Raw genomic sequence first — 57671 nt, 5'->3', positions numbered from 1 at the left:
TCACTGGTAGTTACAAACATGTTAACTTGTCTTATATAATAAAAGCAGTAAGTTGATTACCTGTTATGATTTCTGCTTGTAATAGAGAGTCTTATAGACTATACAAACTCAGCAAAATAATCTTAAAGTTTGAAGGAATCACATTCTAGAGTGTACGAGTTATCCATAGAACAGAAAATGTGATATTTGTGAATATAAATTTAAACCCCAACTAGCTCTTCTCTTTTACTGTATTCTTGACTGTATGCCTAAGTCAAATTGCAGTCCACTTATGTAGCTTATTCTATCTGAACACACAGTCATAACATAGCGTTAGATAATCACGAGTACTGCTATATACTGATTCAGTACCAGTTCTTCTATTTTATCTTTGATAATGGGATATAATCATGTTTGATATTGGAGTTAATCTCACAAGTCCGAAATTTCTTCAGGATTATGATGAAGTAGTACAGAGAGCACGTGCAGCTGGAGTGACTGGAATAATCATTATTGGAACCACTATGTCAAGCAGTCGACAGGGGATCATTCTTGCCAAAAAAAATGTAGAGTTTTTCTGGTGTACAGTTGGCCTACACCCTCATCATGCCAACACATGGTCAAAGAAAATTGACTCTGAGATACGTAAATTAGCAGTTAATCCACATATTGTAGCTATTGGAGAATGTGGGCTAGATTTTTATCGTAATTTTTCTACAAAAAAAGAACAGATGTATGCATTTCAAGCTCAGATTGAGCTAGCAATAGAGCTTAATATGCCAGTTTTTCTACACTGTCGCGACGCTCATAAAGATTTTATGTCAATCCTTAAGCCCTGGATTCCTGACCTCAAAGCAGCTTTAGTTCATTGTTTTACAGGCACGCGATCAGAATTAGAAGTTTATTTCGAGCATGATATGTATATTGGTATTACAGGTTGGATATGCGATCAAGCAAGAGGGTCAGACTTATGTAAATTAATACCTTTAATACCATCTAATCGTTTAGTGATAGAAACAGATGCGCCTTGGTTAATACCGAAGGATCTCTATCCTCTTCCACCCTCTAGACGGAATGAGCCTAGTTTTTTACCCCACATTATGAAAAAAGTTGCTATGTTACGCGGAGATGATTTCTTAAATCTATCAAATCAGACAACTTGTAATGCTCGTAAGTTGTTTAATCTCACATAAAGGTTATATACTATTATTTAGTATGATTTTTGTAAGGATAGCGATTTTTATAAGGATATCTCGTAAGTAACCTTAAGCCGATCTCTTGATGGATTCTAAAATTATATCCCTAGTAATCGATCATCAACATATCTATGTATAACAAACATGGATACGTTTTGTTTAGTTTTTCTTTAATGAATCATTATAATTTCATGACTGAAGTATGTATAACAATTATTAATACTATTACTACAATAGTAAGCATATCAAACAACATAACAAACAACTTCTATCGACTATCTGTAAACTATACACATGTGTTATTATGTATATATGTTGTTATGTATACTGTGATTTGCATATGATTTATATAATCAGCTATAATACGATTATGTACAAAATTTTTCAGATAAGCTATCTTTAATCGTTTTATGCGCATAATAACTTTATACGCTACCTTTGGATGACTTAAGTAGCACCCGCATAGTAATTTAACATGAATGCTTGAGATTTTTCTGCTATATAATAACTATTAATAAAATATTAAAACGAATACTCTCTTGACGTGACGTATCTCTTGCTTAATATGCAAACATAGCTACTTTTAACTATACGTAAAACGAACTAAGAATACTTTTTGTTATATAAAAATAAAAAATTCAGCTGTTTATATTGAAGTAATTAGTACTATAGTTAATGAAAACTTATTGTACACTATCAGCTTTATACAAGAACTTGCTATGATTTTATGTTGGTGCGTCCGAGCAGACTCGAACCACTGACCCCCACCATGTCAAGGTGGTGCTCTAACCAACTGAGCTACGGACGCATTAGAATTATATATTTAAAAAAGGTTAGCGATAATCTTGGTATACTGCGTAAAACGCTACTTATGTCTGTCTTACGATGACTGGAATTTCATCAAAACATGCCCAACTATTTTACAAGTACCGTAAATCTGAGGAATATATTATGTGTCTTAGAGTTCTTCGTTATCTGAAACACTTACTTATACATACTTAACTTGCTTATACTTAATCATAGGTTATCACGTTTTATGCATGCAATGGATTACAATCTTCACTAAGACGCTGTAGTTCATAAACGTTATTTGAAAATAAAACGAATAAAACGAATAAAACTGATCGTATTTAGTACTTTTGATAATATCAATTATATTTTCTAGGTGATGGCAATGCAAGAAAAATCTAACACCTAATAAAATAAATATAAGAAATTAAGATAGAGTTATGTATCTTAAACCACTCCTTAACAGAGTAATCTCTATCCATTTAATTTTTAAGATCTACTCAATAAATACTTATAGTCACAATGAAGCGTAACAATCAATCATAAACTTCTGACATAGAACGATTTGGCCCAACCTTTATCACATAACGCCTGCATTCACTCTTTTAGGGAAATAGAAAAGAATATAGCTATACAATCTATCTGCTAAAATGTATCCTTTAGTTAGACTAAAGACAACAGCTCATCTATTCTAGTGATATTTTAGTAAAATAAATTACATTCATATGTAGCATGACACACTATTTATCAGGCGATATTGGCAACTAATGCCATCACTCTCTATTCAATATAGATCTTCGTGGTTACTCTAGAGCTTTAATGCTATTAATAATCTTATTAAAATAATCTTATTATCTGATGCTCATAGTCTTGTGCTCAGTACGTTAAAAACTAAAGTCTTCATAAATAATTTGGTGATTCTTATGACTACTCATGGTTGGTGTAATGCATGCAATAAATATGTAATTTATATTTAAGAATAACATTCTTTCGGTTATCTAATGTCTTTATTATATTGATTCTTTTGATTAATCATGAGGCTTTCTCTACATAAGATACACGTACCGACTATATAAACGCGATTATATAAAGCATATGCGATATACAATAAGCAACGCTTATTATCGAGTATTGAACAATTTATACAATCGATCTTTTCTCATTAAAGAGAAAGTTAGCACTAGCCAGTACTAGTTCAATACCTCGTAACTTACATAATAACTCAATGATATGCTCTCCACTGTAAATGTAAATAACTCACTATAGCTATAGCTGTTTACACTTATAAAATAAAAACATCTAACACAAGAAGTATTATACTATAATACTGATATTTACTAGTACGGTGATTACATCCTATATATATAATTAGTAAGTAGGAGTTACTACAGATTGTCACTAATTTAATAAAATCTAATAAATAGAATTGATACCATCAGTTCCATTAATAAACAAAAATACTATTATAGTATATAATAGAGATTTTAAAATAAACCATTACCTATGGTATGATATGATCTACCTTTTGATAAAAGTAGCATCTTATCGTAAGTATTAGTTACGCCAGCTCTTGGTTCACTCAAAAACCTAGCTTGGTACGATACTGCAGGTAAATATCACCTCAAGTTTGAAGGATAATCCTTATAGTATGTTTAAAAAATTTCGCGGCATGTTTTCTAATGATTTATCTATCGATTTAGGTACTGCTAACACCCTAATATACGTAAAAGGACAAGGGATTGTGCTTAATGAACCTTCTGTCGTTGCTATCCGTCACAATCGTGCTGGATCGCCTAAAAGCGTAGCAGCAGTTGGTTATGACGCGAAGCAGATGCTAGGTCGCACCCCTAGTAACATTGCTGCTATTCGCCCCATGAAAGATGGGGTAATTGCTGATTTTTTTGTTACCGAAAAAATGCTTCAGCATTTTATCAAGCAGGTGCACAGTAACAGTTTTTTGCGCCCTAGCCCAAGGGTTCTTGTCTGCGTTCCAGTAGGAGCAACACAGGTAGAGCGCCGTGCAATTCGTGAATCTGCTCAAGGTGCTGGTGCACGCGAAGTATTTTTGATTGAAGAACCTATGTCGTCTGCTATTGGCGCAGGACTACCAGTTTCTGAAGCAACTGGCTCAATGGTAATCGATATTGGTGGAGGAACCACTGAAGTTGCAGTCATCGCGCTAAATGGTGTTGTCTATTCTTCTTCTGTTCGCATTGGCGGTGATCGCTTTGATGAAGCGATTATTAACTATGTTAGACGTCATTATGGTTCTTTGATTGGTGAAGCTACTGCCGAACGTATTAAGCATTGTATTGGGTCTGCCTATCCAGGAGAGGAAACACTCGAGATCGAAGTACGTGGACGAAATCTAGCTGAAGGCGTTCCACGTGGTTTTACTTTAAATTCTCAAGAGATTTTAGAGGCCATGCAAGAACCATTAACTGGTATTTTGAGTTCTGTTATGGTTGCATTAGAACAATGCCCACCTGAACTAGCATCTGATATTTCTGAACGAGGCATGGTCCTAACTGGCGGAGGCGCTCTATTACGCAATTTGGATCGCTTATTAATGGAGGCGACTGGAATTCCAGTAGTAATTGCAGAAGATCCTCTAACCTGTGTGGCACGTGGTGGCGGCAAAGCTTTAGAAATGATTGATATTCATGGCGGAGACCTATTTAGCGAACACTAATATGCTGATTCTTAGCATGTACTATAAACAATAGGAGCACCAGTAATTAATTGTTATATATGTGACATGGTATTCATGCATAACTGTATGTTATGACTTTAATCATCTCACCAATCTCAGTGTTATCTATTTCTCAATAGATTATAGCTTTACTAGGAATGTAGAGTATCTTACTGGCTCTGTAATGAACAATTCCTGCGGATATGATCCTCGTTAAAAGAACAGAACGTATCATTATAAAAACTAATTTTAATAAAACTTTTTACTCATTCTGCTAATAATTTCAACCCCTATACAATTTATAGGCTATATCAATCCTACTGATTATTAATATTAATCACCAATATATGTCTTTTTCTGATTAGTGATCACTATAAAATATCGAATATAATTTTTATTAAGGACTTGCTGAACTTATGCAGCCAATGTTCACTAGGAATTCATCTCTAAAATTAAAATTCCTGATTGCTATTATTATAGCAATCATAATCATTTTAGCTGATCATCGTTTTAAATCATTCTCAAAAGTTCGTATATATATGAATACTGCGCTCAGTCCATTATATTTTTTAGTAAACAAACCTCGACAAATTTTAGATCAGATCTCTGTACTCTTAAAATCTCAAAAAAAACTGCACTCAGAGAATCAAGCTTTGCAATATCAAATTATGATAAAAAATAGTGATCTTTTAATACTGAACCAGGTGAAGACAGAAAATACATGCCTAAGAGAACTATTAAACTCTTATCCGATTCCGAACGAGCATAAGATACTCACTCGAGTTCTATCAACCAGTATCGACCCTTATAGTAATCAGATGGTCATCGATAAAGGCAGTGTAAATAATGTGCATGAGGGGCAACCAGTAATCAATGCACAAGGTGTCGTTGGACAGGTCATAGCTGTTAGTAAGCTTACTAGCCGGGTTCTTTTGATCTGTGATATATCGCACGCCTTACCTGTTCAAGTATTACGTAATGGCTTTCTAGCCATTGCCTCTGGAAATGGCTGGGGTAAAGATCTTCATATAGAGCATTTTTCAGATCATATCGATATTCGATGTGGTGACATACTGGTCACATCTGGTATAGATGATCGCTTTCCTGCAGGGTATCCTGTCGCCTTAGTATCTTCTGTCGTAGAAGACAAAAATCATTCTGCTACAATCGTCTTTGCACACCCACTCGCAGAGCTGAAATATTTACGGTATCTTTTATTGCTCTCTAAAAAAAATAGTAATGACGTACGCTGAAAAGCGTTAACTGCGACTTATCATAATAACTGTAGATATTGTAAACCCTAAATATCTGCACAATCAATCAAACAAATTAGACACAAGAGCACCCCACAGGCGAAGATAAAGAAAATACTTTAGATCTGAAAACTAGCACAAAATCATAGATATTGTAGTTGTAAGTCATATAGGAGAGATCTATCTTGCGAGACTATCATAGTCCTGGGTATTTAGTAATCTGGCTATCTTTCTTGGCAGCCATTTTATTGTATATTTTTCCCTGGCCTAAACAGTTGCTATTATTTCAACCATCATGGTTGCTATTGATTATGATTTACTGGATCGTATCACTTCCATACCTAGTCAATATTGGAACAGGATTTATAATAGGTTTTATCATAGACCTACTGTACGGATCAACCCTGGGAATACATGCTTTAGCTTTTAGCGTAGTAGCCTATCTAGTAGCTCAAAACTTCTGTCAATTTAATAGAATTAAACTATATCAACAGGTCATTGTAGTAATAGGATTCTCTTGGGTCGCGGATATTATAATTTATTTTATAGAACTGTTATTTATTCGCATAGCATTTTTTGCAGAACATATTTGGAATGGTCTTATTAATGGTATAGTCTGGCCATGGTTATATTTGCTCATGAAAAGAATCTGTAACCGGTTTTCTGTACTGTAAATACTCTATAAAGCATTGCGTCATTGACTTTGCTTACCTCTAGCTCTATAGAGCTTATTTGAAAATTTTTAACTGCTAATGATGTTTTGCGAACTAAGTGGATCAAACTAGTGTCGTGTACAGCTACACTTAAGCAATAAGGATACGCATTTCACGCTACTACGCTTTAGTATATTCAAGGTATATTCAAGGTATATTCAAAGAGCATTGATAAATAATCTATGTGTATGTGATGCTAAAGGGGATTGATATAGTCATTTTGAGTCATTGAAATGCAACTTAATAACATACAGTCAAAATTACTTAATATTCTATAATATGCCTACTTCTATACTTAGAGGATAGGTGTATATCGTTAATTTTTATGGCCATTACTCTAGCACCAGAGTAATCAACTTAGATAAAAAGGTAGTACTTAAGAAGTCAACATAAAATACTATTAGAAAGCATAAAATATTTATTTCAGTTTAATCAGTCAAGAAATCAAGACACGAAGAAATGCTATCTTTAGATGGCAGTAAACAGAATTAGTATAAATTCAAAATTTTATTAGTTTGGCTTCTGCTCTATTTGTATAAAACTAAATTTTTTATCTTGATATATAATGAAGAAGATAATGACCAGTATCCTCCTTAGTACCGTTATAAACACAGCGCTAAATAGATTTCGATCCAAATCATCCGAAAATGGCTATTTCGCGCTTTCAATAAAATAACAATATTTTTTCTGACTGATTCGATGTAGTCTGGTTAATCATTCTATTAGGTTTATCATCACTAATTATGCGTGCTAGAAGATCATTAATATAATTATCCATATACACAGTAGATTGATACCACATGGTCATCCCCTGTCGTTCAAATTTTTTTAACGCTATATACATAGTATTAATAATACTTACTAATAAGGAGTTCTTGTCTATAGACATTCCGGTTTCCTGCAAATCTATCCAACTGTTCTTAATGAAAATACTATTTGCTAATTTTTTCATGGAAATATTAATACCAGCACCGATCACTACATCTAATGCATTTTCGGTGTTTTTTTTGATTTCTACTAAAACCCCAGCTAATTTACGATCATACAAATAAATATCATTAGGCCATTTTACCCGAATATCTGAGGCCCCTTTCTGCTGAAGGACTTTTGCAATAACGATACTGATTAACCGACTTAAACCTATTGCTGGGGCTTTTAAACTCTGATCTAAACGCCAGTACATGGAGAAATATAAATTAGACCCGAAAGGCGAGAACCATTGAGCCCCGTGTCTTCCACGACCATTTCTCTGGTATTCAGCTGCACAAACATCGCCTGATTTTAAACCAGATACAGCATCCAATAGATATTGATTAGTGGAATTTAGAATTGGTATGACCACTAAGCGACCACCGAGTAACTCTTGATTAATTTTTCGTTCATTTAAAAGTTGCATCGCACATGCAAATCTATAATACTCGTGATCCAATACACAGATATGAATATTCCACTCTTTTAACATTTCTATAAGGTTTATAACCTCTAGGCAGGTTATACCCATGTAACAAGAAAGTTGAATTTTTGAATACACTTTTCCATCTGATAAAATATGAATCAGCCTAATTGGCAAAGTGTAATCTTTCATCTGACCACCTCTAAAGCATCTATTTTTCCTTGAGAAGAGATAAAACAAACCTCCGGTTCGAGCCAAATGTTAAATTTTTCCCCTACGCGTCGACGAACTATACGGGCTAAATTTACGATATCTTCACTACTGGCAGTGCCAGTGTTAATAAAAACCAAGGCCTGCTGATCATGTACAGCCGCACCACCAATACGGTACCCTTTTAGTTTGCACTGATCGATTAATCCAGCAGCTGAGAGTACTACATCACCATTATTGTTTAGGTGATATGGTATTTTTGGATGCAGTGCTAACAAATTAAAAGCTATCGATGCTCTCACTAAAGGATTTTTAAAAAAACTACCTGCATTACCAATATATTTTGGATTTGGTATCTTACTGCGGCGTGTTTCACATACGGTATGAAAAACTTGTATTGGCGTGACCGTTTTCGGGTTAAGCATTTTTAATGCACCATGACTCAAGACAGGACGCCACTGTTTAATTAGCCTCAAACCTACAGCAATAATAGCGTAATGATTTTTATCTCTATGCTTAAAAACACTGTCACGATATCCAAAACAGCACTCGGTAGCTTTAAGACGTTGGTGTGACCCATCATTTAAAAGGATAATATCTACATACTCACACACCTGCCTTAATTCGACACCATAAGCACCGATATTTTGAATTGGCGCTGAACCTACACAACCTGGAATCAGCGCTAAATTTTCAAGTCCCGCAAGACCTTTACATAATGTTGTTTCAACTAATTGATGCCAGTTTTCCCCAGCCCCTACATGTAACAACCATGTGTGAGTTGTTTCGGTCACGCTAATACCTTTAATGCGGTTAATCAAAACCTTTCCACGAAAATCCTGCAAAAAAAGTACGTTACTCCCTTCACCTAAAAGTAGTACCGGTTCACTTTGTCTGACCCCATTTGTCCAACTATTACAAAAAAGAGATTCTACACTATGCACAATAATCACGTTATTAGCATAAACATCAATACCGAATGTATTCCAAGGCTTTAGTGAAACTCTCTGAGAAGACATGCTAAACCTTTCTATACTAAGCTAATTAGAGAGAATGCGTTTAAAAACACAAATAGTAATGTCGTTCCATTAATAATAATCACCTTATAGCAATATAATAGTGATGTTACTGTATTATCAATATACTGTATATAATATCACCAATAATATAAAAGATGGATGAATGAGTAAGAGTTTTTTGGTCATGCACCAACAGTGTCTGTATTTCTGATATGCGCACGTTTTGTGCATATATAAGCAAAATAAATATATGCAAATTTTTAAGTATTTTTTAAAAAAAATATGATCACTACGTAACACATAAAATCTTAGCGGATATCTTACTAAAACTTCTGACATAAGGGGAATCCTTGTATATAGTTTTCCCTGCTGTAATCATTAGGGTCTCACACTAAAAAGCAGAATAACCTTTACTATATTAGTATGATATACATGAGCATCTCTACAATCTCTGTGTCGTTATTAAATCTATATTCACAGAAGACTATAGTATGAGGCGATCTAATGAGATACATTACAAACGATGTTAAAACAATATATGCACAATGTAGTAACTAATCTTTCAGGCATATCCTGTCTGTCTGTTTTTAAAATCTCAGATATCAAACTATCATGCGTACAGTTCTGGTGTATGCGCAGATGAGATAATGAATCGCGGATAAACTGGACGTCCTTGATCAATTTATTTAAAATGATTTACTAATTACGATTAGTGATAGATTGTAATCTAAATAAATTTACTATACTCTTAGTATCTTAAATCTTTCTTTATTCAAAGATAATACTTATTCACTTAATTGACTTAACTGACTTTGGTCTATGACCAGATACAATCAGTGTAATGCTGAGTAAAATTTAATGTAATTTGGAGTCAGAATGTATTCTCGTAAAGAGATTGCCAACGCTATTCGTATATTAAGTATAGACGCAGTACAAAAGGCTAAATCTGGCCATCCGGGCGCTCCGATGGGTATGGCTGACATTGCAGAAGTTCTATGGCGTGATTTTTTAAACCATAACCCCGTTAATCCATCCTGGGTAAATCGTGATCGCTTCGTGCTTTCCAACGGGCATGCTTCTATGTTACTCTACAGTCTATTGCATCTTACCGGCTATAACTTGCCAATCAGTGAACTAGCTAATTTTCGTCAGATACATTCAAAAACTCCTGGTCACCCTGAATATGGTTATACCATAGGCGTCGAAACTACCACTGGTCCTCTTGGTCAGGGTTTAGCTAACGCTATAGGTATGGCAATTGCAGAAAATACACTAGCAGCACAATTTAATCGTCCTAGTTATAATATAGTAGATCACTACACTTATGTCTTTGTGGGTGATGGTTGCATGATGGAAGGTATTTCTCATGAAGCGTGTTCATTAGCAGGAACTTTAAAATTAGGGAAGCTGATAGTTATTTATGACCAAAACAGTATTTCAATTGATGGAGAAATTACCGGTTGGTTTACTGATGATACAGTGCAACGTTTTAAATCTTATGGTTGGCACGTGCTTTCTAATATAGACGGACACGATTCCAGTATGATTCATCAGGCAATCAAAAAAGCTAGAACAGTTGATAATCAACCTTCTCTTTTAATGTGTAAAACTATTATTGGATTTGGCTCTCCAAATAAAAGTGGAACTCACTATGCTCATGGATCTCCGCTAGGAGAGCAAGAGATTGCGCTTACTCGTAGACAATTAAATTGGCATTATGAACCGTTTAAAATACCCCAATATATTTACGAATGTTGGGATGCACGGGATTCTGGTCAAAAAAAAGAAGATATATGGCATAAAAAATTCAAAGCTTATTCAAACGCTTTTCCTGAATTAGCACAAGAATTTCAAAGACGCATGGGTAATCAGTTACCATCTAATTGGGGTTATCAATCACAAGAATTCATTGAGCGCTTACAAAATAACCCATGCAATATTTCTGGCCGTGCAGCTTCTCAAAAAGCTCTTGAAGTTTTTGGAAAATTATTACCAGAATATCTTGGCGGCTCTGCCGATCTAACACCTAGTAACCTAACAATGTGGTCTGGATCAAAACCTATTAATAAATATATGGCAGGTAATTACATCCATTTTGGAGTTCGTGAATTTGGTATGATTGCTATTGCGAACGGAATTTCTTTACATGGTGGATTTTTGCCATATACTGCTACATTTCTCATGTTTGTTGAATACGCCCGAAATGCTGTGCGCATGGCAGCATTAATGAAAATCCGACATATCATGATTTATACTCACGACTCTATTGGAGTTGGTGAAGACGGCCCAACACACCAACCAATTGAACAACTAGCGAGCTTACGTTTGACCCCAAATCTGAGCACTTGGCGTCCTTGTGATCAAGTAGAATGCGCCATTGCATGGAAATATGCAGTAGAGCGTAATACGGGACCTACAGCTTTGATCTTATCACGTCAAAATCTACAACAACAAACGCGCACAACCGTACAGTTATCTAATATTTCTCGCGGTGGTTATATACTAAAAGATTGTATAGGTGCCCCCCAAATAATTTTTATAGCTACTGGCTCTGAGGTAGACTTAGCAGTAATTGCACACAAGCAACTAACAGAGGAGGGATATAAAATACGTGTGGTGTCTATGCCATCGACTGACACCTTCGACATGCAGGATTCTGATTATCGCGAACGAGTATTACCTGGAAATATTACTGCACGCATAGCAATTGAAGCAGGAATTGCAGATTATTGGTCAAAATATACTGGTCTGCATGGTATGATTATTGCTATGACTACATTTGGTATATCAGGACAAGCTGTGAAATTATTTTCATTATTTGGTTTTACTATTGAAAATGTACTCAAGATAGCCAAAGAGTTGCTGTAATATTCTCAATCATATAATCTATCAGAAGGGTCTATATCTAACTGTGCACCGTAAGCCATTTTATGCTTAAAATGTATTATAAAAAAATAATTTTTGTTTAGATTTTAAAATCTATGCTCTGTCATAAAAGTATTTAATGAAATTTAATCACTAATCCCTCTATAAAGTGATACAGTTACCGTTATCACTTATATATACTTATAAAAATTTCATAAATATTAATAGTGTTTCTTTTATTGTATTTGAAATAAACCTATGGCTTTTATAATGAACGATATACACAATATACTCTATATTAAATATCTTCTAAAATTTAACTAACAGCAACATAATGCTCTTAGATTTTTCTAACGCAATATACCCTAACATACTCTACTAACATTAGTATACTCTAGCACCTCTTTATAAAGTAACCGCACTTAAGAGAGGACAACGTCCTTACTAAATTCATTAGCACTATCGGTCTGTATATCTCTATAATCACATATATCCATACTTGAATGGCATCAGAGATTAAAGAACCTAATTCTTCTTTCGTAACATACCCATCAATAATATTGATGAGTATTTTATAATAGCAGTATTTGTTTTTATTGAGTTAAGTGCTGTCTCTAAATACCTAATTCATCTTTTCGTTCTGGGGGTTATTTTTAGCACAAAAAATAGTATTTATCTTGATTGCAGATCGGATCAATTATGTTATGCCTTGCTGCTGTAGAATGTCATAATGGCATGTTAAATCTTGTTACTGTGATCTTGAATGGACTAATAGCATTAAGCATAATCTAGTAATATTATGGACAAGTGCTCATGTTTATAAAGATAATTTTATCTGATTGATCTAATAATAGCATAATCATATAACATCTACGCACTGGAATCTAAATTGACCTCAAAGCGATAAAAATGCAAATATCAAATATTATGTTGACAAAAATAATCAAGTCTCGCTATATGCAATCTTTCACGACTTCGTCGCGCATTATTCAAGACATGCATTATCTATAAATAGTACACTATCGCTATAGTGATGTTCAGGGCATATATAGTTATATATAATAGTATAATTAACATTACAAAGAGGTTTTTATGTCCATCATTGCAATGCATGATCTCAATCTGATGGGTAAACGCGTTTTGATACGTACTGACTTAAATGTGCCAATCAAGTCTGGCAGTATAACATCTTCTGCGCGTATTTGCGCAGCACTTCCAACGATTCAGTTAGCATTAGAAAAAGGCGCTATCGTTATAATTGCTTCTCATCTCGGTCGCCCTCCTGAAGGGGCATACAATAAGGATTTTTCGCTACTCCCAGTAGTGAACTGTCTGAAGGAAAAATTAGGATCAGCTCACGTCACTCTTAACACAGACTATCTTAATGGTATCCACTTAGCAAAAGGAGCAATTACTGTATTAGAAAATGTTCGATTTAATAAAGGAGAAAAAAATAACGATCAGAATCTTTCACGTAAATATGCCGCGCTATGCGATATATTTGTAATGGATGCTTTTGGCACAGCGCACCGCACAGAAGCATCAACATACGGGGTTAGTCAATTTGCTAAAACGTCTTGTGCGGGCCCACTATTGTTAGCAGAATTAGAAGCTTTAGAAAGAGCCCTAAAAAATCCTCAACGCCCAATGGTATCTGTGGTTGGTGGATCAAAAATATCTACTAAGTTTGATATATTGCACGCACTAGCTAAAGTTTCCGACACGATTATTGTTGGCGGAGGTATTGCTAACACCTTTATTGCTATTGATCATAAGGTGGGCAAATCACTATACGAACCAGATTATCTGCATATTGCCAGAAAACTACGTGATAAATTTTCTATATCAATACCTATAGATGTGCGCGTTAAACAGGAATCTCCAAGAACTGCTACCTCTATTGTAAAAGGAATCTCTGAAGTTCAAGAGCATGACGAAATTCTAGATTGTGGGGATAGAACTGAACTGTTAATGGTTAAATTATTAAAGAACGCAAAAACTATTCTCTGGAACGGTCCTGTCGGTGTATTTGAAAATCCTGATTTTTGTCATGGCACAAAAATAATTGCTAATGCTATTGCAGATAGTAATGCGTTTTCCATTGCAGGAGGAGGTGATACGCTAGCAGCGATCGATCTGTTTGGTATTAAAGATAAAATTTCATACATATCAACCGGTGGCGGTGCATTTCTACAAGTTGTGGCAGGCAACAAACTCCCTGCGGTTGCTATTTTAAAAGAACGTGCAAAAAATCTCTCTCACAGATAATATACAGACTTACAAATCTATTGCGGTCCTTATTACAGTAAAATATATCATTAATTCTTAAAGCACACACTAGGAAAAATTAATATGTATAAAATCTTAGATTTTGTTAAACCAGGTGTTCTCAACAGTCATGATGTACAAACAGTTTTTCAGATAGCAAAGAAAAATAACTTTGCATTGCCTGCTGTAAACTGCATAGACACATGCTCTATCAATGCAGTTTTAGAAACCGCTGCAAAAGTTAGAGCTCCCGTCATAATCCAGTTCTCTTATAATGGTGCAAAATTTATCTCAGGAAAAGGAGCTTTATCAAACAACTCGCATAACTCAGCCATCGTTGGCGCTATTGCAGGCGCAAACCATGTACACCTAATGGCTCAACATTACGGTATACCGGTCATTCTACACACTGATCATTGCGCTAAAAAATTATTACCATGGGTTGATGGGCTCTTAGAAGAAGGTGAAAACCACTTTAGTCTAACTGGAAAACCCTTGTTCTCTTCTCATATGATTGATTTGTCTGAAGAAACTTTAGAAAAAAATATTGATATCTCTAAAAAATATTTAGCACGTATGTCAAAACTCTACATGACCTTAGAAATTGAACTTGGATGTACTGGTGGTGAAGAGGATGGAGTAGATCATAGTGATATAGATAACTCTACACTGTATACCCATCCAGAAGATGTTGAATATGCGTATAATGCACTTAGAAAAATCAGCACAAATTTTACCATAGCAGCTGCATTTGGTAACACCCACGGTGTCTATAAGCCTGGTAATATAAAGTTAAAACCAACAATACTTCGGGATTCCCAGGCATTTATTCAAAAGAAATACAATTTACAGCATAATCCACTAAATTTTGTATTTCACGGCGGTTCCGGCTCGTCTACCACTGATATCCAAGAATCAATTCGATTTGGGGTGATTAAGGTAAATATCGATACAGATGTTCAATGGGCGTCTTGGCAAGGTGTTCTGCAATATTATAACGATAATAAAAACTACTTACAGAAACAACTGGGGAACCCTGAAGGAGAAGATCAGCCGAATAAAAAGTTTTACGATCCGCGTAGATGGTTACGTGCTGCCCAGGTCTCTGTAGTCAGTCGACTAGAACAAGCCTTTAAAGATATGCACTCTATTAATGTGCTATAAAGTTAATTATGTAATAACCGGTGCGTATATATTACTATATCGTATAATATATGTGTTGAGCTGATAGTGTTGAACGCCATAACTAGTATCAGTATATACGTATAAAGGTTAATGCTATTTAGAGCATTCAATTACTTGATTTTATCTATATCTCTAACAATAATTTAGTATTGATAGTACTATGAACCTATGTATCTATATTAGATAATTGTAAGGATTCTATTATAAGAAAATGATAAAACGCTCATTATTGATGTAACATTGTCACTCCTATCACACTGCATGGTAACTATGCTACATCTATGAGAATGCCATAAATATTCTAAATATATTTATGAGAATGCCATAAATATTCTAAATATATTCAGTAAGGTAACGCGTACTTTTACTACAAGATAGATAGGCAATACAAACACCCATTACATAATACATTTTTAGTTTTACTCTTAAAAATACAGCATTATTTTAGGATTGTGTTCCACAATCTTTTATTATAACATCCGATTTGAAATACACTTCATGATCTTAAGAGGTAAGACTTTATCGCTATTATTTTATCAACTCTAAACATATAAAATAAGAGAAACTTTAAGGATACCGCGCCTTGTCTTGAGTGCATGATTTATGAAACTTCTTGATATAATAGATTTGATAATAAGATTCTCAGGGCAATGCTATCAGGCATATCTTTAAATCTGTAATAAACAGTACTCATTACCACACCTTATAATAAAGGTATCACATAAAACCACTAGTAAGTGTTACTGCACTAGATCCTTCTATCCATTAATACGTACACGGGAATACAATTCCAATAGTTGATTTTACGTAACAAAATAAACTCTTACATAATATTATATTTCGTCAAGTTGTATATGTATTGATACATAAGAAATCTAGAGGATAAGCAATAATATCTTTCTATAATACGGCTCGAGCTGCGTAAATATTATGATATGCATCATATATTGAGAGTGCCTTTATGTACAAAAAATCTATTATAAATAGATATCGTTACCTAACTCAGTGCACAACCCATATAATAACAGCTGGTATCTATAATACAAATTACAGTATTTAACACTCTCTATTATACGTATATCATTCATGATAAGATTTAAACTTAGTGCAATACCATAAGCTGATATTCTTCAGCAATAGAATATTACAAATATGTTTTTAAGTTACTTCAATATAACTATTTAACAGTAGATATACTTAATGTATCCTAAACTTTATGAATAACGTTTATAGTATTACGGTGTACATCTCACTATATGCTTTGATATAGTTTTAGTAATTACCACAATAGATATTAAGATCAGAAATAATATGTTAGTTTATGGCATATGTTTATAAAAAGATATAAATATGAACTAAATGTTTATCAAAAATATTTGAGTGTGATTTTATCAAAAAAGAAATACTCTTTTAAATCTAAAGTTAAAACGCATTATTTGATATTGTAAATAGATCTTTTTATTCTGATATATATAAAACATTCTTATGATGTGCAAATAATTTTTAAATTCTCTATGTAATGCTACTATGTTAGATATGAATATAACCATCATACACATGTGTAGCAGATCCTGTCATGTATAAAGGGTTTCCTTCTCCTTTCCAGGAAACACTCAATGATCCACCGGATAAGTCTACCCGCACTGTGTCTGCTAAATTTTCTTGTTGAATACCAACAGCCACTGCTGCACAAGCCCCACTACCACATGATAAGGTTTCACCTGATCCACGTTCAAAAACACGCAAAAGAATATGCTTAGGGTTTATCATTTCCATAAAACCAACATTTACTTGTTTGGGAAAGCGCTTATGGTTTGCGATAGCCTCACCTAACCGTTGAACAGCAGCTGTTTTGATGTTATCAACCTGCAATACACAATGTGGGTTGCCAATCGATACCACCCCGCACTTGATACTGGTCGCGGCAACACGAATAACGTGTGATTTTTTTTGTGCTTTCGCGTAGAAGGGGATATTTTCTGGCAAAAAATCTGGCTCTCCCATATTAACAGATACCATATCGTCTGAAATAACATGCAATACTATACAACCTGACTGCGTACTCACACAAATATCATGTTTATTTGTTAGACCGTGCAACCTTAAAAAGCGAGCAAGACAGCGAGCTCCATTCCCACATTGTCTTGCTTCACTACCATCGGCGTTAAAAATACGGTAATGAAAATCAATATCAGGATCAGAAGGTGATTCTATGATGAGTAACTGATCAAAACCAACCCCGTAATGACGATTAGAGAGACGACGGATTAACTCTGAAGAAAAATAAATATTTTGCGTTATTGCATCAACGACCATAAAATCATTACCAATACCGTGCATCTTCGAGAAGTGCACTTTTTCTGTATTTAGCGCTCTGTCATTTAATAAATTAATATTGAATATTGCTCCGTAATTTGATTGAAATAGTGCTACCCCTAGAGTTTTGTATAAATGAAAATAATTGCTGTAGCTTTGAAAAATAGCTTTGTATAATTTTATGGGAAAAATCAGGAGAACCTTTGAGACCGCACCCAATAAAACCAGCAAGCATAATAGCAAAAACTAATAGTTTTATTGTTTTTATTTTCATAATTTATTAAATTATCCTCGCTGTAATATTGAAATGACTGAAATCCTCTTTACTTACATTGCACGCTCAATAAAATTGATGACAGATTATATCACAGAAGAAGTACTCATCATCTGAAGTGCAGCGGAAATAACACATAAAAACCTTTATAGATCTTTAGAGGAAAATATTATAAGCTGCTTTGTCAACTATTTTTTGAGCAAGAAACTAATGTGGTTACACATTATACGTATGTTTCTGTTTCTAAAAACGTGCAGAAAAAGATTTTTAATATTTTAGCGTATGGGTGTAATGTAAAAAAATCTGATTTTTGCCTTATGAAGAAAATAGCAATTTAATATATCCCAGTAACTAATGTAAATAATACACACCTACAATATCGAGATGAATCGCACTATGCTAGTTATAACAAAGACATTGGTAGTGATATAAAAGAAAAATTACCTAACTATTCATTCTATGCGTTTTAAAAAACTGATCCCATGTGGTTTTCAACTCTTCCATTATATTTTATGGACATTTTTACACAATAGAATTCTAGAACTTAGGGTGTCAACTCGAATCTAATTGTCTTTATAGTGCATAGCCACTATAAATTTCTAGCATAAAAGCTACCAGATATTATGCATATATAATAATATTATTATATTATATTAAATGCTAGTTGCGCTTAAATACAAAAAAACCTCAAGAGCATCTGAGCTCCTGTTAAGCACTATAAGCTACGGGGTTCATTTGTACTGATTAGATACTGGTAATTACAGTATTCACACTTAGCGCTGGATTAATCTTCTAATGCAATTGCAGGTTACTATAGAATATTTGATAAAATTACATATTCTATATACCTCAGCATAGAACCTAACCGTTATTAATTGCACGGAATAGAAAGTTGCATTGAAATAAACTGTCTCAGTGAGTAATAATATTATATTCTTATTTATTCAATATATGATCTATGTCGATTCTGTCACCAAAATCTAGAACATATAATTCTATATTTGAAATAAATAAGCTTGACGACTGTCAGTTACTGTTTTGAGTAATAACCTAAAATTATTAATAATCTAGAAACACACTCTAAATCACCTATTCTTAGTATTAGTACAAAAATCTAAAACTATCTACATCAGTGCAATATTCATTTAATATTCTAGTATCACTAGTAGAATCATAAAAAATTTTAAAAAACAATCAGACCGATTAAGTGTAGTAACACATACTATGTTTCTCAACTTATGCCTAGAGAATATTAATGGCATTATGTATTGATTAAGTAAAAAATTAAGTCAAACAGTGTTATGAGTATACAAGGATAAACTGATCATAGCACACTAGATACAATAACCCATAATACACCCGACAGATCAACAACGGATCTTTATCGACCATCTCTCACAATCTAAGAAACAGGGTAATCCGTCACGATACTATATACTGATATTTGATCCATGATGACGATGCTTTTCATCAAAAACAATTAGCTAGATACTAACGCTTTGCTCTTTGTATAAAAATTATATATGTTATGAAATAAAAATAAAATATAATCTCATCAGATTGATTCTTCAAATAGCTCACTTATTACTATTTATTCAGATAAATTTCACTCCTTGTTGCTCGATATTTTAACATCACTATGATGGTTGATTGAGCTACTTCTATTAATATAAGGTTGTTTTAGAATACACGTGCTGTCTATTAAATACATTTTTCTGTTGAATATCAGCACTCTCAAATTTTTTTAAATACGTATCTTCTGCTCTATATATAAACTAATAGTCCTCTTCAAAATTGGCGATGTCATAAATCTTTGATTTGAATGGTATCCAATATGTCAGATAAAATTTTAAAAATTGTTACAAGACAGAGTCCATTAGCCTTATGGCAAGCGCAATATGTTCAAGACAATTTACTTTTACATTATCCTGATCTTTGCGTGAAAAAGGTTCGGGTTATAACGCGTGGGGATCTCATTCTTGATACTGCGCTTACTAAGATTGGCGGTAAAGCAATTTTTGTAAAAGAATTAGAACGTGCTATACTCTTAGGTCATGCTGATATAGCTGTGCACTCAATCAAAGACGTCCCGATGAATTTTCCAGAAGGATTAGGGTTAGCAACGATCTGTGAGCGAGAAGACCCGCATGACGCATTTGTGTCAAATAAATATTCATCTATAAATGTATTGCCACCCGATGCGATTATCGGAACATCAAGCCTGAGACGTCAATGTCAACTACATTCGCGGCGCCCAGATCTATTAATGCAATTAGCACGGGGCAATGTAGGAACCCGCTTAAGTAAATTAGATTCTGGCCAATATGATGCTATTATTTTAGCTGTAGCTGGATTAAAAAGACTAAATCTAACTCATCGTATTCGACAGGTAATACCAATAGAAGAGTCGCTACCTGCGGCTGGCCAAGGAGCGATAGGAATCGAATGCCGCCTAGATGACTTTAGTACAATAAATTTACTTACTGCTTTAAATCATCCTGATACCGAAGACCGAATAAAAGCAGAAAGAGCCATGAACGCTCGACTAGCAGGTGGTTGTCATGTACCTATAGGTAGTTATGCTGTATTAGAAGGGGATACCCTCTGGTTACGCGGGCTGGTAAGTTCATTAGATGGCACACAGATAGCACGTGGAGAATACCGAGGATCTCGCAGAGATGCTGAAAAAATCGGTATTTTATTAGCAGAGCATTTATTAAATAGTGGTGCTCGCGAGATTCTTCATTCTATAAACCCGGAAACCTTATTAGCATGAACATCTTAGTTACACGTCCATCACCATCATCAGATGAGTTGGTTGGATCTCTTCGTAACCTAGGAAGAAAAGCCTGGGCATTCCCGCTGATAGAATTTTCTCCTGGATCTCAGCTAGACATACTGCCTGAGCGACTGAAAGCTCTAGAAAGAGGGGATCTGGTATTGATTCTTTCTCGCAATGTTATCTACTATGCCGAACTTATTTTGACAAGAGAAGCTATATCCTGGCCTAAAATATTAAACTATTATGCAATTGGACCGAGTACTGCCATAGCATTTTATACTGCTACTGGATATACGATTTCATGGCCACATCAACAAGCCACTAGCGAAACACTCATTCAAGTTATACCTGTACAATATGTAAAAGGCAAAAATATTTTGATATTATGCGGAAACGGCGGAAGAACTTTACTTAGAGAAACCTTATTAAGCTATGGTGCACAGGTGGAACTAATTGAATGTTACCAGCGTTGTGAGAAATGCTATCATGGAGAAAAAGAGGGAAAACGCTGGCGTGAGAAGGGAATCAACACACTAATAGTAACTAGTGGTGAAATGTTAAGACAATTATACCGATTATTTCCGCATAAAGATCGAGAAGAGTGGTTGCTAAAATGTCGACTCATCATTGTCAGTGAGCGTTTAAAAGCCCTAGCTAATACACTAGGATGGCATGATGTGTATGTTTCTTCTGGCTCAGATAATAATGCATTATTAAATTTCATTTTATCCTAAGCTTACTAATTAAGCTTACTAATATAGTAAAAAGTTTTATCAAAATCTCTAACTGTTTTTAAAAAGACTTATGTTTTACAAAAGACTTATAATTATCAGTAATCACACTGAATAATCTATTCAATTGTCACTGAAAATTAAAAATTACTTCTTATTTTTGGCAGACAACCATAACTGTTCTAAATTAAATACCATAATTGCATTTTGGTATTTAATTTAGAACAAAGGGATTGTGCTTAACTGTATTAATTATGCAATATAAATCACTATTCAATATCGCTAGTACTAGTCTATATACTTCTTCCCTAATTGTTGCTTAGCTGAACTTATTGAATTAAGGTATTTTATACCTAATATATAGCATATATATGAAGATACTTCATGCTTCTGTTCTATTCATATATAGCTATTTCCTTTGTATACCTACCCGAGAAATATTTAATAAAACATAAAGTGTATAATACTATTTACTGCATACGTATGAGTTACTCAAAAATCACTCAGAATTAATATATACCTCTTGCGACAACAGTCATCGTACTAAATAATCCTTACTCTTGTAATATCTAATTTATTAGATATTAATGATTTATTACATGACAGATGATAACTATAAAATATTTCATTAAATAAAATGGTCTATATTGCTCATTGGTGGCCTATTAGTTAGTAAGATCTTTATCTTTTATAATCCTAAAATAAATCTACACCTAAGATATGCGTATATAGATTCGTATGTTATAATAGAATTATCCTAAATCATTCTATTCAACCTATGTAACTACATGTGTCAAATATCTTATCAATAACAACTTTATATTATTAGTAAAAAATAGTATGAATTATTCTATTCATATCAGTAAGAAGTAATGTGACGATTAGAGGTGGTTCGATCAAAAATGCAAGACTATATTTATAAAAATTTTTATTCTAACTAAATCTACATCAATTGTTTTAAAGTGTAAGATGCTTACGCATCTTCCTTGAAGAAAAAACTATACAATATTGAACTATTATAGAACTTGATAAAATGAGTTTTCACGCGTTGCCTCTAAAAAATCAATTTATTTTTCTTAGGGGGTTGACCTAATTATCATTGATGACTGAATCTAAATGCATATATCACCTTATAGTAAAAATATAAAAAAACCTTTTAAGATACTATATAGTTTTTCTGAAACAGAACACAAAAATTTAGGCATCTATATATACAAGTAGATACAATACTTCAGAACAGATTTTCAATCATTATATTCACCGGAATATCTCAAGTAAAGCGATCGATTTGAAACTTTTTCTAGGCAGAATATCGATCAACTGATACTGTGTTTTGGGTATGATTGCATCATGATACCTCTTTTTAAATATTCTGCTTTGGATAAAACGTCGACCTAAGTGGACTTAGGTGGATTAGTGGCGAAAAAACAAGACGATTAAGTGATTGTTCTTATGAAATAAGAAATCTTGAGGCACTAAGCGGACATCTACATTACCTAAATACGCCTACATTGATCTTCATTGGTCAATTGATTTTCTTCTATCATCTTCACACATACACTAGTATGTTTTTGCGATATCCTATGCATGCAAAATGCTTTAAAGCTAAGTAATATCAAAAGCATTACTAAAATAGATTTTTCTTACCTTTTAGTTAGAATCATTATTCATGTGATTGGCCATAATAGTCTTGACTATTGCTCAACGTATATGTTGATCGCAGCATTTCTATGCGTGATCTTTCGTAGTATCTTCGTAGTATTATGTCGTTTACTTGTCGTTTACTTTATGTTTATCCTATGCGTATGTGAACGATGACAAGTATGATGTCTGTGTTTTTAGATTAGATTGCATTAGAATAGCCACTGATCAATGCATTAATTAGCAATAAGCGCAAAAACTATAAATCTAGTGCTGTGTTATATCTTCATTTTAATATATATTTAATAACCACTATTTCTCTCTGATACTGTGGATAGCCAAAGTCATTCAACTATGTTTTATAGTAGTTTATTTACCATTAAGTTTTACCATTAAATTCTATAAAATATACGTAAAAACATTTGTAGCTAACATATTTTTATAATTACACTCACTTTTAAATTATTAATATATATTATAGTGTCGTGTTATCGTCCTGATGACATACTCCTAACTTAGAATATTATGGGTATGAACTTTATATCATATATCACTTCTCATAAGCATGGGATATCCATGATATATTACATCTAATATCTGTCCTTTTATTCTCGTTTGTAATGTTATACAGGATACATAACATTCATATCCAGGAAGGTTTGAACCATATTAATGACATTAATGGCACTGCTTCTAGCATTATACTAAATCATACTGATCTGGATACGTGTGAAGTTGTATTCTGCAATGCCATAAAAGAAGACTATACTGTCTGTAATACATTTTTATGGGTATATGAGCTAATTTAGTATATCATCAGTATGATCAGTAGAAAGATTGATTAAACTAATGTCTATGCAGCCACATATACTATATCAATCTTATGAATCTAGCTGTCGCGCTCATCCGAATTATTAAAGAACTAATTCAGGTTAATCATCTCATATGCCATGCCTTACGAATCTAAACGTAATGCAGACCATACTTTATATTATTATTAGCAATATGTATTAGTTTTGCATGAATAATAAGCATTAATACTAATTTTTAGTATTTTTTATTTTAGTATTTTTTATATAGACGATAGACGATATACCACTTGCGCCCCAAACTTAAGATGAGAATTACGATGTAGTGAATTAAAGAGCGCAGTAATTCACTTTTTCAAAACTGACACAGTATTTAAGCATATCACAGTTTTTATTTAAACACTACTTATTCGGTATAGAGATAAGCATACATAAGATTTAGATAAGCCCTAAAGCATAGAATACTGTTTTTACAGATTTTTAATCTATACAAGATAAAGACAGAGCTCTTACTAGGAGTAAAATGTGATGCTTCTATTGTATTTCTATTGCGTAACAGACTCTTTTTTTCTGATAGAGGTCATCTACTGTCAAAAAAACAACTATTATTAGTCGATATCAATGAATTCTTATAATGTCTGGTAAGGACAGCACTATATTAGTAGTTGCTTTTAATGAATCTAATGTCTTTCAGTTAAAAACTGATTTTGCTTACTTGCGCTTATTACTATAATAACTACTACATAAATTTCACATAGTCCAGGCACTAATTAGAATATTGAAAATACTACAAGTAATACGTAATATAACCTTCCCAGTCACCCTCATTACAAAAGGATTGTATATATAGCGCTTTTAAATATTACAATATTTATATTTATATTTATGCTTTATCATAATAGCTATCATCAATGATAGCTATTATGATAAAGCATCCATTGGATGAATGTAGTTTTAAAATATAGAATGTTCCCTATGCTGTTTATTTAAATACAGTGCAAGGCATCTCCAAACATCAGTGATCGCTGAGCTCCTCTCTCTGTACACAAGTGTATACGTGCTGATCTAACCATACTCACAGGCCCTGCAATATATATAGCATGTCTATGCAAACAACTGTAGTCTTGCATTACAGCACTGATAACAGTACCCTCTCGACCAATAAAGTCATCTTTGGGTCTCTCGAGGACAGGGAGAATTTTTAACTTAGGATACTGATGCACTAGTTTATTAAGCTTATCTAACTCATAAAGATGTTGGATCTCACGCCCACCCCAGTACATAGAAATATCTCTATCCGCCTTTTCTGATAGTGCTGTAAATAAAATAGATCGAATATAAGAAAACCCTGTTCCACCTGCAATCAATATCAGTGGATAATCCTTTTCATCCCTCAACCAAGCGAGACCATGGGGCATATCAATAATAATGTCTTTATGATTCTGTATATACTCTATCACTGATATAATAGAAGAACTAAACTCAGAACCGCCAATATGCAATTCAATGCTATCCTTTTCCATTGGTGTTGAAGCAATCGAAAGTGGTAGATGATCATACTCTTTGAGTTTTAGTATCACATACTGACCTGCTCGAAAATTTACATGATACTCTGGAGTTAATAGAACACGGTATATAGTATCAGTTATGCCTTCTACTGAGGCAATCTTACAACTTAAGGTTGGCACTTATTCCTCTATCAAGTGAATATAGTATTATGACTATTTTTAGTCGAGATTAATATTTTTTAATATACCGAGTTCGTCCCAAAGTGTATCAACATGAGAAGTTACAATAGGGTCTTTTTTAATCGGAGACCCCCATATACGTTGAGTCTCTCCCGGCAATTTATTAGTCGCATCTATTCCCATTTTTGATCCGAGCCCTGATATAGGTGAGGAAAAATCAAGATAATCGATTGGTGTGTTTTCTATAATCACTACATCTCGTGATGGATCCATGCGAGTGGTTATCGCCCAGATAACATCATTCCAATCTCGAGGGTTGATATCGTTATCACATACAATAATACATTTAGTATACATAAATTGGCGCAAGCATGACCAAATACCCATCATAACAAACCTTGCATGCCCAGGATACTGCTTTTTAATGGTTACCACTGCTAATCTATACGAGCATCCTTCTGATGGCATATAAAAATCAATAATTTCTGGAAACTGTTTTTGCAGAAGTGGTACAAATATCTCATTGAAAGCCATGCCTAAAATAGCAGGCTCATCGGGAGGGCGACCGGTATAAGTAGAATGATAAATAGCTTTATAACGTTGTGTTACATGAGTAACAGTAAAGACTGGAAAAATATCCGCTTCATTATAGTACCCTGTATGATCACCATATGGTCCCTCTAGCGCTACTTCTCCTGGCTGGATATATCCTTCTAGTATAATTTCTGATTTAGCTGGAACCTCTAGATCATTTGAGATACACTTTACAACCTCAGTTTTACTTCCACGCAGCAAACCAGCAACAGCATATTCTGACAACTTATCTGGTATTGGCATGACTGCACCTAACATTGTTGCTGGATCAGCTCCTAATATTACAGAAACTGGGAATCGTTTTTTAGAATAAATATGACACCATGCTTTAAAGTCTATCGCACCACTGCGATGTGGTAACCATCGCATAATTAACTTATTTTTTCCGAGCAGCTGTTGGCGATAAATTGCTAGATTCTGTCTTGTTTTATATGGACCACGCGTTACCGTTAAGCCCCAAGTTACTAATGGCGCGATATCATCTGGCCAACATTTCATGATAGGGAGACACCTCAAATCAACCTCTTCATCTCGCCAGATCTGTTGTTGACACAGTGCATGCTGAACCCGTTTAGTGGGCATATTTAAAACTTGCTTCCAATGTGGTATGTTTTTCAAAAAATCACCAAACCCCTGAGGTGGATCCGGTTCTCTGAGAAAAGCCATAAGCTTTCCGATATTTCGTAAAGAGTGCTGATCAGACTGCCCCATGCCTAACGCCACTCGATCCAGCGTTCCAAATAAATTGCACAATACTGGCATTTCGCACCCTTTCGGGTTTTCAAAAAGCAAGGCCGGACCGCGAATGCGTAAAGTACGGTCAGAAATCTCAGTCATTTCCAGATTAGGGTCAATTTCTTGCTGAATGCGTTTTAACTCTCCACGTTCTTCTAGTAGAAAAAGAAAACCCCTTAAATCTTTATATTTCATAACTTTCCAAATAGGATCACTGCTTACGAAGTACTGACTGGTGGTGGTGTAATCCATACAGCATATGAGTTATTTACAATAACTATCAGTTTGTCATAATCAAGCAATAAGAATTCAATTCTTAAAGAATTTTTATACAATAAGTACTTACCCTAAGTATCTTAGGTGGTTATGTTTGTAGTATTCTGCGCTAGAACACTGTTTAGTTTGAGATGACGGTAATCTTTCATGAACCGCTCGCTATATTATATAAAAATGATTTATGGTAACAGAACATAAAACTGATGTTTTAAAAATAACGCGTTTCTCTGTAATTCACTAAATAATTATAGTCAAAACATTCTAATCTGTAAACGATAAAATCATGAAGAAACACAGATGATTAGTTAAAAGTATATCAAGACTTCTTACTCTATACTTATGAGTATACATATATATCTTACCTCTTATGATAATCCAGACCAGATGACCAACTAAACAATCTAAACATAGATTTTTTATTATCGAGCTGTTGTTTCCATCTGACGAATTGTATTTCTCAGTGCTAGAGACCTTTAGAAAACATATCGGCTATAACCTATTCAGTATATAAAGAAAAGAATTAGACGACGTAAAATATATAAAAACTGATACGGTTTTATCAAAAAATCTAAATATCTGGTATGCAGAGAAAACTTTTAAGAAAGCATATAAGGTTTATATAACAACTTAAGCACGCAATACTAAGCTTAGTGACAATATGTAAATTCAACTATTTATGATCATCAAGAATATCTATGCCTTTATCAATCGATATTGATACACAAGGAACAATCAGAGTTCATATAAAAATTCAACAGTAAGCTGTGTCAATCGTATCTGCTAGAGTACATTAGTACAGACATAGCAATAACATTAGAGTATTGAATGTATACAGACCGTAGCAAACTTCAGGAAATCTATAAATAGCTTTATTTATTATTGCTGTTAATATAATGCTTGCTATGAAGAATTATCAGCTCCCGTTTTTAAGTGGTGCACAACTCTACGTAGCTATTAGTGATATAATATGAAGTCAATTAAATACTTACATGCATCAAAAGCAAGAGCATAAATAAATATTTGTTTTTTAAATAAAATGTATTTTTTAATAAAATTGTTTATTTGCATTCATGAAGAATCAATTATTAGATAATATTTTAGATAGATAGATAGATAGATAGATTCTTTGCTGTGATTCCATCATCTTCTTGGTAAATCTATCGTATGACCTCACTATGCTAAAGTGTAATAATAATCACAATTATGCAAAAGTATATCTTGATAGTGTATCTATTAAGGCTTGTGCAGAGACCGAACAGTCTTAGGTAAAATAGAATAAAGATAATTTGATTTTCAATGTAATCGTGCTAACGAAAACGCCGAATGAAAACAGAAAGAACTTTAAGTAATATCATTGTTATCTATATTTACAAAAATAAGTTTTTCTAGAATCATCATAGATGATCTCTCCTGTCTTTGACGTTATAATAAAATATTAATGCTTAAGTATTTAATAGAAGAGGTACAAAAGGAAATACATCTATGTCAAAACATTTTAATTATGATTTGGATCCAATTGAAACTCGAGAATGGGTGGATTCAATTCAATCAGTAATTTATGAAGAAGGTGCAGAACGCGCTCAATACCTAATAAATGCCATACTACAGGCCGCAAGAAGGAGTGGCATTCAAACCAGCTCTCATACATGTGTGCGCAATTATATTAATTCTATTCCTCTACAGGATGAACCGAAATACCCAGGTAACACTATTGTAGAGGATCGTATTTGCGCTGCTATTCGTTGGAATGCAATTATAACCGTGCTGCGTGCTTCAAAAAAAAATCTAGAATTAGGTGGTCATATTGCCTCCTTCCAGTCTGCAGCTACTATCTATGAAGTATGCTTTAATCATTTCTTTCGTGCACGCAACACAAAAAACGGAGGTGATCTAGTTTATTTTCAAGGTCATATATCCCCTGGCATATATGCCCGCGCTTTTCTAGAAGGTCGGATTACTGAAAAACAAATGGATAACTTTCGACAAGAAGTGAACGGAGAGGGGTTGTCATCTTACCCTCACCCTAAACTCATGCCAAATTTTTGGCAGTTTCCAACTGTTTCGATGGGGCTTGGTCCTATAGCCGCAATATATCAAGCTAAATTTTTGAAATATCTCCACCATCGTGACCTGCAGGACACGTCCTTGCAAACTGTGTATGCATTCTTAGGAGACGGTGAGATGGATGAACCAGAATCTAAGGGTGCGATTACCATTGCGACTCGGGAAAAGCTAAATAACCTAGTATTTGTTATTAACTGTAACTTACAGCGCCTAGATGGACCAGTAACAGGAAACGGTAAAATCATTCATGAACTTGAAGGTATTTTTTGTGGAGCTGGTTGGGAAGTCATTAAAGTCATTTGGGGGGGGCTCTGGGATCAGCTGCTGCATAAAGATACTAGTGGTACATTAGCTCATCTGATGAATGAAACTATTGATGGTGATTATCAAAACTTAAAATCTAAAAACGGTTCCTATATACGTCAACATTTCTTCGGAAAGTATCCGGAAACACTAAAACTCGTAGAAGATATGACCGATGATGAAATCTGGAATCTAAACCGAGGTGGTCATGATCCGAAAAAAATTTATGCAGCACTAAAAAAAGCACAAGAGAGTAAAGATAAGCCAGTAGTTATCCTTGCCCATACAGTTAAAGGTTATGGCATGGGTGAGATAGCTGAAGGGAAAAATATCGCTCACCAAATAAAAAAAATCAGTCTAGACACACTACGTTATATTCGAGATCGTTTTCAAATTCCAGTGAATGACGAAAGTATTAAAGATTTACCTTATATCACTTTTCAAAATGACTCCGATGAGTATCAGTACCTCCATGAGCAACGCAAAAAACTAGGTGGATATCTACCTATGCGTAAAGCAACTTTTGATGAAGAGCTACAAATCCCAGCATTAGAAGAGTTTCGCGTGCTCTTGATTGAGCAAAACAAAGAAATATCAACTACTATAGCATTTGTGCGCATTTTGAATCTTTTATTGAAAAACACAGGCCTTAAAGAACGCATAGTACCTATTATTGCGGATGAAGCGCGTACTTTTGGAATGGAGGGCTTGTTTCGAAAAATTGGTATTTATAACCCACACGGGCAACAGTATAATCCATCAGATCGTGAACAACTAGCTTACTACAGAGAGGACAAGCAGGGGCAGATCCTTCAAGAAGGAATTAACGAAATTGGCGCAGGTTGCTCATGGTTGGCGGCAGCAACATCTTATAGTACGAATAATACACCTATGATCCCTTTTTATATCTATTATTCTATGTTTGGCTTTCAACGTATTGGAGACTTATTGTGGGCAGCCGGTGACCAACAGGCACGTGGATTTTTGATTGGTGGAACCTCAGGTCGCACCACTCTCAATGGCGAGGGATTACAGCATGAAGATGGTCATAGTCATATTTATGCCCTTACCATTCCAAGCTGTATCTCTTGGGACCCAGCATATGCTTATGAAGTGGCAGTGATCATTCATCATGGTTTAACTCGTATGTATGGTAGTGCACAGGAAAATGTTTACTACTATATTACTACTCTAAATGAAAATTATTATATGCCTGGCATGCCATCAGGGGTTGAATATGGTATCTGTAAAGGTATGTATAAGCTAAACAGCAAGGTAGGTTCTGCAGGAAAAGTACAGTTGTTAGGTTCAGGCGCTATATTACGACACGTACGTCAAGCAGCGGATATTCTCGAAAAAGACTATAGTATAGGATCTGACGTCTACAGCGTTACTTCATTTACCGAACTGGCCCGTGATGGTCAGTCTTGCGAGCGATGGAATATGCTGAATCCATCTAAAGCACCACGAATCCCCTATATTACTCAAATTATGAATGATGCACCTACCATAGCATCTACTGATTATATGAAATTATTTGCTGAGCAGATTCGACATTTTATTCCAACTACTAATTATCTCGTACTGGGTACCGATGGGTTTGGTTTATCAGATAGTCGTAAAAACCTGCGTTATCATTTTGAAATCGATAGTTCTTACATAGTAATTGCCGCATTAACTGCATTAGCAAAGAATAACACTATTGATAAAAAAGAGATATCGGCAGCTATTATGAGGTTTAATATTGATTCTGATAAAAAGAATCCATGCTTGCTCTAATTGAAGAGGTAATACAGAATGACTATTGCAATTCCTATTCCTGATATTGGAACCGATCTAGTTGAAGTAACTGATATCTTAGTAAAGATTGGTGATACAGTTAAATATGAGCAACCACTATTAGTTATCGAAGGTGACAAAGCGTCTATGGAAGTACCATCTCCACAATCTGGTGTAGTAAAAGAGATTCAAGTAAACCTAGGAGATAAAGTACATACCGGACAGGTTATAATGAGATTTGAGACCATAAAAGAGACTAGCTCTGAAGGATGTGTAAAACACAATAACACAAAAGTAGAGGCTTTACCAACACTTAGCTCCTATACAGGCCTTCATTTACCAGAATGTCATAATGATCCAGTTAAAGTTATTAAAATCTTAGTCACAGTCGGTCATAACATTAGCGCAAAAGAACCATTAGTACTTTTGGAAAGAAAACAGCAAGCTTTAATAGAAATTCAAGCACCCTTATCTGGCAAAATACATGAAATAAAAATAAGAAAAGGGGAGAGCATTACAACTGGTATGCTAATGATGATCGTTCATGTCGACAATATGGTAGAAAAATTTTCATCAGAAAAAAGATTAACTAACTCCATACATCAATCCACATTTATTGAAAATCACGCATACATTCATGCCACGCCTTTTGTTCGACGTCTAGCGCGACTATTTAACGTTAATCTTGATGATATAACAGGCACTGGACATAAGTCGCGTATTTTACAAGAAGATGTCATGCAATATATACAAAATATAAAAAACAATACTCAACATACTAATGAAATTAGTACAGCTCGTAATATATTACAAGATGTAATGCCATGGCCCAAAATTGATTATACAAAGTTTGGTAAAACGAATGAAGTATCCATGAGTCGTATCCAAAAAATATCTGGTGCAAACCTGAAAAGAAACTGGCTAATGATTCCACATGTTACCCATTTTGATAAAATAGATATCACTGATCTAGAAATATTTCGTAAAAAACAAAATGGCATAGCAATCCAAGAAAATCTAGACGTTAAACTCACTCCTCTAGTATTTATTATAAAAGCTGTTGCCATGGCACTCAAAGCAATGCCGAGATTTAATAGCTCGATATCTTTAGATGAACAAACACTAATCCTAAAAGAATACATCCATATCAGCATAGCTATCGATACCCCGAATGGTTTATTAGTCCCAGTTCTGAAAGATGTTAATAAAAAAGGCATTATTGAGTTATCTCATGAGTTACGTAATATTTCTCAAAAAGCACGAAATAGTCATTTAACTGCAGAAGAAATGCAAGGGGGGTGCTTTACTATTTCTAGTATTGGTCGTTTAGGTACAACTCACTTTACACCAATTATCAATGCACCAGAAGTAGCTATTCTAGGTATCTCTAAATTCGTAACAGAGCCTCTTTGGAATGGTAATAAATTTATACCACGTTTAATGATGCCAATTTCTCTGTCTTTTGATCATCGTGTGATTGATGGGGCTGATGGCGCACGATTTATTACTATACTTAATAAGACAATATCTGATATTCGCCATCTAGTCATGTAATACTATCTTGGAATATGTCTTCCTTATTAACATACATTATGCATATAGTATATTTTTATTCTCTGAGTAGCAGTCAATATTGTTAAGCACAATACAATACCAAAAAGTAATTACTTACAATCATATCATAATCAGAGTATACCTAAATATTAGGAGGTTATAATGACTGAGCGCATTCAAACTCAAGTTGTTGTTATTGGAGGTGGTCCTGCAGGCTATTCTGCTGCATTTCGAGCAGCAGATTTAGGTTTACAAACTATTATAGTCGAACATCAACAAAATTTAGGTGGTGTTTGTCTGAATGTAGGTTGTATTCCTTCTAAAGCTTTACTGCATATTGCTAAAGTACTCGAGGAAGTAAAAGAACTCAAAAATCATAATATGGTTCTTGATGATCTAAAAATTAATCTTGATGCAATACGTAACTGGAAACAAAAGGTAATCCGTAAATTAAATAGAGGGTTATCTGGTATTGCAATCAACCGTAAAGTACCTATAATACAAGGCATTGGTAAGTTCAGTAACTCTAATACCCTAGAAGTTATTCTACAGGATGGCTCATCGACTGCTATTACTTTTAATAATGCTATTATTGCGACAGGTTCATCCCCTATTAAAATTTCAGGCATTCCGTATGATGATGAACGGATTTGGGACTCTACCGCCGCACTTGAATTAAATATAGTACCAGAGAGACTTCTTATAATAGGTGGTGGTATTATCGGTCTTGAAATTGCTTCAATTTATCATTCTCTTGGCGCACAGATTGATATTATTGAAATGTCTAGTCAATTAATTCCCCCTGCAGATGCAGATGTAATGCACCTCTTTACTCGATATATTTCTAAACGATTCAAAATCATGTTAGAAAGTAAAGTAACATCCGTAACAGCAAAACAAGATGGCATATATGTAACTATAGCAGGAAAACAGGCGCCTGTAGACATACAGCGTTATGATGCGGTTTTGATAGCTGTTGGACGCTCACCTAATGGCGCTCACTGCAGCGCAGAGAAAGCTGGTGTTACAGTAGATGAAGTCGGTTTTATTCCTGTCGATAATCAAATGCGCACCAATATTCCACATATTTTTTCTGTTGGTGATGTCGTTGGACAACCAATGCTAGCACATAAAGGCATACATGAGGGTCATATTGCAGCTGAAGTAATTTTTGGCAAAAAATACTATTTTAATCCTAAAGTAATTCCATGTATTGCTTATACTGATCCAGAAATCGCTTGGGTTGGTATCACGGAAAAATATGCTCAAGAAAACAATATCTGTTACGAAGTGTCCGTTTTTCCATGGTCTGCTTCAGGTCGTTCCCTTGCATCTAACTGTACAAATGGGATAACCAAGCTTATCTTTGATAAAAATACACATCGTGTTATCGGTGGCGCAATTGTTGGAAGTAATGGTGGTGAGCTCTTAGGTGAAATTGGTTTAGCTATTGAAATGGGATGTGATGCAGCAGATATAGCGTTAACCGTTCATGCACACCCCACTCTGCATGAGTCAATTGGCCTAGCAGCGCAAATCTTTGAAGGTAGCATTACTGATATACTCAATGTGAAATGCAATAAAAAATAACTATTTATTCACACCGGAGCGATTAACTATTATAGATCATAAGGCTATAATATGAAGAGAAGTGATTGTATAATCTAACTCTCGTAAAAAGATGAATGTGTCTTCTTAAGCTGCTTTTAATTTAGTAATGCATCAGGTTCATAGAATGCTTATACTTTAAAGGGTACTCATAAGCCCCAGTATTGTATTAGTAAAATAACGAGGATGGGTCATATGAGTGAGCTCACGCATAGTCAATTGCTAATTTTAGGTTCAGGTCCGGCTGGCTATACTGCGGCTATATATGCAGCACGTGCTAACTTGCACCCAGTATTAATCACAGGTATAGAAAAGGGTGGGCAACTAACCACTACAAGTGATATAGAGAATTGGCCAGGTAATCCTGATAATTTAACAGGTCCAGCCTTAATGAGTAGAATGCATGAGCACGCACTCAAATTTAATACTCATATCATTGATGACCAAATTATAAGCGTAAACCTCCAAAAAAAACCTTTTTTATTAAATGGTGAGAAAAATCGGTATAGCACTAATGCACTAATTATTGCAACTGGTTCCTCAGCTCGTTATCTCGGCTTACCTTCAGAAGAGGAATTTAAAGGACGTGGCGTCTCTGCTTGCGCAGTTTGCGATGGTTTTTTTTATCGTAACAAAAAAGTTGCAGTAATTGGTGGTGGTAATACGGCGATAGAAGAAGCATTATATTTGACAAATATTGCCTCTGAAGTTCATCTTATTCATCGTCGGAGCACTTTTCGTGCTGAAAAAATCCTTGTAGACCGTCTCTATAAAAAAATCAATAATAAAAGCATTATCCTACATGCTAATTATACGCTAGACCTGGTGTCAGGTGATAACAATGGTGTCAATGCATTACGCTTACGCTCCACACAAGAATCTTTAACAAAAGATTTAATAGTTTCCGGTGTATTTATTGCTATTGGTCATACCCCAAATACCAAAATATTTCATAATCAGCTTGCATTGCATAACGGCTATATTACAGTTGAATCAGGTATGTATGGCAACGCTACACAAAGTAGTGTACCAGGTGTATTTGCTGCTGGTGATGTAATGGATCATATTTATAGACAAGCTATTACTGCAGCAGGCAGTGGGTGTATGGCAGCACGTGACGCTGAGCGTTACCTTGACTCAATTTCATCATTCTAACTAAGTTAGAGAACGTTTGCATATTTATCAATCGAGGATCTATTGCGATGCAAGGAGATCCTCGATTGATTAAAAATATGACAACAACTAGTTTTAGTAACTCCTAAAACTACATAGTACCAGTCATTACTAATGCGTACATACTGTATTGTACATGCACATGAGCATGTACAATAGAATAATCCTTTTTAGAACAAATTATCTTCTTATTGTAATAAACCAGAATCCGTTCAAAAGGTATTAATTAATAATTTTTTAACGGGTTAATAAACCAAGATAAGATATTTAATATGCTATAACAAGTTTTAGCAAAATCCTAACTAGATATTCATTATATAAACAGATCAACACTATGACTATAAAAAGGATGCAATTACTTTTGTAGAAACTCTTATGTAAAATCGTCGTGTAGAGATGTTTGATCTAATGATTTTTTAAAAAGGTTAGATTGCATAGAGAAAGACCGATAAAAGGGTATTTCATTACCTTCTGTTTATATATAGAAAAATTAAAACTTCTGTCACGGATCAATATCCTAAGGTAAAATCGTGAACATCCACGGCTTTCTTACACAAAAAATTAGCCAGGCTATGCTTTTATCGGGTTTGTCAGAAAATTGTAGGCCTCAGATTTCTCAGTCAGAAAAAGAAAGGTTTGGTCATTACCAGGTAAATGGTATGATGGCATTAGGTAAAGACTTAGGTATCTCACCAAAAACACTGGCAAAAAAAGTTTTAGAGAAGTTAGACCTTCATGACATCGCTCACAAAGTAGAAATCATAAGTCCAGGGTTTTTAAATATTTTTCTTGAGCCAAGATGGTTAGCTATACAAATTGATAATGTATTATCACAAGATACACTTGGTATTACGCCCATTAAAAAACAGACTATTGTTGTAGATTATTCCTCACCTAATGTAGCTAAAGAAATGCATGTCGGTCACTTACGTTCCACTATTATCGGTGATGCCATGGCACGTATACTGGAGTTTCTTGGACATCATGTGATACGTGCGAACCATATTGGAGATTGGGGTACCCATTTTGGCATGCTAATTGCCTTCCTGGAAAAACAGAAAATAAAAAATTATGCAAAAATTACCTTAAATGATCTAGAAATCTTATATCGTGAGGCCAAGCATGCATATGATCAGGATGTAAAATTTGCTGAATGTGCTCGTAGATATGTTGTAAAATTACAAAATGGTGATGAGTATTGCCAAACAGTGTGGAAACAATTGGTAAATATAACAATGACACAAAATCAGATGCTATATGACCGCATGAATGTTACACTAACACCTAAAAATATAATGGGAGAAAGCCTATATCAAAATATGATGCCGGATATTATATCTGATCTAAAATCTAAAAAACTTGCAGTACACAGTCAAGATGCAGTGGTAGTCTTTCTCAAGGAGAAACATAGTAGGTCAGGTGAGTTGACAGGGGTCATTATTCAAAAAAAAGATGGCGCTTATTTGTACACCACGACTGATATTGCTTGTATCAAATATCGTTGCGAAACTCTACACGCGGATCGTGTTCTGTATTATATTGATTCACGCCAAAATCAACACTTAACTCAAGCATGGGAAATTGCTCGACAAGCCGGTTATATTCCAGACAGCGTCCAGCTAGAACATCACATGTTCGGCATGATGTTGGACAAAAATGGAAAACCTTTTAAAACTAGAACCGGTGACATTATCAAGTTATCTTGTTTACTAGATGAAGCCATAGATCGTGCCACCAGGTTAGTGTTAGATAAAAACCAAAATATACCAAAAAAAGAGTTGAAAGCCATAGCAGAGATTATTGGAATTGGCTCAATTAAATATGCCGATTTATCAAAAAATCGCACCACAAATTATATTTTTGATTGGAATCACATGTTATCCTTAAAAGGCAACACCTCTCCCTACATACAATATGCTTATACTAGAGTTTTATCAATATTTCGTAAAGCAAATATCGATTTAGAAAAACGATTAAGCGGATCCACATATCTCTTAAATAATCCTTCGATAGAATTAGCTCTCAGCCTATTACGATTTGATGAAACAATAAAAAAAGTTGCCCATGATGGCATGCCCCATATACTGTGCGCGTATTTATATAATTTAGCTTCTAAATTCTCACAATTTTACGAAACCTGTCAGATTCTTGAAGAAAAAGATAAAAAAATAAAACAGAGCTATTTAAAATTAGCGCAATTAACAGCCAAAACTTTAAAACAAGGATTAAGTCTTTTGGGTATTCATACTGTAGAACGTATGTAGATAAATCACTGAATCAGAAAATAGATAACGTAGTTCTCAGTTTAGAGAATATCGTTATTTTTTATAGTTTATATAGATATACTGATGTGCATAAGTGCTTATGTATAAAAATAGAACATTATTACACTCTAAACAGAAGAGCTGTATTAAGTTTCTGGTTATTGCAAGATCCATCATCTACTTTTAGTTATGCACCTGTATCAACTCTTATATGATTGCAATGAGTACAGGTAATTGACTCCATAATGGTCCCACGCTCAATCACAACACCAACTTGTTGTGCCTGTGCTACTGCATTAGGCTTGATAACTTTAATACGAACCCACAAAAAAGAAAATTTATTAAGTAACAAGGTTGCTACTTCTTCTGCTACGCGTTCAATTAACAAAAATTTTCCATTACTCACAAGCGTGATGACAGCCTCTGCTATACTAGCATAATTTAAACAATCTTTTAAATTATCACTGATACCCGCTTTACGAGTGTCCAATCCTATTTGAAGATCAAATAGGAGCGTCTGTGGAAGAGTTTGTTCCCAATCATGAATACCAACAGTGGTTGTCACGCTGAGCTTATTAATAAATACTATATCCATAGTCTATCTCTTTAATTATATAGAAACCTATTATTATATCAGGTTTGATATATATTAAGGTGTAAAAGTTACATCAATATAGAAAAACTGTCATCCTATCACCTTAATACATATTAAGGCATAAGCAGTAAAAAACTATCAGCAATTGAATAATATAAGAATACGGCTACATGTTAAGAGAATAACTGCAACCCTTAGCAAGAGTAGTATACGCTGCTATTAGCAATATATATAGTTCGATATAAAATTATACGTTACATACTATAACTCCCTCCTAAATCAAGATCTTCTTTTGAGTCAATGCAGATCAAGAGACGCTGTTTGCATTTTAAAGATCTAAACAACCCATCTTTCAATATATTCTTATACAGCCTATTACTTGAACGTATGTAAGGTAAGATGTTGTCTTTTTACTAAAACCTTGATCTTTTAATAGCTTTATTTTGCTCTAAAGGTTAATTGTGATGCAACTTGATTTTTAAAGTCACAGATTACTCTATACATGCTATAATGACTCTATTGATGACTGAGGTATATCTAGAGATAGTATAGACTCATCGCACAACTTACTTGCTAAAATAGGATCCAATACTTAATATGAGCGCTCTTTAATGATGTTGATCATTCCAGTTGCTCCTTGATCAACATCATCAAGCAAGGCAGGGCTTCTAAAAGAATTTTGTCGTATACTAGTAATAATTAAGATAATGGCCAACTAGGATGCACAGTAATCTCAAGTGAATGATTCTGACTTTCTTTAAGGCGAATAGCACCCGCATATGCAATCATTGCTCCATTATCCGTGCAAAATTCAGGACGAGCATAAAATACTGCCCCGTTACGTCTTGCCATCATATCTGTTAATTTACTGCGTAATACACAGTTAGCGCTGACACCTCCTGCAACTACTAGTCGTTTAAAGCCGCTTTGGTCTAAAGCGCGTTGACATTTAATAAGTAATGTATCAACTATCGCATCTTCAAAAGCACAAGCAATATCAGCGCGAACTTGCTGTGTTTTTTCATTATTATAGATAGTCTGAGCTGCAAAGGTTTTTAAACCAGAAAAACTAAAATCTAATCCGGGACGATTGGTCATCGGTCTAGGAAAAATAAAACGTCCACGTACACCATTTTTAGCAATATTAGATAGCTCTGGACCACCTGGATAACCAAGCCCTAACAATTTAGCAATTTTATCGAATGCCTCACCTGCTGCGTCATCCAGCGACTCTCCCATTAACGCATAGCAACCTACTGCAGTAACACTGATCAACTGAGTATGACCACCAGATACCAGTAAGGAAATAAACGGAAAATCTGGGGGACTCTTCTCTAGCATAGGCGAAAGAAGATGCCCTTCCATGTGATTAATAGCAATAGAAGGAATATTTAAAGCAAATGCTAGCGATCGCCCAATACATGCTCCGATTAGTAAAGAGCCAACCAAGCCAGGGCCTGCAGTATAAGAAACTGCATCAATATCCTGTGCTTTTAATTGACATTCTTGTAACGCAGCCTGTATGAGTAAAACGGTTTTTTGAAGATGATTGCGCGCGGCTATCTCAGGAACCACACCACCATAACTCTCATGAAGCTTCGATTGAGTATATAATTGATTTGCTATTAAACCTGCACGAGAGTCATAAATAGCCACACCGGTTTCATCACAGGATGTTTCAATACCAAGTACACGCATCAATCCCACCTTATGCTTACAATATATAATAATAGCAATTATTATATATAGACATATTGTTAGTCAGAACAAACTGTTAATAACTTAAAAGTATGCTACTGTATAATATTATTATCTGAATAATTCATCACACTACTGCAAGTATCTTAGCGTCTTTAACCTGTTATCGCTAAAAATTAATAAATAGTATAGAATCATCGAGAAGTTGAGTTAAAACCCAGTCTATCTATTATTCATTTCACACTATATTGCATTTATAATGCAGATGGCACTGAGGTAAATTTAAATATTTTAACATAGATCATGTTTTAAATTGGCCACAAACCAGCGTAAAACTAAATGCCTTAATGTGAGGGTTGCATGCCAGTAATAAAAGTACGTGAAAATGAGCCATTTGACGTAGCTCTGCGTCGTTTTAAACGTTCCTGTGAGAAAGCAGGGGTTCTAGCCGAAGTTCGTCGTCGTGAATTTTATGAAAAACCAACCACTGAACGAAAGCGTGCTAAGGCATCTGCTATAAAACGTCATGCAAAGAAATTAATACGAGAAAATGCGCGTCACACTCGTCTGTACTGAAACCTAAAAATGATTGTACTAGCCGGATAAAATAGTTTCTTATTAATTGGGGCCGTGTTTCCAATGGGACAGCACGGCTTGTTTGCATTGATTACATACTAATAGTGATGAACTATATTATAATTCATATGAGCGCATCATAAAAATTCACAGGATATTATGCGACAACGTATTCCACCTGAATTCATCAGAGATCTGCTAGGACGCATAGATATTGTTGATCTCATCAATACTCGTCTTCAACTACAAAAACAAGGTAAAAATTACCGTACACACTGCCCATTTCATCAAGAAAAGAGCCCTTCCTTTACTGTTAATAGAGAGAGACAATTCTATCACTGTTTTGGTTGTGGTGCACATGGAAATGTAATTGATTTTCTCATGAAATATGATCATCTAGAATTTATTGAAAGTATTAAAGCACTAGCAGACAGCTGTCATCTACCAATACCATATAATAAAAATAGTGGTGTGAAAGTCTTATCACATGTTGATCACACGAATCTATATAAATTAATGAATGATGTATGTCTTTTTTATCGTAAAATTCTAGAACGAACCTTATCATCAATAGCAAAAAATTACCTTGTAAAACGCGGAGTCGATCAGAGGGTGATTCAACGTTTTTCTATTGGATACGCTCCATCTGGCTGGAATAATTTGTTAAAATATTTTGGAAGTAACGCATCTTATCGTCAGTTATTACTTGATACTGGTATGGTTGTGATGACCTCTCAGGGACACTATTATGATCGGTTTCGAGAACGCATCATGTTTCCTATTCACGATAAGCTAGGTCGCGTAATTGGCTTTGGAGGACGGGTACTGAACAGTGACAAACCTAAATACCTTAATTCACCAGAAACTATAATTTTCCACAAAGGCCATCAATTATATGGTTTACATGAAGCATTAAAGACGAATTCAAAGCCTGTCAAGTTATTAATTGTAGAAGGGTATATGGATGTTCTAGCGTTGTCTCAATGTGGGATAGATTATGCAGTGGCATCTTTGGGTACTGTTATTACAGAGAAGCACGTTCAGTTACTATTTCGAATAACACATACAGTGATCTGTTGCTATGATGGAGATAATGCTGGACGTACTGCCGCATGGCGTATGCTGAAAACTGCACTACCTTATATGCACGACGGCTATCAATTACGTTTCATGTTTTTACCTGACAAAGAAGATCCTGACACGATCATACGTAAAGAAGGTAAAAAATCATTTACAATGCGTATTCAGAATTCCGTCCCGATGTCAACATTTATGTTTCGCACACTGGTTACACAAGTTGATCTATGTGATCCAGAAGGACGAGCACGACTTAGTGCACTAGTGTTACCTCTAATTAGACTAATACCAGGAGAGCTTTTACGCATATATTTACTTCAAGAGCTAGGTAATAAGCTAGGTATCATTGACGAAAATCAGTTAAATAAATTTTTTTTGCAGAAAATGAAAAACACGCAGCCCATGCTTACCAACTCGTTATTCGCAAAAAATACTACTATGCGTATATTGATCGGCCTATTAGTGCAAAACCCTGTTTTAGCTAATATCATACCACCATTAAATGGATTAGAAACAGCAAAAATACCGGGTTTAAAGCTCTTTCTTCACCTATTAAACACGTGTCTTAGTTACCCCTCATTAACAACGGGGCAGCTACTAGAATTATACCGTGATACAAAATTTAGCGAACACCTTGAAAGACTAGCAATGTGGAACCACATGATTGTTGATGATAAAATAAAAACTATGTTTTTAGATGCTTTTTCTAGTATTTATGAGCGCTCTCAGCAACTAAAACTGGAAAATTTGATTGCGCTTGATCGTATAAGTGGCTTAAGCAGTCAGGAGCGTCGTTCGCTGTGGGCATTGAGTCAGACTCTTAAGCATACTACATAACTAATTCATTAAATACCTGGTTATATAAAAAAGAAAAAATTCCATACGTGATTGATCATAACACTTCTTGAATGTTCGTGCTATTGGCAACACAGAAAATTATTTAGCCATTACTAATATAACCAGTTAGGATTTTTATCTATTGAATAAAATGTATAGTCTCTGTAACAGGGTATAACTGTAATCTTACGACCCTGATACTATTACTCTTGGAAGGTAACCCGTCCAAGATCAATCTAATTTTAAGAAGTATGGATACAGCCCTATGGAGCACAACCCACAGTCTCAGCTTAAATTACTTGTTACACGTGGCAAAGAGCAAGGATATCTAACTTATTCTGAGATCAATGATCATCTTCCAGATGATATCGTAGACTCCGATCAGATTGAAGATATCATTCAAATGATTAATAACATGGGCATTCAGGTCGTAGAAGAAGCACCTGATGCTGATGAATTAATACTTAACGAGAATAGCAGCGATACTGACGAGGATGCTGTAGAAGCAGCCGCTCAAGTGCTATCTAGTGTTGAGTCTGAAATTGGACGCACAACTGATCCGGTACGCATGTACATGCGTGAAATGGGCACGGTTGAACTGTTAACACGTGAGGGTGAGATTGATATTGCCAAGCGCATTGAAGATGGAATTAATCAAGTTCAATGCTCTGTTGCTGAATACCCAGAAGCAATTACATATCTTTTAGAACAGTATGAGAAGGTGCAATTAGATGAAGCCCGTCTCTCTGATTTAATTACTGGGTTTGTTGACCCTAACGCAGAGGTAGATATAGCACCTTCTACCACTCATATTAGTGTGGATCTACCGTTAGAAGAAGACAGTGATAATGAAGATGATGACTCTGACGATGAGACTTCGGATGATGAACACAATATTGATGCTGAATTAGCACATGAAAAGTTCAGTGCTTTGCGGAATCAATATGAAATCACTCGTACCGTGATTAAATCGAGAAGTCGCAACCATGTTAATGCTCTTGAAGAAATCAAAAACCTATCTGATGTATTTAAACAGTTTCGACTAGTCCCAAAACAATTTGAATTACTCGTAAATAGTATGCGTATTATGATGGAACGCGTACGAACGCAAGAACGCCTGATTATGAAACTATGTGTAGAATGGTGTAAAATGCCCAAAAAAAGCTTTATTACCTTGTTTACTGGTAATGAAACAAATGATAATTGGTTTCAAATTGCAATAACTATGAATAAACGATGGTCAGAAAAACTTAAAGACGTTTCAAATGACGTAGCATACAGCCTAAAAAAACTTCAAGAGATTGAACAGGAAACTGGCTTAACTATTGAACAAGTGAAAGACATCAACCGTCGCATGTCTATTGGTGAGTTAAAAGCACGCCGGGCTAAAAAGGAAATGGTTGAAGCAAATCTAAGACTAGTCATTTCGATCGCCAAGAAATACACCAATCGTGGTCTACAATTTTTAGACTTGATCCAAGAGGGTAATATTGGTTTAATGAAAGCAGTAGATAAATTTGAGTATCGTCGCGGTTATAAGTTTTCAACTTATGCGACATGGTGGATTCGTCAGGCGATTACTAGGTCGATCGCCGATCAGGCACGTACAATCCGTATTCCAGTTCATATGATTGAGACCATTAATAAACTGAACCGAATTTCACGGCAGATGTTACAAGAAATAGGTCGTGAACCAACACCGGAAGAGTTAGCTGAGCGAATGCTGATACCAGAAGATAAAATTCGCAAAGTAATGAAAATTGCTAAAGAACCGATATCTATGGAAACTCCGATTGGAGAGGATGAAGATTCGCACCTAGGAGATTTTATTGAGGACACTGCGCTAGAGCTCCCACTAGATTCAGCAACGTCTGAAAGTCTCCGTGTCGCAACATATGATGTACTAGAGGGACTTACTGCACGTGAAGCAAAAGTTTTGCGTATGCGTTTTGGGATTGATATGAATACTGATCATACATTAGAAGAAGTTGGAAAGCAATTTGACGTAACTCGAGAACGTATTCGTCAAATTGAAGCAAAGGCACTACGTAAATTACGTCACCCCAGTCGGTCAGAAGTTTTAAAAAGCTTTTTGGACGACTAGGTTTGTAATTCCCTAACATAGCATAGTATGTTGAAGCTTGGATTATCACCGACAGTAGTTGATCATATTTCCTTAGGGGACGGGAATTAGGATTCCCCATGCCATCCTAATTCCCGCTCCATAACAGACTACAGATCGTATCTTATATTTATATCAGTTTAGTCTATTTAGTCCTAAAAATACACTATCAATGCGACATGAACCACACAGTCGTCAGAAAACATGTATGCATCAAAAAATACATCTCTAATTTATCTAGAGACAGAAGAAGGTATTTTAAATTGCAATGACAAATCCAGTACCTCTTCAATGCATGTGACAGAATGAATGGCCAGATCAGCAATAATATTATCTGGAATATCCTCAAGATCACGCTGATTTTCTCTTGGAATTAAAACTGTTCTAATACCGCCACGACGCGCAGCTAATAGCTTATCCTTTAAGCCACCAATGGGTAATACTTGACCACGTAAGGTAATCTCCCCAGTCATAGCAACGTCAGAACGTACTGGATTACCAGTTAAACATGAAACCAGCGAAGTACACATTGCAATACCCGCACTTGGGCCATCTTTAGGTGTTGCTCCTGTTGGAACATGCACATGGATGTCTCTTGTCTCATAAAAATCATTTTTAATACCTAATTTTGATGCCCGGGCTCGAACTACTGTTAATGCAGCCTGAATCGACTCTTGCATAACTTCACCCAATGATCCTGTATACGTTAATTTTCCCTTACCTGGTACACAAGCTGCTTCAATAGTTAACAAATCACCTCCACCAAATGTAGTCCATGCTAACCCTGTAACCTGCCCTATACGATTATTCGAATCAACGCGAGTATAGTCATAACGCTGAACGCCAAGATAGTCCTTTAAATTATCAGGGTTAATTGAGATTTTCTTAATAGTTTTGTCCATAAGAAGCGTTTTCACCGCCTTACGACATAATTTTGATAGTTCTCGCTCTAGATTTCGTACACCTGCTTCCCGTGTATAGTACCGAATAATACTGATCAGTGCACTGTCGTCAACAATTAATTCATCTTGTTTTAATGCATTTCGCTCAAATTGCTTAGATAATAAGTGTTGTTTAGCAATATCAAGTTTTTCGTCTTCTGTATAACCAGACAACAAAATAACTTCCATGCGATCTAATAACGCTGGTGGAATATTTGTTGAATTAGATGTTGCAAGAAACATGACATCCGAGAGATCGTAATCAACCTCTAGGTAATTATCATTAAAAGCAATATTTTGCTCTGGATCAAGCACTTCGAGAAGAGCTGAAGACGGATCACCACGCATGTCAGATGACATTTTATCAATCTCATCCAGTAAAAATAATGGATTTTTAACTCCTGTTTTAGCAATTTTTTGAATAATTTTCCCCGGCATAGAACCAATATAAGTACGACGATGGCCACGAATTTCTGCTTCATCACGAATTCCACCTAATGCCATACGTACATATTTTCTTCCAGTTGCTTTAGCAACTGATTGACCCAAAGAAGTTTTTCCTACTCCTGGTGGCCCAACTAAACAAAGAATTGGTCCTTTTATTTTATTTGCTCGATTCTGAACAGCTAAATACTCCAGTATCCTGTCTTTTACAAGAGTTAGTCCAAAATGATCAATATCTAGTCTTTCTTGTGCTTTTTGCAAATCCTTTTTCATCTTACTTCGATTATGCCAGGGCACTTGTATCATCCAATCAATGTAGCTACGCACGACAGTAGACTCTGCTGACATAGGTGACATCATTTTTAACTTATTCAGCTCAGATTTAGTTTTTTCTCGAGCTTCTTGTGGCATCCTGGCTTTATCAATCTTACGTCTCAAAATGTGATTTTCGTCAGGTGAATTTTCGATATCGCCAAGTTCTTTTTGAATTGCCTTTATTTGTTCGTTTAAGTAGTACTCCCTCTGGCTTTTTTCCATTTGTCTTTTAACGCGAGCACGAATACGTTTTTCAACTTGCAGCAATTCTATCCCTGATTCCATCATGGCCATCAAGTATTCTAATCGCTTACTAATATCTGACATCTCAAGAATGGACTGTTTTTCAGCAAGCTTTAATGTTATGTGGGCTGCAACAGTATCAGAAAGACGCGCAGCATCATCCATATTGCTCAGAGAAGTTAAAATTTCAGGAGGGATTTTTTTATTAAGTTTTATGTACCCTTCAAATTCATTAATCACAGCACGCACTAAAACTTCTTGCTCTTTCTCTTCCACTGCCGGCGTAACTAGATACTTAGCTGTCGCTGTAAAATAATCACCGTGATCACATAAAGTGGTAATTTGAACACGCTGCAACCCTTCAACTAATACTTTTACAGTACCATCTGGTAATTTTAGAATCTGTAAAATCGAAGAAACTGTCCCAATTGAAAAGAGGTCCTGAATATTAGGTTCATCCGTTACAGATTCTTTTTGAGCGACGAGAATAATCTTTTTGTCATGATTAAGAGCAGTTTCTACACAGCAAATGGATTTTTCACGCCCTACAAATAAGGGGATAACCATATGCGGATACACCACAACGTCTCGTAACGGTAAGACAGGGATTTCGATGAATTCAGAACACTCAGGATTCATAAAGCTCTCTCTTATTTCATTTTGACCTAAGTGAATTAGGTCTCATAATTTTGCATAGATACGGTTCTATTAAACCGTAAGTTATTCAGACGATAGTACTAAATAATATATACCCACATACGTATATTAGGATTAACGCACATTCTAGTCTGTATGAAAAACCTAATATTCGACAAATAATTTACAAGTCATCACACAGGTATTGCCTATAGCATCATGTTTCGGTATACACTGAAGTTTCGGTATACACTGAAGAATAAGAAAAATTATTGGAATTTTTAGCAATATCAATCTGTCTGATTGAATAACATCCCGCATTCATATTTGATATCTTTGTGTGGTTTTAGCTATATATATTCTATACATGTATAGAGACTATGCATAATATAGTCTAATAGGATGTTTCTATCGTTATTAAAAATAATTTTAGTACTTTATAATGATGACTATACATCATAATAACACATATCATCAGCATAAGTTACAAAAACAGATTTGAAATAATATTTTGTTTTCAGACAAACCAAACAACGGTCTCTCTATAGCGCCTTATAGAGACTATCCTCTCTTAAACTGTGATATCTTAAATTATAATTAGTCATAAGATACCTCTTAATCTGACTAGATAGTGAGTAATAATTTTATATTAGCAATTACTCTATAAAGGTATGTAACATACAACTCAGTATGAGCGTGCACTTTACAGTGACGACTGGATTCCATTGGGTTATATTAAAGAAAAAAATTACGTTCTATTTTATGTATACAGCTAATCGCACAAGCGTTTTTAGAAGAAAAAACCGTATCTATCTTACACGCATTAAGAATACGGTATTTTAATTTTGATGGTATAAACAAAATATGCACAAAGTCTAACTCTTTCAAAATTAAGTAAAAATTTTTATAAAAAACTGCTTTTCAGGTAAATACACTGTATACTATTTAATAGTTTGTGAGTAAGCTTGACATCTTTCAAATCATACATGACGTTAATGAGCGCGACTTGTTTAATAATAATCTATACTGATTATATACACTTGAAAATGATGTAAATCTGATGTAACTCTGTTCATGTTTTTCTATAAGAAAAATAATAGAACATCTAGTATATCTGCATTATAAAAAGATTATTCTTTTATTAGCATTGTCTAGCAAAACAAGCCGGTCATCCTCTGAATCAACACTATATTTATATCAATAGTTCAATAGTATTGTATTCTTAATGGTTGATATTATACTGCTTAAGATTTCACTCACTAGTTGATGCCGCACTTTAAACAACCCTACTGCATGTGCGCAGCTAGAAAATAAACAATAAATAAATCAATGATTAAACGCTCAGATCATCATGAATATATTGAATGCACTAAAGAGCTCTACCACAATACAATATTCATGCAAACCTCTGAGATAATAATAACTAGTCATAGTAGCTCTACGCTAATTATCACTACCATATTAAAATAATAGAAAAGATAATATTTGTTGATCAATATGGAATTATTTAAACACTTTTCATATTGGAATAATATTTAAATAACCCTATATCTTTAGATTCAAATCACTTGATTGGCCCTGTTTATTTATGTCCCAACAGCACTCTAATGAGATATATTAAACATTCTATTTTACTACAATACCCCATTATTGCATCTGGTAAGATTGACTACCTAATGCGTAGAGTACTGGAGACATAGCATCGTACGATCTCTAAACATATCCTATATTTAAAAATTCCCATAGCATCATCTTAGAATAATGCTCTTGAATATATACAAGCATTAACGTGAACACTTAAATCATTTTTGAGTAATTATATTGCTTTATACATATACCAACTTATGTATATGTATGATAACGTTTTTCAATATAGAATTGATAACAACACTAAAGTCAACACTCTAAGGTGTACACACAATCCAGCCTATACTAGGCAAGAATCTTTCTCAAACATTTGACATAACATTACAAATAAACCTTGTTATCATGATTAAATAGCCATGATACATTTAAAAGATGAACAGAAAAGCTGTGCATATTATCCTTAATGAATTTGACCTGACCTGAGGAAATAATAGATTATTCGTAGCTAACCTAGTGTAATACTGTATTTTGAATACATCATGAAACTATGTGTCATTTTCAAAATATTTAAGATCAAATTGTTAATATTTTAGGTGTTTTTATGAATATAAATCTCTTATCATATATACATATATATGATATATATAGCATATATATTGATACCATATACATCTATATAAATGCTAGTGTTATATCATTCAAATGAATTTCAGCATCACACACTCGTATAAATACCCTAATAGTATAAGCCTAAAATGATATCTATCAAAAATTGATATATTCATACTTATGCTGCCTTAATTAAATAAGATTATTATTAATCACTAATTACATATAACTCATAGATTCATAAATTTCTAATCATTTAGAATATTTATGCAAAAAAACTGGTAGATTACATACCGATATATTACGGTGTATCTCTATAGCTGTATAGCTATATCGCTATACATACTCTCATTCGATTGGTTGATAGATTGCTGCATAATCATGCATAACCACGCATGAACCATCATAGTTTAAAGATAAATTTGACGTATGTTTTATCTGTATTTTGGTATGACTGGCTCCCAATAAATCCCAACCTCTACTACCAAAACGCGAATAATCTCACGATTACTAACTTCATTAAGAAAACTTCTTAGACAACTGCCAGCTTCTTGACCAATACCATGCACTGATCTTAATGTGTGCAGATCAGCTCTTAGCAGAGCATCTAATGTGACAAAATAAGATGCAAGATTTTCTGCTGTCACTAATCCAATCTTACTTATCCCTAAAGCGTATATAAAACGTGCAAAAGTAGTCTTTTTTGACCTGACAAGTGCATCTATAATATTCTGTGCCGACTTTGGACCAATACGCTCTAAGCTAGTCAGCTGATCTAGCGTAAGCGTAAAAAGATCAGCTGGATTTTGTATATACCCTTTATCTACTAACTGATTAATGACTGTTTGACCTATACCATGGATATTTAATGCCTGGCGAGAGACAAAATGTCTTATCGCACTTTTGCGTTGCGCAGAGCAGGTTAAACCACCTGTACAACGTAAAACTGTTTCGCCTGATATACAATGTATCTTAGAGCCACATCCTGGACACTGTTTCGGAACAATAATGCTTTTTAAACTTAAATCAACACCACAATCAGACTTAATAACGCTAATTATTTGTGGAATGACATCACCGGCTCTACGAACGACAACATAGTCCCCAATTTTTAATCCAAGTCGATCAATTTCATGTAAATTATGCAAAGTTGCTCTACTTACAAGTACTCCTAAAATTCGAACGGGCGCTAATTTTGCAACTGGAGTAATAACTCCTGTGCGACCAACCTGAAATTCTACATTATGCAATCTTGTTATTTTTTCCTGTGCTGGAAACTTAAAAGCTACTGCCCATTTGGGAGCACGCGCAGAAGAACCTAGGCGCGTCTGCAACTTGAGATCGTCTACCTTGACCACTACCCCGTCAATATCAAAACCAAGAGATTGACGATGCATTTTAACATGTTCATAAAATGCAAAAACGTCTTCAGGCGAATAACAAAGACGCAAGAAATCGCTAATCGGCAAACCCCAATCCTGAAAATGTTGTAAACAGGCCCAATGACTCTGTGGCATTGCTCTGCCTTTGCAACAACCTAACCCGTAACACACAAAACTCAGAGGCCGTTTAGCAGTAACGAAGGGATCTAAATTACGCAAGGAGCCAGCGGCAGCGTTACGCGGATTAGAAAATATTTTATGTCCATCTCTATAAGCTCTGTGATTTATTTTTTTAAACCCCGCATGTGACATAAATACTTCCCCCCTCACTTCTAAATACTCTGGGATCTTATCACCTATGAGATATTTGGGAATGACGCTAATAGTTCTGATATTATCAGTAATATCTTCTCCGATCACCCCATCACCGCGAGTAGATGCCCGGGCTAATCCGCCATTAATATACAACAAACTAACTGCTAGACCATCTATCTTCAGCTCGCAGCATAATGTAATGTCCGTACTGATATTTAATCTTTTTGTTAGCCGTTGGTTAAAAGCAAGATAACTTCTTTTATCTATAACAGTATTTAGAGATAGCATTGGAATTTTATGGTGTACTTTCTTGAAAGCGCTATTTAGAGACAACCCTCCTACACATTGACTGGGAGAATCCTGTGTACGCAGATTAGGATTTTCAGTTTCCAATTTACGAAGATTATCCATAAGGTCATCATATTCTGAATCAGGTATGTCTGATTTATTTATCACATAATATTGATATTGATAATGCCTGAGAAGAGTCTTAAGATCAGTAATTTTTTTTTGTACGGATTCCATAAAATAGCACCCTAGGAGATACCCATTCATATGGTTGGTGAAATGTATAAAGAATACTTATTCCAATACTTACAGTAATAGTAAAACCAATACTTACACTAATAGTAAAACTGATGATGATTTATATTTATATAGGGTATATCTTGCATGTCATTATATCATCAGCTCATTGGTGAGTCATACTTAAAATAAAATGTTATGATCACTTACACTATATATAGATAGACAATATTTTTATATGCAATAATAATAAATTCAAGATACCGTCAATACCACAATGGATACATGGATACATTTAGGCATATAGCCTATAGCATATAGCATATAGCATATAGCATATAGCATATGTCACTAGCCTGTATATCTAGCGTATACATGTGTAAAGAATATAAAATTATCAGTCCTCTAAATGAATAGATATGTCACTATGTAATATAGTCATTCTGTTTTAAAAAAATTATATAAAAACAGCTGGTTGTAGGTGGCACTGCAATGTACTTGAATTATTTTATCAATTAGTCATACTATAATCAATTTTCTAAATACTACAGGTTTTGATATAGCTGTCTTCAGTTAGTTAATAAATTTAAAAACATAAGATGCAAGCAATATCACACTTTCTCCCATACAGGACAAATAAATCATATAAAGAATAAGCGTTAGCAATAACAATAAGTAGTTATCTAACAATACAAACACCTACTAAGCTCCACTATATGCCATATGCCAATAATCTTTATATGCTAACGGTACCCCTCATTAAAAATATTGTCTTAGGCATTTACAAAAGTCAGTTGCGCTAATCTCTAGCTCAATACAATCTATTATCTATATCAATCCATGGCAATTGCCTTCATACAAAGGATCAACAACTCCATGAAAGAACAATATTACCCTCACGAAATAGAGGATTATGTTCAAAAGCACTGGGATCAACAGAAAACATTTCAAGCAACTACAAACGAAAATAAAGAAAAGTATTACTGTCTATCTATGATTCCTTATCCTTCTGGGAGTTTACACATGGGGCATGTACGAAATTACACCATTGGTGATGTTCTGTCACGTTATCATCGCATGCTCGGTAAGAACGTATTGCAACCAATTGGATGGGATGCTTTTGGACTTCCAGCCGAATCTGCAGCGCTTGAAAATAATACGCCACCATCATCTTGGACGTATGCCAATATTAGCCATATGAGGAATCAATTAAAATCACTTGGTTTAAGCTATGACTGGAATCGTGAAATCACCACTTGCCAAGCGGATTATTACCGCTGGGAACAATGGTTTTTTATTCAACTCTATAAAAAAGGCTTAGTTTATAAAAAAACTGCATCGGTTAATTGGTGCCCACATCATATGACAGTATTAGCTAATGAGCAAGTTATTGATGGTTGTTGCTGGCGCTGCCATTCTATAGTTCAAAAGAAAGACCTCCCGCAGTGGTTTATGAAAATCACACATTACGCCGAAGAATTGCTAAATAGTCTCGACACTCTAGATGAATGGCCTGAAAACGTAAAAACCATGCAGAGAAATTGGATTGGGCGCTCTGAAGGGCTAGAGATTGATTTTAGGGTTTTAGATACCACTGAAATAATTAAAATATATACTACACGACCAGATACTATCATGGGAGTAACATATATTGCGGTAGCAGCAAATCACCCAATAACTTATGTCGCTGCTATGCATGACCCATCTATAGCAAATTTTATTAACAAATACCTTAACACTAAAGTTTCTGAACCTGATCTTATCACGATGGAAAAAATAGGCATATTGACAAAACTAGTGGCAAAGCACCCCCTCACAGGAGAGTCACTACCAGTATGGATATCAAATTATGTAATCATGGATTATGGCACAGGCGCTATCATGGGAGTACCAGGTCATAGTCAAAATGACTGGGAGTTTGCTCAAAAATATTACATACCTATTAAATCTGTTGTTCTCCCTACCGAACATAGCGTTCTAAATCTTACTCAATGCGCAATGACAAAAAAAGGTACGCTGTTTAACTCTGGTCAATTCAATGGTTTGTCATACGAAAAAGCCTTTATTATGATACTGCGTGAAATAACTCAAAAAGGCATAGGCAGGAAAAAAATACACTACCGACTGAAAGATTGGTGTGTATCTCGTCAAAGATATTGGGGCGTACCAATCCCTATGATCACTCTAGAAGACGGTAAGATTGTGCCTGTACCAGATAGTCAACTACCTATTGTTTTACCAGAAACCAATCTTTCTAATGATATTACTCATGCTATAAAAATGGATGCAGAATGGGCCCGGACTATCGTAAATGGTCAACAAGCCTTGCGTGAAACTGATACTTTTGACACCTTTATGGAATCCTCTTGGTACTATGCACGTTATACTTCCGCTAACTATAAACACGGTATGTTAGACCCATCTTCTGCTGACTACTGGCTGCCCGTAGATTGCTATATAGGAGGTATTGAACACGCCACCATGCACCTTTTGTATTTTCGATTTTTTCATAAGCTTCTACGTGATGCCGGACTAGTAAACTCTAATGAACCTGTAAAACGTCTCCTATGTCAGGGAATGGTTTTATCTGATGCTTTTTATTTTACTAATCATCAAGGGGATCGTCGCTGGATATCATCATCTGATATCACTATTAAACGTGATAATAATGGAAAAATCTTAAATGCTGTAGACATAGGCGGAAACCAGTTAGTTTATGCTGGTATGACGAAAATGTCTAAATCTAAAAAAAACGGTGTTGATGTCACGACAATGGTAAACTGTTACGGTGCTGATACTTTACGATTGTTTATTATGTTTGCAGCACCGTTAGATATGAGTTTAGAATGGAAAATCACAGGCGTTGAGGGAATGCATCGATTTTTAAAACGAGTATGGAAACTAGTTTGGCAGCATGCTATGCTAGGTATTCCAGAGAATCCAAAGCATTCTCTATATCATGATAAACAGAAGGCCTTGCGTCGTAATTTGCATACAACTATTAGAAAAGTATCAACAGACATAGGACAGCGTCAAACATTTAATACAGCTATTGCTGCTATTATGACTCTAACAAACAAGCTAAGAATGGCACCACAAAGAACAGCAGTAGATCGCATATTAATGCAAGAAGCTCTTATGGCCATAGTTCGTATGCTGCATCCATTTGCACCTCATATTACCTTTGTTCTATGGAAGGCTCTTGGAGAAAAAGAGGATATAGATTATGCTCCATGGCCCCAAGAGGATAAGATTGCCACTATTGAAGAGAGCCAGTTAGTAATAATTCAGGTCAATGGTAAAATGCGTAGCAAAATCATACTAGATAAAAACCTAAAACAGAAAGAATTGCAGGAACTTGCTCAACAAGATCCTGCGATTCTAAAGTATCTTCATGGCACTCGCATTAAGAAAATTATTTATGTACCAGGCAAAATACTCAATTTTGTACTTACTTCATAGAGGAGGATTTTTGCAAGCATTACTAATTTCTCTGTTTCTGAGTTTTTCTATATGGATCATGAGCGGATGTGGATACCACCCATATCGCGCTACTGCAATACCATGTGAGATGAAAACGCTTATTTTAGACACAGAAGATCCGTATGGTCCTCTGGCTACTACAATGTATGAGGCGCTTCGATCGCATGGTATACGTGTGATTACAAGAGAGAATAAAAACATAAAGCTCTCCTCTCTACGATTACAAAAAGAAGATATTACTCGTAATACGCTGTCTATTTTTTCAGATGGAAAAACATCTGAATACTCAATTAGAATGACTATTCTTATACAAGTTGTCATACCTAATAAAGGTATATATCCAATAACCTCAACAATATCTCGTTCATTTTTTGATCACCCATATGCCCCTTTAGCAAAAGACACTGAGCAACATATAATTATTAATGATATGAGGATACAGGCAGTAGAAAACTTAATACGTCAATTTTCAAATATCTACTATACCGCAGATAATGCTGTTACTAACTTTTATAACAATTAATTATTAGAACATGTTATTTTGTGCCTTTTAGGTATTATCAATACAGAAGATATGACAACCTATGATAAAAGTCTATCCTGAACAGCTTGACGCCCAATTAACTAAAAGTTTAAAACCATGCTATATGTTAGTTGGTAGTGAACCATTTTTATTAGAAGAAGCAAAAAATATTATTCGTACTGCTGCTCAAAAAAAGGGCTTTACCGAATATTTTAAGATTGAGCTAAATAATAAGACAGATTGGCAGAATATCTTTACGATTTGCCAATCATTGAGTTTATTTAAAACTCGTCAAATCTTGCTACTTGTATTGCCAAATGGCGCTCTAAGTGCTCCTATGAGCACACAACTGATAAAGCTGTCTACCTTAATACACGCCGATATCTTACTAATACTTCAAGCTTCATCATTCTCTAAAAAACAAAACAATAGCAAATGGTACAACAATCTATCTGTAAATGCAGTAGAGGTTTCATGTCACACTATGAAGCTTGAGAAGTTATCTATTTGGGTAGCTGCTAGAGCAAAAAGTTTAAACTTAGCAATGGATGATGCAGTATATCAACTATTATGTTACTATTATGAAGGTAACTTATTCGAACTATCACAGGTACTAGAACAAGCTTGGATGTTATGGTCTGATACCCAAATTACTGTACAACATATTGAAAAAATCATTTATAACTCAGCAAATTTTACTGTATTTAACTGGTTGAACGCTGTGCTTTTAGGAAATGGTCAGCGTGCAATGCACATCCTGCATCAGATAAGCGCTAAAGATATCGAACCAATTATTTTGCTACGTATACTACAGCGTGATCTAGTATTGCTTCTGAGCATAAAAAAACAGGTAACACAAACCCCTTTACATATTATATTAAATCAGCACCAAATAAATCAACAACGCCGTACTGTTTTAAGTCTTGCTGTTCAACGTCTTTCGCGTATAAATTTGCTACAAATTTTTCATCTAATGAGCAGTATAGAGCTAAAATTAAAAACACATTTAAATCAACCAGTATGGCTAGAGATGGAAATATTAACCATGATATTATGTGGGTTAAATTATCCATTGAAATATTAAGTCATACTATTTAACATCTTCTACTGGGCCCGGTATAGTTACTTACATAAAATAGCAGAGAAAATTTTTATTAATTTAGGTAAAGCTTATAACAATAAACAATCAGTTAAATTGACGTACTCTAAATTAATATACGCACAGCTCTGATATTATGACCAGCAGTGATTTAATCTTTATTAAAAACATACTTGGTACTTATAGAAGTAATGCAATGATTATAAATAGAAGGTGCAATACAACTTATATTTTCAAATAAATTACCTACGACAAGGGATTTTTAGCTATTTTAATTTTTAAATATTTTGTAACACCTCTATTAGGAAGATTAATCGCCACTATACACGTAATATTTTATAAATACTTTATTTTTCCACACTATAGTTATACACTTGAAATTTTTTAGTAAAATTTTTAGTAAAAAAGTGCTAACACAGCATGCTTACAAAAAGAACAGATAATAAAATCCTATATTCATACAAGTCGCACTATGTATGAATGTATTAATATGAGGTACCTTCAAAAAATC

The 57671-nt window shown here is 34.6% G+C and carries 29 protein-coding genes, 1 tRNA gene and 3 pseudogenes (1 of these 33 cut by a window edge); 22 read left to right on the top strand and 11 right to left on the bottom strand.

The annotated features are described in order from the left end of the window. Both mtnN and CIPSTX3056_RS01640 read left to right on the top strand, forming a co-directional pair. Positions 1-39 carry the final stretch of a 5'-methylthioadenosine/S-adenosylhomocysteine nucleosidase gene (gene mtnN / locus CIPSTX3056_RS01645; RefSeq protein ID WP_072666229.1) on the top strand. The gene continues 654 nt to the left of window position 1, outside the view, so the window shows 39 of its 693 coding nt (coding positions 655-693); the start codon falls outside the window, past its left edge; the stop codon is at positions 37-39. 350 nt (positions 40-389) lie between these two features. Then, on the top strand, positions 390-1172 hold the full coding sequence (locus CIPSTX3056_RS01640; protein WP_072666228.1) for a TatD family hydrolase: 783 nt from the start codon (positions 390-392) through the stop codon (positions 1170-1172). Positions 1173-1906: 734 nt separating this feature from the next. Here CIPSTX3056_RS01640 and CIPSTX3056_RS01635 read toward each other — a convergent pair. Beyond that, a tRNA-Val gene (locus tag CIPSTX3056_RS01635) sits at positions 1907-1983 on the bottom strand. A gap of 1629 nt (positions 1984-3612) precedes the next feature. Here CIPSTX3056_RS01635 and CIPSTX3056_RS01630 point away from each other — a divergent pair. The 3 genes from CIPSTX3056_RS01630 to mreD all read left to right on the top strand — a co-directional run bounded on the left by CIPSTX3056_RS01630 (position 3613) and on the right by mreD (position 6583). After that, a complete protein-coding gene (locus CIPSTX3056_RS01630; RefSeq protein ID WP_072666227.1) occupies positions 3613-4656 on the top strand; it encodes a rod shape-determining protein in 1044 nt (347 codons plus the stop codon). Positions 4657-5081: 425 nt separating this feature from the next. Continuing rightward, complete coding sequence (gene mreC, locus CIPSTX3056_RS01625) at positions 5082-5909, top strand: rod shape-determining protein MreC (protein ID WP_157883605.1); 828 nt, start codon at positions 5082-5084, stop codon at positions 5907-5909. Positions 5910-6094: 185 nt separating this feature from the next. Next, a complete protein-coding gene (gene mreD, locus CIPSTX3056_RS01620) occupies positions 6095-6583 on the top strand; it encodes a rod shape-determining protein MreD (RefSeq protein WP_125918798.1) in 489 nt (162 codons plus the stop codon). A gap of 703 nt (positions 6584-7286) precedes the next feature. Here the strand turns inward: mreD and CIPSTX3056_RS01615 are convergent. Both CIPSTX3056_RS01615 and murB read right to left on the bottom strand, forming a co-directional pair. Beyond that, positions 7287-8207, bottom strand: coding sequence for a biotin--[acetyl-CoA-carboxylase] ligase (locus tag CIPSTX3056_RS01615; RefSeq protein WP_072666224.1), 921 nt, complete (start codon positions 8205-8207; stop codon positions 7287-7289). Further along, positions 8204-9244: a UDP-N-acetylmuramate dehydrogenase gene (gene murB, locus CIPSTX3056_RS01610; protein WP_072666223.1), complete on the bottom strand. Its 1041-nt coding sequence runs from the start codon at positions 9242-9244 to the stop codon at positions 8204-8206. The genes CIPSTX3056_RS01615 and murB overlap by 4 nt, the downstream gene beginning before the upstream one ends. 876 nt (positions 9245-10120) lie before the next feature. On the opposite strand from murB, the gene tkt reads away from it, so the two are divergent. The 3 genes from tkt (at position 10121) to fbaA (ending at position 15541) form a co-directional block, all read left to right on the top strand. Beyond that, positions 10121-12112, top strand: coding sequence for a transketolase (gene tkt, locus CIPSTX3056_RS01605; protein WP_072666222.1), 1992 nt, complete (start codon positions 10121-10123; stop codon positions 12110-12112). A gap of 1089 nt (positions 12113-13201) precedes the next feature. After that, on the top strand, positions 13202-14377 hold the full coding sequence (locus CIPSTX3056_RS01600) for a phosphoglycerate kinase (RefSeq protein WP_072666221.1): 1176 nt from the start codon (positions 13202-13204) through the stop codon (positions 14375-14377). An 84-nt stretch (positions 14378-14461) separates the two neighbouring features. Next, positions 14462-15541 (top strand): class II fructose-bisphosphate aldolase, encoded by a 1080-nt coding sequence (gene fbaA / locus CIPSTX3056_RS01595; protein WP_072666220.1) that lies wholly within the window; start codon positions 14462-14464, stop codon positions 15539-15541. A gap of 1551 nt (positions 15542-17092) precedes the next feature. On the opposite strand, the gene dapF is transcribed toward fbaA, so the two are convergent. Beyond that, complete coding sequence (gene dapF / locus CIPSTX3056_RS01590; protein WP_072666219.1) at positions 17093-17917, bottom strand: diaminopimelate epimerase; 825 nt, start codon at positions 17915-17917, stop codon at positions 17093-17095. A 34-nt stretch (positions 17918-17951) separates the two neighbouring features. Beyond that, a complete protein-coding gene (locus tag CIPSTX3056_RS01585) occupies positions 17952-18152 on the bottom strand; it encodes a hypothetical protein (protein ID WP_072666218.1) in 201 nt (66 codons plus the stop codon). A gap of 1834 nt (positions 18153-19986) precedes the next feature. On the opposite strand from CIPSTX3056_RS01585, the gene hemC reads away from it, so the two are divergent. Further along, positions 19987-20928: a hydroxymethylbilane synthase gene (gene hemC / locus CIPSTX3056_RS01580; protein WP_072666217.1), complete on the top strand. Its 942-nt coding sequence runs from the start codon at positions 19987-19989 to the stop codon at positions 20926-20928. After that, on the top strand, positions 20925-21668 hold the full coding sequence (hemD, locus tag CIPSTX3056_RS01575; protein WP_072666216.1) for a uroporphyrinogen-III synthase: 744 nt from the start codon (positions 20925-20927) through the stop codon (positions 21666-21668). Before hemC ends, hemD begins: the two co-directional genes overlap by 4 nt. Positions 21669-25101: 3433 nt before the next feature. Here the strand turns inward: hemD and fre are convergent. Together fre and ubiD are read right to left on the bottom strand one after the other, a co-directional pair. After that, positions 25102-25803 carry an NAD(P)H-flavin reductase gene (gene fre, locus CIPSTX3056_RS01570; RefSeq protein ID WP_072666215.1) on the bottom strand — a complete coding sequence of 234 codons (702 nt, stop codon included), beginning with the start codon at positions 25801-25803 and terminating at the stop codon, positions 25102-25104. Positions 25804-25842: 39 nt separating this feature from the next. After that, positions 25843-27327, bottom strand: coding sequence for a 4-hydroxy-3-polyprenylbenzoate decarboxylase (ubiD, locus tag CIPSTX3056_RS01565; RefSeq protein WP_072666214.1), 1485 nt, complete (start codon positions 27325-27327; stop codon positions 25843-25845). Between the two features lie 1563 nt (positions 27328-28890). Between ubiD and aceE the strand changes: the two genes are divergently transcribed. From aceE to argS, 6 genes and pseudogenes are all read left to right on the top strand, one after another. Then, entirely contained in the window at positions 28891-31554 is a 2664-nt protein-coding gene (gene aceE / locus CIPSTX3056_RS01560; RefSeq protein ID WP_072666213.1) for a pyruvate dehydrogenase (acetyl-transferring), homodimeric type, read from the top strand. 18 nt (positions 31555-31572) lie between these two features. After that, positions 31573-32301, top strand: a pseudogene (locus CIPSTX3056_RS03500) (biotin/lipoyl-containing protein); the annotation flags it as partial. Positions 32302-32373: 72 nt separating this feature from the next. After that, positions 32374-33108, top strand: a pseudogene (locus tag CIPSTX3056_RS03495) (2-oxo acid dehydrogenase subunit E2); the annotation flags it as partial. 159 nt (positions 33109-33267) lie between these two features. Continuing rightward, a complete protein-coding gene (gene lpdA / locus CIPSTX3056_RS01550) occupies positions 33268-34698 on the top strand; it encodes a dihydrolipoyl dehydrogenase (RefSeq protein ID WP_231939199.1) in 1431 nt (476 codons plus the stop codon). Between the two features lie 213 nt (positions 34699-34911). Continuing rightward, positions 34912-35871 carry a thioredoxin-disulfide reductase gene (trxB, locus tag CIPSTX3056_RS01545; RefSeq protein WP_072666210.1) on the top strand — a complete coding sequence of 320 codons (960 nt, stop codon included), beginning with the start codon at positions 34912-34914 and terminating at the stop codon, positions 35869-35871. 548 nt (positions 35872-36419) lie between these two features. Then, positions 36420-38153 carry an arginine--tRNA ligase gene (gene argS / locus CIPSTX3056_RS01540; RefSeq protein WP_072666209.1) on the top strand — a complete coding sequence of 578 codons (1734 nt, stop codon included), beginning with the start codon at positions 36420-36422 and terminating at the stop codon, positions 38151-38153. A gap of 187 nt (positions 38154-38340) precedes the next feature. Here argS and folB read toward each other — a convergent pair whose 3' ends face one another. After that, on the bottom strand, positions 38341-38748 hold the full coding sequence (folB, locus tag CIPSTX3056_RS01535; protein ID WP_072666208.1) for a dihydroneopterin aldolase: 408 nt from the start codon (positions 38746-38748) through the stop codon (positions 38341-38343). A 699-nt stretch (positions 38749-39447) separates the two neighbouring features. Continuing rightward, entirely contained in the window at positions 39448-40446 is a 999-nt protein-coding gene (tsaD, locus tag CIPSTX3056_RS01530; RefSeq protein WP_072666207.1) for a tRNA (adenosine(37)-N6)-threonylcarbamoyltransferase complex transferase subunit TsaD, read from the bottom strand. A 360-nt stretch (positions 40447-40806) separates the two neighbouring features. Between tsaD and rpsU the strand changes: the two genes are divergently transcribed. The 3 genes and pseudogenes from rpsU to rpoD form a co-directional block, all read left to right on the top strand. Next, complete coding sequence (rpsU, locus tag CIPSTX3056_RS01525; RefSeq protein ID WP_072666206.1) at positions 40807-41022, top strand: 30S ribosomal protein S21; 216 nt, start codon at positions 40807-40809, stop codon at positions 41020-41022. 159 nt (positions 41023-41181) lie between these two features. Continuing rightward, positions 41182-42936, top strand: a complete 1755-nt coding sequence (dnaG, locus tag CIPSTX3056_RS01520) for a DNA primase (protein WP_072666205.1) — start codon at positions 41182-41184, stop codon at positions 42934-42936. 253 nt (positions 42937-43189) lie between these two features. Continuing rightward, positions 43190-45040, top strand: a pseudogene (gene rpoD, locus CIPSTX3056_RS01515) (RNA polymerase sigma factor RpoD); the annotation flags it as partial. Between the two features lie 251 nt (positions 45041-45291). Here rpoD and lon read toward each other — a convergent pair. Then, the gene (lon, locus tag CIPSTX3056_RS01510) at positions 45292-47640 is read right to left on the bottom strand and encodes an endopeptidase La (RefSeq protein ID WP_072666203.1); all 2349 of its coding nucleotides are present in this window, start codon (positions 47638-47640) and stop codon (positions 45292-45294) included. Positions 47641-50267: 2627 nt separating this feature from the next. After that, complete coding sequence (gene ligA, locus CIPSTX3056_RS01505) at positions 50268-52055, bottom strand: NAD-dependent DNA ligase LigA (RefSeq protein WP_072666202.1); 1788 nt, start codon at positions 52053-52055, stop codon at positions 50268-50270. Between the two features lie 876 nt (positions 52056-52931). Here ligA and leuS point away from each other — a divergent pair. The 3 genes from leuS to holA all read left to right on the top strand — a co-directional run bounded on the left by leuS (position 52932) and on the right by holA (position 57145). After that, on the top strand, positions 52932-55517 hold the full coding sequence (gene leuS, locus CIPSTX3056_RS01500) for a leucine--tRNA ligase (protein WP_072666201.1): 2586 nt from the start codon (positions 52932-52934) through the stop codon (positions 55515-55517). A 10-nt stretch (positions 55518-55527) separates the two neighbouring features. Continuing rightward, positions 55528-56061 carry an LPS assembly lipoprotein LptE gene (gene lptE, locus CIPSTX3056_RS01495; protein ID WP_072666200.1) on the top strand — a complete coding sequence of 178 codons (534 nt, stop codon included), beginning with the start codon at positions 55528-55530 and terminating at the stop codon, positions 56059-56061. Positions 56062-56122: 61 nt separating this feature from the next. After that, positions 56123-57145 carry a DNA polymerase III subunit delta gene (holA, locus tag CIPSTX3056_RS01490; protein WP_072666199.1) on the top strand — a complete coding sequence of 341 codons (1023 nt, stop codon included), beginning with the start codon at positions 56123-56125 and terminating at the stop codon, positions 57143-57145. Positions 57146-57671 lie beyond the last annotated feature (526 nt).

The sequence above is a fragment of the Candidatus Erwinia haradaeae genome, from assembly GCF_900698965.1.
Classification (GTDB): Bacteria; Pseudomonadota; Gammaproteobacteria; order Enterobacterales; family Enterobacteriaceae; genus Erwinia_E; species Erwinia_E haradaeae_A.
The sequence above is the reverse complement of the archived record's forward strand: the minus strand, read 5'-3'. Positions and strand labels throughout refer to the sequence as shown.

Coding starts and splice junctions, on each gene's coding strand:
- fbaA (WP_072666220.1), top strand. CDS start 14,462: ATGTATAAAATCTTAGATTTTGTTAAACCAGGTGTTCTCAACAGTCAT.
- hemC (WP_072666217.1), top strand. CDS start 19,987: ATGTCAGATAAAATTTTAAAAATTGTTACAAGACAGAGTCCATTAGCC.
- ubiD (WP_072666214.1), bottom strand. CDS start 27,327: ATGAAATATAAAGATTTAAGGGGTTTTCTTTTTCTACTAGAAGAACGT.
- dnaG (WP_072666205.1), top strand. CDS start 41,182: ATGCGACAACGTATTCCACCTGAATTCATCAGAGATCTGCTAGGACGC.
- hemD (WP_072666216.1), top strand. CDS start 20,925: ATGAACATCTTAGTTACACGTCCATCACCATCATCAGATGAGTTGGTT.
- tkt (WP_072666222.1), top strand. CDS start 10,121: ATGTATTCTCGTAAAGAGATTGCCAACGCTATTCGTATATTAAGTATA.
- leuS (WP_072666201.1), top strand. CDS start 52,932: ATGAAAGAACAATATTACCCTCACGAAATAGAGGATTATGTTCAAAAG.
- CIPSTX3056_RS01640 (WP_072666228.1), top strand. CDS start 390: ATGTTTGATATTGGAGTTAATCTCACAAGTCCGAAATTTCTTCAGGAT.
- rpsU (WP_072666206.1), top strand. CDS start 40,807: ATGCCAGTAATAAAAGTACGTGAAAATGAGCCATTTGACGTAGCTCTG.
- lon (WP_072666203.1), bottom strand. CDS start 47,640: ATGAATCCTGAGTGTTCTGAATTCATCGAAATCCCTGTCTTACCGTTA.
- CIPSTX3056_RS01630 (WP_072666227.1), top strand. CDS start 3,613: ATGTTTAAAAAATTTCGCGGCATGTTTTCTAATGATTTATCTATCGAT.
- CIPSTX3056_RS01600 (WP_072666221.1), top strand. CDS start 13,202: ATGTCCATCATTGCAATGCATGATCTCAATCTGATGGGTAAACGCGTT.
- ligA (WP_072666202.1), bottom strand. CDS start 52,055: ATGGAATCCGTACAAAAAAAAATTACTGATCTTAAGACTCTTCTCAGG.
- trxB (WP_072666210.1), top strand. CDS start 34,912: ATGAGTGAGCTCACGCATAGTCAATTGCTAATTTTAGGTTCAGGTCCG.
- tsaD (WP_072666207.1), bottom strand. CDS start 40,446: ATGCGTGTACTTGGTATTGAAACATCCTGTGATGAAACCGGTGTGGCT.
- murB (WP_072666223.1), bottom strand. CDS start 9,244: ATGTCTTCTCAGAGAGTTTCACTAAAGCCTTGGAATACATTCGGTATT.
- mreC (WP_157883605.1), top strand. CDS start 5,082: ATGTTCACTAGGAATTCATCTCTAAAATTAAAATTCCTGATTGCTATT.
- aceE (WP_072666213.1), top strand. CDS start 28,891: ATGTCAAAACATTTTAATTATGATTTGGATCCAATTGAAACTCGAGAA.
- CIPSTX3056_RS01585 (WP_072666218.1), bottom strand. CDS start 18,152: ATGAAAATAAAAACAATAAAACTATTAGTTTTTGCTATTATGCTTGCT.
- holA (WP_072666199.1), top strand. CDS start 56,123: ATGATAAAAGTCTATCCTGAACAGCTTGACGCCCAATTAACTAAAAGT.
- CIPSTX3056_RS01615 (WP_072666224.1), bottom strand. CDS start 8,207: ATGAAAGATTACACTTTGCCAATTAGGCTGATTCATATTTTATCAGAT.
- folB (WP_072666208.1), bottom strand. CDS start 38,748: ATGGATATAGTATTTATTAATAAGCTCAGCGTGACAACCACTGTTGGT.